48 protein-coding genes (2 of these 48 cut by a window edge) are annotated in these 57671 nt (G+C 66.9%); 31 read left to right on the plus strand and 17 right to left on the minus strand.

Annotated elements, in window-relative coordinates:
* A protein-coding gene (locus ASC94_RS34370; protein WP_373888128.1) for a DUF4214 domain-containing protein crosses the window boundary here: on the plus strand, window positions 1-3477 show its 3' portion. The gene continues 369 nt to the left of window position 1, outside the view; the window shows 3477 of its 3846 coding nt (coding positions 370-3846); its start codon lies beyond the left edge, outside the window; it ends in the stop codon at window positions 3475-3477.
* A 38-nt stretch (window positions 3478-3515) separates the two neighbouring features.
* On the opposite strand, the gene ASC94_RS19610 is transcribed toward ASC94_RS34370, so the two are convergent.
* The 3 genes from ASC94_RS19610 to ASC94_RS19620 are packed head-to-tail and all read right to left on the minus strand — an operon-like array spanning window position 3516 to window position 6481.
* Complete coding sequence (locus tag ASC94_RS19610; protein WP_056399078.1) at window positions 3516-4415, minus strand: LysR family transcriptional regulator; 900 nt, start codon at window positions 4413-4415, stop codon at window positions 3516-3518.
* 12 nt (window positions 4416-4427) lie between these two features.
* Complete coding sequence (locus ASC94_RS19615; protein ID WP_056399081.1) at window positions 4428-5348, minus strand: pseudouridine-5'-phosphate glycosidase; 921 nt, start codon at window positions 5346-5348, stop codon at window positions 4428-4430.
* 17 nt (window positions 5349-5365) lie between these two features.
* The gene (locus ASC94_RS19620) at window positions 5366-6481 is read right to left on the minus strand and encodes a carbohydrate kinase (protein ID WP_056399085.1); all 1116 of its coding nucleotides are present in this window, start codon (window positions 6479-6481) and stop codon (window positions 5366-5368) included.
* Window positions 6482-6710: 229 nt separating this feature from the next.
* Here ASC94_RS19620 and xapA point away from each other — a divergent pair, with 229 nt between their 5' ends.
* The 7 genes from xapA (at window position 6711) to ASC94_RS19655 (ending at window position 15422) form a co-directional block, all read left to right on the plus strand.
* Window positions 6711-7550, plus strand: coding sequence for a xanthosine phosphorylase (xapA, locus tag ASC94_RS19625; RefSeq protein ID WP_056399088.1), 840 nt, complete (start codon window positions 6711-6713; stop codon window positions 7548-7550).
* Between the two features lie 69 nt (window positions 7551-7619).
* Window positions 7620-8813 (plus strand): phosphopentomutase, encoded by a 1194-nt coding sequence (locus tag ASC94_RS19630; RefSeq protein WP_056399091.1) that lies wholly within the window; start codon window positions 7620-7622, stop codon window positions 8811-8813.
* Window positions 8810-9766 (plus strand): deoxyribose-phosphate aldolase, encoded by a 957-nt coding sequence (gene deoC / locus ASC94_RS19635; protein WP_056399093.1) that lies wholly within the window; start codon window positions 8810-8812, stop codon window positions 9764-9766. Before ASC94_RS19630 ends, deoC begins: the two co-directional genes overlap by 4 nt.
* 21 nt (window positions 9767-9787) lie before the next feature.
* Window positions 9788-12172, plus strand: coding sequence for an aldehyde dehydrogenase family protein (locus ASC94_RS19640; protein ID WP_373888123.1), 2385 nt, complete (start codon window positions 9788-9790; stop codon window positions 12170-12172).
* Window positions 12173-12337: 165 nt separating this feature from the next.
* Entirely contained in the window at window positions 12338-13660 is a 1323-nt protein-coding gene (gene deoA / locus ASC94_RS19645; protein WP_056399095.1) for a thymidine phosphorylase, read from the plus strand.
* A gap of 125 nt (window positions 13661-13785) precedes the next feature.
* Window positions 13786-14193 (plus strand): cytidine deaminase, encoded by a 408-nt coding sequence (locus tag ASC94_RS19650; protein ID WP_056399101.1) that lies wholly within the window; start codon window positions 13786-13788, stop codon window positions 14191-14193.
* Window positions 14194-14198: 5 nt separating this feature from the next.
* Window positions 14199-15422, plus strand: coding sequence for a nucleoside deaminase (locus ASC94_RS19655; protein ID WP_056399104.1), 1224 nt, complete (start codon window positions 14199-14201; stop codon window positions 15420-15422).
* Here the strand turns inward: ASC94_RS19655 and ASC94_RS19660 are convergent, their stop codons facing one another.
* From ASC94_RS19660 to ASC94_RS19685, 6 genes are all read right to left on the minus strand, one after another.
* The gene (locus tag ASC94_RS19660; protein ID WP_082616680.1) at window positions 15423-15869 is read right to left on the minus strand and encodes an SgcJ/EcaC family oxidoreductase; all 447 of its coding nucleotides are present in this window, start codon (window positions 15867-15869) and stop codon (window positions 15423-15425) included.
* Window positions 15850-16278, minus strand: a complete 429-nt coding sequence (locus ASC94_RS19665; RefSeq protein ID WP_056399107.1) for a VOC family protein — start codon at window positions 16276-16278, stop codon at window positions 15850-15852. Before ASC94_RS19665 ends, ASC94_RS19660 begins: the two co-directional genes overlap by 20 nt.
* 88 nt (window positions 16279-16366) lie before the next feature.
* Window positions 16367-17125 (minus strand): LytTR family DNA-binding domain-containing protein, encoded by a 759-nt coding sequence (locus ASC94_RS19670; RefSeq protein ID WP_056399109.1) that lies wholly within the window; start codon window positions 17123-17125, stop codon window positions 16367-16369.
* Window positions 17125-18051: a sensor histidine kinase gene (locus tag ASC94_RS19675; RefSeq protein WP_056399721.1), complete on the minus strand. Its 927-nt coding sequence runs from the start codon at window positions 18049-18051 to the stop codon at window positions 17125-17127. The genes ASC94_RS19670 and ASC94_RS19675 overlap by 1 nt, the downstream gene beginning before the upstream one ends.
* A gap of 14 nt (window positions 18052-18065) precedes the next feature.
* Window positions 18066-18329, minus strand: coding sequence for a hypothetical protein (locus ASC94_RS19680; RefSeq protein ID WP_056399114.1), 264 nt, complete (start codon window positions 18327-18329; stop codon window positions 18066-18068).
* A 153-nt stretch (window positions 18330-18482) separates the two neighbouring features.
* Window positions 18483-19046: a GNAT family N-acetyltransferase gene (locus ASC94_RS19685; RefSeq protein WP_056399118.1), complete on the minus strand. Its 564-nt coding sequence runs from the start codon at window positions 19044-19046 to the stop codon at window positions 18483-18485.
* A gap of 101 nt (window positions 19047-19147) precedes the next feature.
* Between ASC94_RS19685 and ASC94_RS19690 the strand changes: the two genes are divergently transcribed.
* Window positions 19148-20224 (plus strand): collagen-binding domain-containing protein, encoded by a 1077-nt coding sequence (locus tag ASC94_RS19690; RefSeq protein WP_200955788.1) that lies wholly within the window; start codon window positions 19148-19150, stop codon window positions 20222-20224.
* On the opposite strand, the gene ASC94_RS19695 is transcribed toward ASC94_RS19690, so the two are convergent.
* Together ASC94_RS19695 and ASC94_RS19700 are read right to left on the minus strand one after the other, a co-directional pair.
* Window positions 20178-20879, minus strand: a complete 702-nt coding sequence (locus ASC94_RS19695) for a TetR/AcrR family transcriptional regulator (protein ID WP_056399124.1) — start codon at window positions 20877-20879, stop codon at window positions 20178-20180. The two genes, ASC94_RS19690 and ASC94_RS19695, sit on opposite strands and share 47 nt — an antisense overlap.
* A gap of 16 nt (window positions 20880-20895) precedes the next feature.
* Window positions 20896-22374 (minus strand): PLP-dependent aminotransferase family protein, encoded by a 1479-nt coding sequence (locus tag ASC94_RS19700; protein WP_056399132.1) that lies wholly within the window; start codon window positions 22372-22374, stop codon window positions 20896-20898.
* 164 nt (window positions 22375-22538) lie between these two features.
* On the opposite strand from ASC94_RS19700, the gene ASC94_RS19705 reads away from it, so the two are divergent.
* The 12 genes from ASC94_RS19705 (at window position 22539) to ASC94_RS19760 (ending at window position 39084) form a co-directional block, all read left to right on the plus strand.
* A complete protein-coding gene (locus ASC94_RS19705; protein ID WP_056399135.1) occupies window positions 22539-23855 on the plus strand; it encodes an aspartate aminotransferase family protein in 1317 nt (438 codons plus the stop codon).
* A 147-nt stretch (window positions 23856-24002) separates the two neighbouring features.
* A complete protein-coding gene (ald, locus tag ASC94_RS19710; protein ID WP_056399137.1) occupies window positions 24003-25118 on the plus strand; it encodes an alanine dehydrogenase in 1116 nt (371 codons plus the stop codon).
* Between the two features lie 15 nt (window positions 25119-25133).
* Window positions 25134-26636, plus strand: coding sequence for a CoA-acylating methylmalonate-semialdehyde dehydrogenase (locus tag ASC94_RS19715; protein ID WP_056399139.1), 1503 nt, complete (start codon window positions 25134-25136; stop codon window positions 26634-26636).
* A 22-nt stretch (window positions 26637-26658) separates the two neighbouring features.
* Complete coding sequence (locus tag ASC94_RS19720) at window positions 26659-28026, plus strand: NAD(P)-dependent oxidoreductase (protein WP_056399142.1); 1368 nt, start codon at window positions 26659-26661, stop codon at window positions 28024-28026.
* A complete protein-coding gene (gene preA, locus ASC94_RS19725; protein ID WP_056399145.1) occupies window positions 28026-29306 on the plus strand; it encodes an NAD-dependent dihydropyrimidine dehydrogenase subunit PreA in 1281 nt (426 codons plus the stop codon). Before ASC94_RS19720 ends, preA begins: the two co-directional genes overlap by 1 nt.
* A 172-nt stretch (window positions 29307-29478) precedes the next feature.
* A complete protein-coding gene (locus ASC94_RS19730; protein ID WP_056399148.1) occupies window positions 29479-30963 on the plus strand; it encodes an NCS1 family nucleobase:cation symporter-1 in 1485 nt (494 codons plus the stop codon).
* A 29-nt stretch (window positions 30964-30992) separates the two neighbouring features.
* Complete coding sequence (gene hydA, locus ASC94_RS19735) at window positions 30993-32387, plus strand: dihydropyrimidinase (protein ID WP_056399151.1); 1395 nt, start codon at window positions 30993-30995, stop codon at window positions 32385-32387.
* Between the two features lie 99 nt (window positions 32388-32486).
* On the plus strand, window positions 32487-33725 hold the full coding sequence (locus ASC94_RS19740; RefSeq protein WP_056399157.1) for a Zn-dependent hydrolase: 1239 nt from the start codon (window positions 32487-32489) through the stop codon (window positions 33723-33725).
* On the plus strand, window positions 33722-35440 hold the full coding sequence (locus tag ASC94_RS19745) for a bifunctional diguanylate cyclase/phosphodiesterase (RefSeq protein WP_082616681.1): 1719 nt from the start codon (window positions 33722-33724) through the stop codon (window positions 35438-35440). Before ASC94_RS19740 ends, ASC94_RS19745 begins: the two co-directional genes overlap by 4 nt.
* Window positions 35441-35469: 29 nt before the next feature.
* Window positions 35470-36750 (plus strand): paraquat-inducible protein A, encoded by a 1281-nt coding sequence (locus tag ASC94_RS19750; RefSeq protein WP_082616682.1) that lies wholly within the window; start codon window positions 35470-35472, stop codon window positions 36748-36750.
* Window positions 36743-38356 carry an intermembrane transport protein PqiB gene (locus ASC94_RS19755; RefSeq protein WP_056399160.1) on the plus strand — a complete coding sequence of 538 codons (1614 nt, stop codon included), beginning with the start codon at window positions 36743-36745 and terminating at the stop codon, window positions 38354-38356. Before ASC94_RS19750 ends, ASC94_RS19755 begins: the two co-directional genes overlap by 8 nt.
* Window positions 38353-39084: a membrane integrity-associated transporter subunit PqiC gene (locus ASC94_RS19760; protein WP_056399163.1), complete on the plus strand. Its 732-nt coding sequence runs from the start codon at window positions 38353-38355 to the stop codon at window positions 39082-39084. The genes ASC94_RS19755 and ASC94_RS19760 overlap by 4 nt, the downstream gene beginning before the upstream one ends.
* 62 nt (window positions 39085-39146) lie before the next feature.
* On the opposite strand, the gene ASC94_RS19765 is transcribed toward ASC94_RS19760, so the two are convergent.
* Together ASC94_RS19765 and ASC94_RS19770 are read right to left on the minus strand one after the other, a co-directional pair.
* Window positions 39147-39560 (minus strand): TerB family tellurite resistance protein, encoded by a 414-nt coding sequence (locus ASC94_RS19765; RefSeq protein ID WP_056399165.1) that lies wholly within the window; start codon window positions 39558-39560, stop codon window positions 39147-39149.
* 25 nt (window positions 39561-39585) lie between these two features.
* Window positions 39586-40551 carry a TerC family protein gene (locus ASC94_RS19770; protein ID WP_056399169.1) on the minus strand — a complete coding sequence of 322 codons (966 nt, stop codon included), beginning with the start codon at window positions 40549-40551 and terminating at the stop codon, window positions 39586-39588.
* A gap of 108 nt (window positions 40552-40659) precedes the next feature.
* Here ASC94_RS19770 and ASC94_RS19775 point away from each other — a divergent pair, with 108 nt between their 5' ends.
* Window positions 40660-41559 (plus strand): LysR family transcriptional regulator, encoded by a 900-nt coding sequence (locus tag ASC94_RS19775; RefSeq protein ID WP_056399175.1) that lies wholly within the window; start codon window positions 40660-40662, stop codon window positions 41557-41559.
* Here the strand turns inward: ASC94_RS19775 and ASC94_RS19780 are convergent.
* The gene (locus tag ASC94_RS19780; protein WP_056399177.1) at window positions 41556-42482 is read right to left on the minus strand and encodes a LysR family transcriptional regulator; all 927 of its coding nucleotides are present in this window, start codon (window positions 42480-42482) and stop codon (window positions 41556-41558) included. The genes ASC94_RS19775 and ASC94_RS19780 overlap by 4 nt on opposite strands.
* A gap of 92 nt (window positions 42483-42574) precedes the next feature.
* Between ASC94_RS19780 and ASC94_RS19785 the strand changes: the two genes are divergently transcribed.
* On the plus strand, window positions 42575-43330 hold the full coding sequence (locus ASC94_RS19785; protein WP_056399180.1) for a sulfite exporter TauE/SafE family protein: 756 nt from the start codon (window positions 42575-42577) through the stop codon (window positions 43328-43330).
* 593 nt (window positions 43331-43923) lie between these two features.
* Here ASC94_RS19785 and ASC94_RS19790 read toward each other — a convergent pair.
* Window positions 43924-44832 carry a LysR family transcriptional regulator gene (locus ASC94_RS19790; protein WP_056399186.1) on the minus strand — a complete coding sequence of 303 codons (909 nt, stop codon included), beginning with the start codon at window positions 44830-44832 and terminating at the stop codon, window positions 43924-43926.
* A gap of 93 nt (window positions 44833-44925) precedes the next feature.
* On the opposite strand from ASC94_RS19790, the gene ASC94_RS19795 reads away from it, so the two are divergent.
* Window positions 44926-45633 (plus strand): histidine phosphatase family protein, encoded by a 708-nt coding sequence (locus ASC94_RS19795; RefSeq protein ID WP_056399192.1) that lies wholly within the window; start codon window positions 44926-44928, stop codon window positions 45631-45633.
* A 112-nt stretch (window positions 45634-45745) separates the two neighbouring features.
* Here the strand turns inward: ASC94_RS19795 and ASC94_RS19800 are convergent, their stop codons facing one another.
* Complete coding sequence (locus ASC94_RS19800; RefSeq protein WP_056399195.1) at window positions 45746-46492, minus strand: FadR/GntR family transcriptional regulator; 747 nt, start codon at window positions 46490-46492, stop codon at window positions 45746-45748.
* Between the two features lie 192 nt (window positions 46493-46684).
* Between ASC94_RS19800 and ASC94_RS19805 the strand changes: the two genes are divergently transcribed.
* From ASC94_RS19805 to ASC94_RS19835, 7 genes are all read left to right on the plus strand, one after another.
* Entirely contained in the window at window positions 46685-49420 is a 2736-nt protein-coding gene (locus tag ASC94_RS19805) for a TonB-dependent siderophore receptor (RefSeq protein WP_056399197.1), read from the plus strand.
* A gap of 82 nt (window positions 49421-49502) precedes the next feature.
* Window positions 49503-50657 (plus strand): mandelate racemase family protein, encoded by a 1155-nt coding sequence (locus ASC94_RS19810; protein ID WP_056399200.1) that lies wholly within the window; start codon window positions 49503-49505, stop codon window positions 50655-50657.
* 9 nt (window positions 50658-50666) lie between these two features.
* Window positions 50667-52283: an ABC transporter substrate-binding protein gene (locus ASC94_RS19815; RefSeq protein WP_056399202.1), complete on the plus strand. Its 1617-nt coding sequence runs from the start codon at window positions 50667-50669 to the stop codon at window positions 52281-52283.
* Between the two features lie 32 nt (window positions 52284-52315).
* On the plus strand, window positions 52316-53338 hold the full coding sequence (locus tag ASC94_RS19820; RefSeq protein WP_056399204.1) for an ABC transporter permease: 1023 nt from the start codon (window positions 52316-52318) through the stop codon (window positions 53336-53338).
* Between the two features lie 14 nt (window positions 53339-53352).
* Window positions 53353-54288 carry an ABC transporter permease gene (locus ASC94_RS19825; protein WP_082616703.1) on the plus strand — a complete coding sequence of 312 codons (936 nt, stop codon included), beginning with the start codon at window positions 53353-53355 and terminating at the stop codon, window positions 54286-54288.
* An 11-nt stretch (window positions 54289-54299) separates the two neighbouring features.
* Entirely contained in the window at window positions 54300-55154 is an 855-nt protein-coding gene (locus ASC94_RS19830) for an ABC transporter ATP-binding protein (RefSeq protein WP_200955789.1), read from the plus strand.
* A gap of 11 nt (window positions 55155-55165) precedes the next feature.
* Complete coding sequence (locus ASC94_RS19835) at window positions 55166-55927, plus strand: ABC transporter ATP-binding protein (protein WP_056399210.1); 762 nt, start codon at window positions 55166-55168, stop codon at window positions 55925-55927.
* Window positions 55928-56041: 114 nt separating this feature from the next.
* On the opposite strand, the gene ASC94_RS19840 is transcribed toward ASC94_RS19835, so the two are convergent.
* Window positions 56042-57671, minus strand: partial view of an allantoate amidohydrolase gene (locus ASC94_RS19840; RefSeq protein WP_056399216.1) — the 3' portion only. Its footprint extends 128 nt past the window's final position; only the last 1630 of its 1758 coding nucleotides appear in the window; its start codon lies off the right edge, out of view; it ends in the stop codon at window positions 56042-56044.

Raw genomic sequence — 57671 nt, forward strand, 5'->3', positions numbered from 1 at the left:
ACCGGCGGCGCGTCCATCCTCACGCTGTCGGCCACCGACAGCAACGCCGTCAGCTACGCCCTGGTGGCGGGCAATGGCAGCAACGACGCGGACAACGCCAGCTTCGCCATCTCCGGCAGCGCCCTCAACGTGGGCGGCTCGGCGCTGAGCGCGGGCAGCTATGCCTTCTACGTCGCCGCCACCGACGCGGCCGGCAATGTGAGCAACCAGGCCTTCACGCTGACGGTGGCCAACATCCCCACCGTCACCTCCATCGTCCGCGCGGCCGGCGCGTCCGCCACGGTGGCCGGCAGCGCCGCCTCGGTGGACTACACCGTCACCTTCAGCGAAAGCGTGACCGGCGTGGACGCCGCCGACTTCGCGCTGACAGCCTCCGGGTCGGCCGGCGGCAGCATCGCCGGCGTGAGCGGCAGCGGCGACACCTATACCGTTACCGTGAACACGCTGGCGGGAGACGGCACGCTGCGCCTGGACCTGAACGGCAGCGGCACCCAGATTGAAAACGCCGGCAATGTCGGCGTGGCCACCGGCTACACGGCCGGGGCGACCTACACGCTGGACCATACAGCGCCGGCGGTGTCCTCGATTGCGCTGGGCGGCGCGGCCAGCACCAAGGCCGCCAGCGTCACCTACACCGTCACGCTGGACGACAGCGTCACCGGCGTGGACCCGTCCGACTTTGCGCTCACCGCCACCGGCACCGCCAACGGCAGCATCGCCTCGGTCACCGGCAGCGGCAGCACCTACACGGTTACGGTCAGCAGCGTGTCCGGCGACGGCACACTGCGGCTTGACCTGAAGTCCAGCGGCACCGGCATTGCCGACGCCGCGGGCAACGCGGCCGCCGGCTACACCGGCGGTGCGGCCTACACCATCGACAACACCGCGCCCGTGGTCGCCTCCATCGCGCCGGCCGGCGCCACCGCCACCAACGGCGCCACGTCCAGCTACACAGTGACCTTCGCCGACAGCGTGACCGGCGTGGATGCGGGAGATTTCGCGCTGACGGCCACCGGCAGCGCCAACGGCAGCATTGCCTCCGTCACCGGCAGCGGCAACACCTACACCGTCAGCGTCAACAACCTGTCTGGAGAAGGCACGTTGCGGCTGGACCTGAATGCCAGCGGCACCGCCATCCAGGATACCGTCGGCAACGCGGCCGCCGCCGGCTACACGTCCGGGCAGGTGCTGACGCTGGACCAGACCGCGCCCACGCTGGCCATCACCAGCGACAAGGCCACGCTGGCAGTGGGGGAGTCGGCCACCATCACCTTCACCTTCAGCGAGACGCCCGGCTCCAGCTTCACCTGGAACGGCAGCGCGGGCGACGTTGCCGTCAGCGGCGGCACGCTGGGGCCGCTGTCCGGCAGCGGTGCCGTGCGCACCGCGCAGTTCATCGCCACCACCGCCGGCCCCGCCAGCGTGACCGTGGCGGCAGCCAGTTATACCGACATCGCGGGCAACAGCGGCGGCGGCGGCACCTCGCCCGCGCTGACGGTCAGCACGCCGACCGGGCCTGTCACGCCAACGCCGGTGCCGGGCACGGTGGACGGCGTACCCACCCAGACCGTCACCACCACCGACCCGGCCACCGGCCTGGTCAACCAGGCAGTAACCGTGCCGGTGATCGCGCCGGGGCGGGAGGAAGATCCCAGCTCGCCGCATTCCAGCCTGGCCGACATTCCGCTCGGCCTGGGCGCCGCCGGCGGCGCGCCCGCCACCCAGCTCACCGTCAGCCTGCCCACCGGCACCGGCCTGGTGGCCACGGGTGCCACCACGCTGCTGAACAACAGCCAGGCCTTGCTGGACCTGATACTGCGCATCGAGAGCCGCACCCAAAGCGGCTCGGACACCCAGGCCGACATGACCGGACAGGGCGGCGGCTTCCTGTCGCAGCTGGGCACGGACGTGAAGCTGCAGACCAAGACGCTGGTGCTGAGCAGCGCGCCCGGCGCGGCCGCCACCTCGATCGAGATCCTCGGCAGCTCGTCGGCGCCGCCGGCCGGGGGCAGCAACGCCACCGCCATCGGCATCGTCATCGACGCCAGCCAGCTGCCGGCCGGCAGCACGCTCAAGCTGAACGACGTGGACTTCGCCGCCGTGGTGGGCGCGGTCACGGTGCGCGGCGGCAGCGGCCAGAACTACGTGGTGGGCGACGCGGCCAGCCAGAACATCATGCTGGGCGCCGAGGACGACAGCCTGTCCGGCGGCGCCGGCAATGACTTCATCGGCAGCATGGGCGGCAACGACACGCTGGACGGCGGCGCCGACGACGACCTGGTGGCAGGCGGCACCGGCAACGACGTGCTGCGCGGCGGCAGTGGCAGCGACATGCTGCAGGGCGGGCGCAGCGACACCGGCGGCTGGCAATTCCTGGTATCCGCCGGCGGCCAGCTCACCGCGCGCCACGACCAGGCGGTATTTGCGGACGGCCGCCTGGAAACCGTGCAGAAGGCGGAGCTGAATGGCGCGGCTGCCGGCTTGTCCTTCCTTGGCGTCAGCAATGCCGCCCTGGTGGACGTGGCGCTGTTGTACGGGGCCCTGGAACGGGCGCCGGATCTGGCCGGGTTGGACTTTTGGACGCAGCGCGGGCTTTCCCTCCAGGACGTGGCGCAAGGCATATTGCAGTCTGCCGAGTGGCAGGCTGCCAATGGCGCGCAGAGCGACAGCGCTTTCGTGTCCGGCCTGTATCAGCACATGCTAGGGCGCGCAGCGGAGGCGGCGGGCCAGCAATTCTGGGAAGGCTTGCTGGCGCAAGGGGCGAGCAGGGCGCAGGTGCTGCTGGGTATGGCGCTGAGCCCCGAGCACCGCGAACTGGCGCTCACGGCGCAGGGGTATGCGGTAGGCAGCGGCAGCGTGGCGCGTGAACAGGGCTGGTTTGCCGGCAGCGGGGATGACCGCCTGGATGGCGGCGCGGGCAGCGACGTGCTGGCCGGCGGCGACGGCCAGGACACGGCAGTCTACAGTGGTGCGCGGGCCGGCTACCGCTTCCTGCTTGGCGCGGAAGGCCAGATCAAGGTTGGCGACAAGGCCAGCGGGGACATCGACACCCTGAGCAGCATCGAAGCGGCCGCCTTCAGCGATGGCACGCTGGACCTGGCCTTCCTGCAGGCGCCGAAGGCGCAGCTGGAGAAACTGGGCCTGCTCTATCAGGCGGTGCTGGACCGCGCCGGCGACACGGCCGGCGTGCGCTGGTGGCTGGAGCGCGGCGAGAGCGCCGATGGGGGCAGTGGCGGGTGGGCCGCCGGCTTTGCTGCATCGGCCGAGTTCAAGGCACGCTACGACGCCGTGAGCGATGCTGCCTTCGTGCAGGCGCTGTACGCCAACTCGGGCCTGGCAGACAGCGCGGCCGGCGGCATCGCCACGTGGCAGGCCTACCTGGCCGGCCACACCCGCGCCGAACTGATAGGTGCATGGATCGCGCAGGACGCCGTGCAGGCCGCCCAGTTCGGCACCGACGGCCTATGGCTGGTGTAGGGCGGGTTAGCCCCGCAGGGGCGTAACCCGCCGGACCGTCACGCAGCCGGCTTGAGGATGTTAAGGAAGGCGCGCACCACCGGCGCGTCGTCCAGCGTGGTGTAGGTGATGTACAGATTGGCCGAGGGCGGGTTGGTGCGGATCGGCACGAACACCACGCCCGGCCAGCCGATGCGGCTGGTGGTCTCAGGCAGCAGCGCCACGCCCAGCCCCGCGCCCACCATGGCCAGCAGGGTCTGCGGCTCGGACGCCTCCTGGAATATGGTCGGCTGGAAGCCGGCCTTCACGCAGCACTGGATCAGGTAGCGCGGGAAGGCGGACTTGTCGAGCGCCAGCGTCAGCATCGGTTCGCTGGCGATGTCGGTCAGTTCGATGGCGTCCTGCTTGGCCAGCGGATGATGCTCGTTCAGCGCCACGCACACGTTTTCGCGGAAGCACAGCTCCTGGCGCAGGTTGTCGTTCTTCAGGTCGTCCTCGTTGAGCCTGGGTTCGCGCCAGAAGCCCACGTCGATCTGCTTGGCGCGCAGCGCCTCGTACTGCACCGTGGGCCCGAATTCGTGGATGGTCCACGTCACGCGCGGGTACTTGCTCTGGAATTCTTCCAGCAGCGACGGGATCGGCCCCCACATCGCCGAGCCCACGATGCCCACCCGCAGGCGGCCCACCTCGCCCCGGTCGATCTGGCGGATGGTGTCGATGGTCATGCGCATCTTGGCCAGCAGCTCGGACGCCTCGGACATCAGCGCCTTGCCCGCCACCGTCAGCTCGAAGGTGCGCGTGGTGCGCGCGAACAGGCGCACCCCCAGTTCGCTTTCCAGCTTCATGATCTGCTGGCTCAGGGGCGGCTGCGAAATGTGCAGGCGTTCGGCGGCGCGGCTGAAACTCTTTTCTTCCGCCACGGCGAGAAAGTACTTCAGCTGTTTCAGGTCGATGGACATGATTTGCCTTCGTTATGCGACAGGGTGCTCCAGCAGGGCGCGCGCCAGTTCGGCGCCCACCCGCGCGTTGTTCTTCACCAGCGCGATGTTGGTGGCCAGGCTGCGCCCTTCGGTGAGCTGCTTGATGCGCGCCAGCAGGAAGGGCGTGACCTTCTTGCCGGTGACGCCGCCCGCCGCCGCTTCGCCGAGCGCCTGCGCGGTGATGGCGTCGATCTCGGCTTTCGGCATGGCGTCTGCCTGCGGCACGGGCGCGCTCACCACCACGCCGCCCTTCAGGCCCAGCTTCCACTTGGTGTTGATGAAGGAGGCCTGTTCGGCCGGCGTGTCGAGCTGGAAGTCGGCGTTGAAGCCGCTCTCGCGCGTAAAGAAGGCCGGGAAGCCCGGCTGGCCCACGCTCACCACGGGCACGCCGTGCGTTTCCAGGTATTCCAGCGTGAGGCCGATGTCGAGGATGGACTTCACGCCCGCGCACACCACGGCCACCGAGGTCTGCGCCAATTCCTGCAGGTCGGCCGAGATGTCGAAGGTGGTTTCCGCGCCGCGGTGCACGCCGCCGATGCCGCCGGTGACGAACACGTGGATGCCGGCCAGCTCGGCGCAGATCATGGTGGCGGCCACCGTGGTGGCGCCCAGCTTGCCGGTCGAGAGCACGTAGGGCAGGTCGCGGCGGCTCACCTTCATGGCGTCCGGCGCGTTGCCCAGCAATTCCAGCTGCTCCGGCGACAGGCCGATGCAGATCTTGCCGCCAATGATGGCGATGGTGGCCGGTACGGCGCCCGCGTCGCGGATGATCTGTTCGACTTCCTTGGCGGTCTGCACGTTCTGCGGGTAGGGCATGCCGTGCGAAATGATGGTCGATTCCAGCGCCACCACGGGTTTGCCCGCCGCGCGCGCATTGGCCACTTCGGCCGAGTAGGAGAGGAATTGGTGCATGGTTGGTCCTTGGGTTCCTAGTAGTGGAATTCGCTGATCTCGTCGAGGATGTCGGCGGCCAGCAGCGGGGAGACGGTGTCGGGGCTTTCCAGGGTCATGGCGGCCACCTTCAGGCCGCGCCGGCAGGCCAGCGTGAGGTCGCTGCTGCCCTGGTAGATGGACCAGCACACGCCGGCCGCGAAGGCGTCGCCGGCGCCGGTCACGTCCACCACGTCCACTTGCGGCGCGGGCAGCCAGCTCAGGCCTTCGGCGCCGGCGCGCGCATTGGTGTGGAACACGCCCTCGCCGCCGCAGGTAATGATGATGTCCTGCGCGCCTTGCTGCTGCACTTCGCGGCAGGCCGCTGCCAGCGCCGCTTCGTCGGGCAGCGCGCGGCCGACGCGGGTTTCCAGCTCGCCGCGGTTGAGCACCAGCAGGCGCAGGCCGTGCAGCTCGGCGGGCAGGCGCGCCATCTTGGGCTGGGACACGGCCACGATGATCAGCGCCACCGCGTCGCGCCGCGCCTCCTGCAGCAGCATGGCCACGCTGTCGAGCGGCAGGTTCAGGTCGGCCACCACCATGGCGGCGCCGCTGCGCTGCGGCGCGCGGCTGGCCAGGAAATCGGGCGTCATCTGGTCGTACAGCGCCATGTCGGCCAGGGCCAGCACCATTTCGCCGCGCTCGTCGAGCACCGCCGTGTAGGTGCCGCTGTAGGTGTCGCCCAGGCGCAGGGTGCCGCGCGTGTCGATGCCGGCGCTTTCGGCGCGCGACTGCAGCGAATTGCCGGCCGCGTCGTCGCCCACCGCCGTCAGCAGCGCCGAGGGCAGGCCGAGGCGGGCCAGGTTCTCGGCAATGTTGCGCGCCACCCCGCCGTGCACTTCCTCCGCGTAGGCGGGATTGGAGGTGCCCAGCTGCAGGGCCTGCAGCGTGCGCAGCTTGCGGTCCAGGTTGGCAGCGCCTATACAGAGTACAGGACGTTTGTCGGGCAGCACGTAGGCGCGCCCCAGCAGGCGGCGTTCGCGGATCAGGCTGGCAATGTGGCCCGCCACGGCCGAGCGCGACAGGCGCAGCTCGACCGCCAGGTCTTGCTGCGAGACGAAGGGATTGGCGCGGATCAGTTCGTAGAGCTGTTCTTTTTTGGATGTGTCCGACACGGGCGGTAGCCTTGTAAACATTTGTCTCTCATCGTAAACATTTGTCCGCATGCTGTCAAATTAAGCATCAACCCGTAATTTATACGACTTTCATATAAATGGACAAGAAAAATGGTATTTGCCATACATATAAGCGCTGAGGCATAGTGTCGCCTGTAAATTCGTACGTCATCATCCGTCCACGCAGCGCCCAATCTCATAGTCAAACATCTTAAAAACGAGGATAACCATGTCTAATAATTCTCCATTCCAGGCCGCCGCCATCGTCCGTTCGCGCATGCCGGCGAACTTCCAGCCGCGCCTGGCGATGATCCTGGGGTCCGGCCTGGGCGTGCTGGCGGAACAGATGACGGACGCGGTGACCATCGGTTTCGACGAACTGCCGGGCTTCCCCATCTCCACCGTGCACGGCCACGCCGGCGCCATGGTGCTGGGCACCCTGAACGGCGTGCAGGTGGTGATGCTGAAGGGCCGCGGCCACTTCTACGAAGGCTACGGCCTGGGCGTGATGACTTCCGCCGTGCGTACCCTGAAACTGCTGGGCGTGGACTTCTTGTTCGTGACCAACGCGGCCGGTTCGCTGCGTCCCGAAGTCGATGCCGGCGCGCTGGTGGCGCTGACCGACCACATCAACTTCCTGCCCGGCACCCCGATGATCGGCCCGAACGACGAACGCTTCGGCCCGCGCTTCTTCAGCATGGCCAACGCCTACGACGCCGACCTGCGCAACCTGCTCAAGAGCACCGCGGCAGAGCAGTCCATCACCCTGCACGACGGCGTCTACATCGCCTACGCCGGCCCGAACTTCGAAACCCCGGCTGAAATCCGCGCCTTCAAGACGCTGGGCGCGGACGTGGTGGGCATGTCGGTGGTGCCGGAAGTGGTGCCGGCGCGCCACTGCGGCCTGAAGGTGGTGGGCGTGTCCGTCATCACCAACCTGGCCGAAGGCCTGTCGCCGTTCCCGCTGTCGCACGAGCAGACCCTGAAATACGCCGCCATCGGCGCCGAAAGCCTGATCAAGCTGATCCTGGCCTTCGTGGAAAACGTGGCAAAAACGCCTAAGGCGTAAGAAGAAAGGGGCGGCTGGACCGCCCCTGTGCTTTATTCGGCATAAACTGACCTTTTGAGCGAGCCTATCATGTCACGCGCATTCATCCTCCTGCTGGACTCCTTCGGCCTGGGCGCAACGCCCGATGCCGACAAATACGGCGACAGCGCCACCAACACTTTCGGCCACATCGCCGCCTGGGCTGCCAGGGAAGGCAAGCCGATGTCGCTGCCCAACATGGAAAAACTGGGCCTGGCCGCCGCCGCCCACGCGGCCAGCGGCCAGTGGGCCGAAGGCTTCGCCCTGCGCGACGGTTTCACCGCCGCCTACGGCGCGGCGCGCGAGCAATCCACCGGCAAGGACACGCAGAGCGGCCACTGGGAAATCGCCGGCGTGCCGGTGCTGTTCGACTGGGGCTACTTCCCCAAGACCGTGCCGTCCTTCCCCAAGGAGCTGACCGACAAGCTGCAGGAACTGACCGGCGTGCCCGGCTTCCTCGGCAACTGCCACGCTTCCGGCACCACCATCATCAACCAGCTGGGCGATGAGCACGTCGCCAGCGGCAAGCCGATTCTCTACACCTCGGCCGACTCGGTGCTGCAGATCGCCTGCCACGAAGAGCACTTCGGCCTGGAGCGCCTCTACGACATGTGCGAGAAGGCCTATGAGCTGGTCAAGCCGTACAACATCGGCCGCATCATCGCGCGTCCCTTCGTGGGCGCCAACGGCAACTACAAGCGCACCGCCAACCGCCACGACTACGCCATTCCGCCGCACGCGCCCACCTTGCTGGACCACGTGAAGAACGACGGCGGCGAAGTGATCGCCCTGGGCAAGATCAGCGACATCTACGCCGCGCAAGGCGTGAGCCGCGTGGTCAAGGGCCCGGACAATATGGCGCTGTTCGACGCGCTGCTGAAAGTGCAGGACGAGGCGGGCGACAAGTCGCTCACTTTTGTCAACTTCGTCGACTTCGACCAGGCTTTCGGCCACCGCCGCGACGTGGCCGGCTACGCGAACGCGCTGCACGAGATGGACGCGCGCCTGCCCGAATTCTTCGCGAAGATGAAGGACGGCGACCTGTGCGTGATCACGGCCGACCATGGCTGCGATCCGACTTCGCCCGGCTCGGACCACACCCGCGAACACATCCCGATGATCTTCTTCGGTCCAGGCGTGCAAGGCCGCCCGCTCGGCATCTCGGAGACCTTCTCCGATATCGGCCAGACGCTGGCCCACCACCTGGGCGTGAAACCACTTTCCAACGGAACCAACCTCTTATGACCATCCCGCACGACTTCAAGCGCACCGAGGCCATGGCCCTCGACCTGAGCTGGCTGAACCATATCCACGTGAACAAGGCAGCGGCCGACCGCCGCGCCGCCTCGCTGGCGAACCGCCGCTCGGTGAAGAAAGAGTACCAGGCTGCCTGGTTGGTGAAGGCCATCGGCCTGATCGACCTGACCACGCTGTCGGGCGACGACACCCCGGGCCGCGTGGAGCGCCTGTGCATGAAGGCCATGCGTCCGCTGCGCTCGGACCTGGTGGAAGCGCTGGGCGTCTCGAATGTGACCACCGGCGCGGTGTGCGTGTACCACGAGATGATCAAGCCGGCGGTGCAGGTGCTGCAAGGCCGCCTGCCCATCGCTGCCGTCTCCACTGGCTTCCCGGCCGGCCTGACCAGCATGGAAACCAAGGTGCGCGAGATTGAATTGAGCGTGGCCGCGGGCGCCACCGAGATCGACATCGTGATCACCCGCCAGCACGTCCTGACCGGCAACTGGCAGGCGCTGTACGACGAAATGCTGGCTTACCGCAAAGCCTGCGGCGAAGCGCACGTGAAAGCCATCCTGGCCACCGGCGACCTGGTGACCCTGGAAAACGTGGCCAAGGCTTCGTGGGTGTGCATGATGGCCGGCGCCGACTTCATCAAGACCTCCACCGGCAAGGAGGGCGTGAACGCCACCATCCCGGTGTCGCTGGTGATGGTGCGCGCGATCCGCGAATTCTACGAGCAGACCGGTTTCAAGATCGGCTACAAGCCTGCGGGCGGCGTGGGCACCGCGAAGGGCGCCTTGCAGTACATGACGGTGATGAAAGAGGAACTGGGTAATGACTGGCTGGAGCCGCACCTGTTCCGCATCGGCGCATCGAGCCTGCTGACCGACATCGAGCGCCAGCTGGAGCACTACGTCACCGGCAATTACTCCGCCGCTCACCGTCACGCGCAACCGTAAGAACATCGAGAAGACACCGCTATGCCAACTATCAACGAGATCCTCAACACCATGGAATACGGCCCGGCACCAGAAAGCCAGAAAGAAGCGCAAGCGTGGCTGGACCAGAAGGGCCGCCAGTTCGGCCTGTTCATCGACAACGCCTGGAGCGACGCCGGTGAAGTGTTCGCCTCGACCAACCCGGCCGACGGCAAGGAGCTGGCCAGGCTGACGCAGGCGACCGGCGACGACGTCGACCGCGCCGTGGCAGCCGCGCGCCGCGCGCAGCCGGCCTGGCAGGGACTGGGCGGCCATGGCCGCGCCAGGATCCTGTACGCCATCGCGCGCCTGATGCAAAAGCATGCGCGCCTGTTCGCCGTGCTGGAAACGCTGGACAACGGCAAGACCATCCGCGAAACCCGCGACGCCGACCTGCCGCTGGTGGCGCGCCACTTCTACTACCACGCCGGCTGGGCCCAGCTGCAGGACGAAGAATTCGCCAACCACCGCCCGGTGGGCGTGGTGGGCCAGATCGTCCCCTGGAATTTCCCGCTGCTGATGCTGGCGTGGAAAATCGCCCCGGCGCTGGCTGCCGGCAACACCGTGGTGTTCAAGCCGGCGGAGTTCACCTCGCTGACCGCCATGCTGTTCGCCGACATCTGCGTGCAGGCCGGCGTGCCGGCCGGCGTGGTCAACATCGTCACCGGCGACGGCCGCGTGGGCGAAGCCATCGTGAACCACGCAGGCATCGACAAGCTGGCCTTCACCGGCTCCACCGAAGTGGGCCGCCTGATCCGCCAGGCCACCGCAGGCAGCGGCAAGAAGCTGTCGCTGGAACTGGGCGGCAAGTCGCCCTTCATCGTCTTCGAAGACGCCGACCTGGACGCCGCGGTCGAAGGCCTGGTCGATTCCATCTGGTTCAACCAGGGCCAGGTCTGCTGCGCCGGTTCGCGCCTGCTGGTGCAGGAGTCCGTGGAAGAGCGCTTCCTGAACAAGCTGCGTGCGCGCATGGACAACCTGCGCCTCGGCTCGCCGCTCGACAAGTCGATGGACATCGGCGCCCTGGTCGACCCGGTGCAGCGCCAGCGCATCCACGGCCTGGTGGAGTCGGCGCGCAGCGAAGGCTGCACCGTGTACCAGCCGGCCGGCTGCGCCATCCCGGCCGACGGCTCCTGGTTCCCGCCCACCCTGATCACCGGCGCCTCGACCTCGGCCGCCGTGGCGCAAGCCGAGATCTTCGGCCCGGTGCTGGTGGCGATGAGCTTCCGCACGCCGCCTGAAGCGGTACAGCTGGCCAACAACACCGTGTACGGCCTGGCCTCCTGCGTGTGGACCGAGAACATTTCGCTGGCGCTGGACGTGGCACCGCAGATCAAGGCCGGCGTGGTGTGGATCAACACCGCCAACCAGTTCGATGCCGCTTGCGGCTTCGGCGGCTACCGCGAATCCGGCTACGGCCGCGAAGGCGGCCGTGAAGGCATGTACGAATATCTGGTGCCCGTGTCGGAAGACGCGCGCCCTGCGGCGCCCGTGCTGGCGGCGCCCGCGAAAGCCAAGGCTGCGCCGGCCGCCGCCGACGCATTCGCCATCGACCGCACCGCCAAGCTGTACATCGGCGGCAAGCAGGCCCGCCCGGACGGCGCCTACAGCCGCGCAGTGCACGGCGCGGACGGCAAGTTTGTCGGCGAAGTGGGCGAAGGCAACCGCAAGGACATCCGCAACGCCGTGGAAGCCGCGCACAAGGCCACCGGCTGGACCAAGGCCACCGCGCACAACCGCGCGCAGGTGCTGTTCTACATCGCCGAGAACCTGGCCGCGCGCGGCGAGGAATTCGCCGCCCGCATCGGCGCCATGACCGGCGCCAAGAATCCCGAGAGGGAAGTGCAAGCGGCCATCGAGCGCCTGTTCTACTGGGCGGCATGGGCCGACAAGTACGACGGCCTGGCGCACCAGCCGCCGATGCACGGCATCACCGTGGCGCTGAACGAAGCCGTCGGTGTTATCGGCATCGTGGCGCCGAACGAGTCGCCGCTGCTGGGCTTCATCTCGCTGGTGGCGCCCGCCATCGCCGTGGGCAACCGCGTGGTGGTGGTGCCGTCGGAAGCGCATCCGCTGTCGGCCACGGACCTGTACCAGGTGTTCGACACCTCCGACCTGCCGGGCGGCGTGGTCAACATCGTCACCGGCTCTGCGGACGAGCTGGCGCGCACGCTGGCATCGCACTCGGACGTCGACGCGGTGTGGCGCCATGACGGTTCGGCCGAAGGCTGCGCCGAAGTGGAGCGCCTGTCGGCCGCGTCCCTGAAACGCACCTGGACCGGCGGCGCCAAAGGCCGCGACTGGTACAGCACAGCGCAGGCGGGCGGCCGCGCCGTGCTGGCGCACGCGTCGCAGGTGAAAAACATCTGGATACCGTACGGCGTATAAAGGTTGGCGGGTTACGCACTGCGTGCTAACCCGCCCTACGAACCTGCGAGTGCATGTATCGATTGCGTAGGGCGGGTTAGGTGCGCAGCACCGTAACCCGCCGGGAGGGGCCGCAGACCATACCCTGGCCTGCGGCCCAACTACCTTAAAAAGAAGAGAAAAACCATGTTCCTGACCCAAGAAATCATCCGCAAGAAACGCGACAAGGGCGTGCTGAGCGCCGAAGAAATCCAGTTCTTCGTGCGCGGCATTACCGATGGCAGCGTCAGCGAAGGGCAGATCGCCGCGCTGGCCATGGCCGTCTTCTTCAACGACATGAACATGGACGAGCGTGTGGCCTTCACCCTGGCCATGCGCGATTCCGGCCAGGTGCTGGAGTGGAAATCGCTGAACCTGCCCGGTCCCGTGATGGACAAGCACTCCACCGGCGGCGTGGGCGACGTGGTCTCGCTGATGCTGGGACCGATGATTGCCGCCTGCGGCGGTTTCGTGCCGATGATCTCGGGACGCGGCCTGGGCCACACCGGCGGCACGCTGGACAAGTTCGACTCCATCCCCGGCTATTCCACCGTGCCGGACAACGACAAGTTCCGCCAGGTGGTGCGCGACGTGGGCGTGGCCATCATCGGCCAGACCGCCTCGCTGGCGCCGTCCGACAAGCGCTTCTATTCCATCCGCGACGTCACCGCCACCGTGGAATCGGTGGCCATGATCACCGGCTCCATCCTGTCGAAGAAACTGTCGGCCGGCCTGGACGTGCTGGCCATGGATGTGAAAGTGGGCTCGGGCGCCTTCATGCCTAGTTACGAAAAATCGGTGGAACTGGCCGAGAGCATCGTCACCGTCGGCAACGGCGCGGGCACGCTGACGTCGGCGCTGCTCACCGACATGAACGAATCGCTCTCGCCGTGGGCCGGCAATGCGCTGGAAGTGCGCGGCGCCATCGACTACCTGACCGGCAAATGCCGTCCGGCGCGCCTGCACGAAGTGACGATGGCGCTATGCGCCGAGATGCTGGTGCTGGGCAAGCTGGCCGCCACCGAGACGGAAGCGCGCGCCAGGCTGCAGCATGCGCTGGACTCCGGCGAAGCCGCCGAGCGCTTCGCGCGCATGGTGGCCGCGCTGGGCGGCCCGTCCGACCTGATGACGAATATGGACAAGCACCTGGAAAAAGCGCCGGTGGTGGTGGACGTGCCGGCGCTGTCGTCCGGCTACGCCGCCAGGACCGTATGCCGCGACATCGGCCTGGCGGTGGTTGCGCTGGGCGGCGGCCGCCGCGTCCCGACCGACAAGATCGACTTCGCGGTCGGCCTGACTGACCTGGTGGAACTGGGCCAGCCGGTGCAAGCCGGCCAGCCGCTGGCAAAAGTGCACGCCCGCACCGAAGCGGCGGCGCAAGCCGCCGTGGCGCAGATCCAGGCCGCCTACAGCATCGCCGGCGCCGCGCCAGCCGCCAACCCGGTCATCTACCGCACCATCCGCCCGTGAAGAGTGGCGGGTTGCGGCGCGTTGCGCCCAACCCGCCCCACGGGACGGGCAACACCGTAGGGCGGGTTAGCGCCGCAGGCGTAACCCGCCGCGCGCCGCCCGAGACCAACGCACAAGGAACCGCAATGAACAACGAACAACTGATCGCCGAAGCCGCGCAGGCGCGCCTGAAGGCCTACACGCCTTACTCCAACTTCAAGGTCGGCGCCGCGCTGCTGACCCGCGACGGCAAGGTATTCCACGGCTGTAACGTGGAGAACGCGTCCTATGGCCTGTGCAACTGCGCCGAACGCACCGCCTTCTTCAGCGCCATCGCGCACGGCTACAAGCCGGGCGACTTCGACAAGCTGGCCGTCATCGGCGAGACCGACGGCCCGATCGCCCCCTGCGGCGCCTGCCGCCAGGTGACCCTGGAGCTGGGCGGCAACGACCTGCCCGTGGTGCTGAGCAACCTGAAGGGCGACGTCTTCGAAACCACCGCGTCAGCCCAGCTGCCGAACGCCTTTGGCGGCGCGGACCTGAAGAAGAAGTAAGCATCTTGAAGAAGGTTATCGACGTGCAGGCTGCGGTCGCCGTTGCGGCGGCCGAGGCCATCGTGGCGAAAACGCAGGGCACTTTCGGTGTCGGCGGCGCCATGCTGGACCAGACCGGCAAAGTGCTCAAGTCGCTGCACAACAACGTGATCCGCCAGGGCATGGTGTACGACCCCACCGCGCACGGCGAGCGCCAGCTGATCGACTGGTACTACGCCGAGCGCGCCAAGGGCGTGCCGCTGCCCGAGCCGAAGGACATCACCATCGTCACCTCGCTCGATCCATGCTGCATGTGCACGGGCGCCATCCTGGCCGGCGGCTTCAACGTGATGGTGGCGGCCACCGACGCCAACGCCGGCATCAACTACGACAGCAGCGCGCGATTCGATGCGCTGCCGGAGGGCCTGCGCACGCAAGCCCAGGCCAGCTTCAGCTATCCGGCCGTGCTGGGCGATTCGCAGTACGCGCGCCCGGCGCACGGCATGGCGCCCAGGTCCTTTTTCATCGGCAAGACCATCGCCGAGCCCACCCAGGCGTTGTGCTCGCTGGTGTTCGAGGCCACGGCCAAGGGCGCGATGGCGCTGTTCAATGTCGATCCGCCGCGCGCGCAGCTGAAGGACCCGGCCACGCTGTCGCCCAAGCACGCCATCGTATCGGCCCTGCGCAAGGTATTCCCGGAGGCGCTGTCGGTGCGCTGCGCGCCGCAGCGGCCGGACGCGCAGCTGGCGCCGGCCCTGAAGAAGGCCATGGCGCGCGACAAGGTGATGGGCGGAAAGGGCGACGCGGTCGCCTTGCTTGACTCCTTCGGCAACCTGCTGCTGTGCATGCCGGGCCGACGCAACAAGTCCGGCATCCGCACCGCCTTCATGGAATGCACGCGCGCCTACGCGCAGCTGCGCTACAAGCTGCTCGACGGCGCCCGGATCGGCCCCGCGCAGCGCGAGGAAATCCGCCAGTACCTGGGCCATCCCAAGGACGGCACCTTTGTCTTCGCCAACGGGCCGGACGACGGCGCCCTCAGCTTCATGGAGCTGGGCGCGTACGGCTCCACCATGGAAGGCGAGCTGCCGGAATCAAACCCGGCGCAGTTCCAGTACGTGCGGCCGTCCCTGCCGCAGCAGGCGCTGGAGCACATCTGCCGCTCCATGCCGCCGCTGTACCGGCATCTGATCCGCATCCGCCCGGTGCAGGTGGCGGACGCGGAACTGATCGCGGCGCTGGCGGCGTAGTCAGGGCACCGGCGCGAGCATGTTCGCGTCGCGCGCGAGCTGCCAGTGGCCGTCGCCGTTGCGGCGGAAGATGGACAGGGTATGGCCGGCGCGGCGCATGGCCTTGCCCCCTTCGGCCAGCGGCAGCACCCGCACTTCCAGCGTGGTACGGCACCAGGCCACGTCGCCGCACACTTCCACTTCGTCCACCGTGCTGTCCGATTCGATGCGGTGCGTGGCCAGCACGGCGCGCAGGCTGGCCGCGAAACCGTCGCGCCCGTGCATGGGCGGCTGGCCTGCCACCAGGAACACCACGTCCGGCGTCATCAGCGGCAGCACCTTGTCGACGTTGCCTTCGCGGGTCGCTTCCAGCCAGGCGGCGATCACGCGCCGGATGGCCGGTCCGTCGGACAGGGCGCCACCGTGCGCCGTGTCCGGCGCGGCGTGGTCAGTTGGCCCAGGGGTCATAGGTGCCCACGCTCCACAGCTGTCCTTCCGGGTCGCGGCAGGTGAAGCCGCGGCCGCCGTATTCCTCGTCCTTGAGCGGCATGACGATGGGCGCCCCGGCAGCCACGGCGCGCTGGTGCACCAGGTCCGCATCGTTGACCACCAGGTAGCAGCATTGCGTGACCTTCATGCCGGTGCTGGCGGGCTGCGTCATCAGCTCGCCGAACTCGGTGTTGAAGATGGAGCTGAGCATCACCATGCCGTTGCCGTAGGTGAGCTGGGCGTGCGCGATGGTGCCGTCCTCGTTGGGAACGACCAGTGCCCGCTCGAAACCTAAAGTGCGGCACAGCCAGTCGATGGCTGCCGGCGCGTCGCGGTAGCGCAGGCAGGGCGTGATGGTGGCGCGTGTGTTCTTCGGTATGCTGGACATGTGCTCCCCCTGTGGTGTGAGTCTAGTCCAAACAATATAGACCAGTGGGCGAGGGGGAGCAAATTGTTGCAGTGCGCGAGTGCGCTGGTCACATCTGCTGGAACAGGTGGGTGTTGCCCCGGCTGACCTCGAGTTCTTCTTCCGAATGGCGCACGCGCACCATCTGGCGGCCGCGCAGGTCGCGCTTGACCTCGGCAATCGCGTCCACCCGCACCAGCGTGGAGCGGTGGATGCGCCAGAATTCCTTCGGGTCCAGCTCGTCTTCCAGCTCCTTCAGCGTTTTACGGATCAGCACTTCGCCTTCCAGCGTCTGCACCCGCGTGTATTTCTCGTCGGCGCGGAAGAACAGCACTTCGCGCGTGCTGATCATGCGCAGGCTGGTGCCCACCTGGGCCTGTATCCATTTGAGGAATTCCTGCGGCTTGCGCTGCGCGGTGTGCGCCAGCAGCTGGCTCAGCTGGCGTTCAATGTTGTCCGGCGATTTGCCCAGCCGCGCCTGCAGGCGCTCGCAGGTGGTCTTCAGGCGCTCGCCGCCGGCCGGCTTGAGCAGGTAGTCCAGCGCGCCCTGTTCGAACGCTTCGATGGCGTACTGGTCGTAGGCGGTGACGAACACGATGTGGCAGCGGTTGAACAGCATGCGCGCCGCCTCGATGCCCGACATGCCGGGCATGCGGATGTCGAGGAACACGATGTCCGGCTGGTGCAGCCCGGTCAGCGCAATGGCTTCCACGCCGTTGGCCGCCTCGGCCACGATCTGCAGCTGCGGCCACGCCTCGTGCAGGCGCGTGCGCAGCAGCTGGCGCATGGGCTCTTCGTCGTCGGCGATGATGGCGGTCGGTGTCTTCATTACAGCTTGGTTCCGGCAAAGATATCGGGGGCAAAGGGCATGCGGATGATGGCGCGCGCGCCGCCGTCCAGCGGCGCTTCAATGATGAGCTGGGCGCGGCTGCCGTACAACAGGCGCAGGCGCTCGCGGATATTGGTCAGGCCCAGGCCGTCGCCTGCGTGCACGTCGAAGCCCACGCCGTCGTCCTGCACTTCGATCTGCAGCACATTGCCGGCGGCGGTGCTGCTGGCGCTGGCGCGGATGTCGATGCGGCCGCCTTCCACCTTGGGTTCGAGGCCGTGCTTGATGGCGTTTTCAATCAGGGTCTGCAGCATCATGGGCGGGAACGATGCGCTCAGCAGGTCGGGCGGCACGTCGATCGATACCGCCAGCCGTTCGCGCATGCGGGCCTGCATGATGGCCAGGTAGGCGCGCGAGAGCTCGATCTGGCGCCCCAGCGTGCCGTTGCCCTTGGCGCGCATCTGCGGCAGCGTGGCGCGCAGGTAATCGATCAGGTGGGCGTGGATCTTGGCGGCCTGGGGCGGATCGGTCTCGATCAGCTGGCCGATCAGGGCCAGGGTGTTGAACAGGAAATGCGGCTCGACCTGGGCCTGCAGCGCGGCCATCTGCGCTTCCACCAGGCGGCGCTCCAGCGTTTCCGTGCCGGCCTGCTGCTCGGCCACGCGGGCCTCGCTTTCGGCGCGGCGCTTGCCGCCCGCCAGCACTTTCAGGCCGACTGAAAAGACGATGAACATCGCCACCGACTCGCCCAGCCTGAACGGCGCGGCCAGGAGCAGCGCCACCACGGCGATCACCCCCAGCTTGCGCCACTCGACCTGGGCCAGCCAGTCGAAGAAGTTCCACCACAGGGTGCGGGCGGTGTCGCCCACCTCGCCGATGAACGCGACCAGGCTGCGGGTGCCTTTTTTAGTGCGGCTGAATGCCATTTCCATATCCTTGCTTAGTGTTCTTTGTTTTCGTGCACGTGCTTGCTGGCATGATGGCCTGCGATCAGGGCGATGGCGATCTTCAGCAGCAGGAAGATGGCAAACAGCGTCAGCGCCAGCGGCAGGATGGTGAGCAGCAGCGCCATCATGATGCAGCTGGCCAGCAGCGCAGGCCACGACATGCGCGACAGCGCGCGGGTGAAGGCGCGGCCGATCTGCGCGGCAGCCTGGCCCACTTCGCGGAACACGCCGCCGACAGTGCGGTTGATGGTTTTCATAAGGACCTCCGTGGTTGATATGGCCCCAATGTAACAATCCGCAGCGCTGGCCGCAGCCGCTTTCCGACGAATTGGCATTTCTGCGGGATAAGCTGTCCCCTGCGGGCGCCGAGCTGCGCCGCGAGGCGCGCCCTAGTTGCCGCACGGCACCCCTTATTTGCCGCGCGCCGCGTCCCAGTCCGAGCGCAGCAGGCCGAAGAAGTCGGTGTCGCACACTTCGCCGTTCACGATCCAGCGCTGGCGCAGATGGCCTTCATGCACGAAGTGCAGGCGTTTAAGCAGGGCGGCCGAGCCGGCGTTGCGCGGGTCCACGTCGGCTTCGATGCGGTGCAGGCCGAACGCTTCCAGGCTGTGGCCGATGGTGGCCGCCAGCGCCTCCTGCATATAGCCTTTGCCCCAGTGCGCGCGCGACAGGATGTAGCCCATCTCGCAGCGGCGGTTCTGCTGGTTGAAGTGGTGCAGGCGGCACACGCCGATCAGCTCGCCCGTTTGCGCCAGGGTCATGCCCATGGTGAGCATGCTGCCGTCCTGGTAGCCCGCCAGCGTCAAGGCCACGTGGTCTTCGGCCTGGGCCATCCGCTGCCATGGCGGACTGCTCCAGTAGCGCATGGCCTCGGGGTCGGAATAGATGGCGAACAGGGCGGGCGCATCGCCCTCGCGGATGTGGCGCAGTACCAGCCGCTCCGTCTTGAGTATAGTTTCCGGCAATTTTGGCATATTTCTATCTGTCAATTTAAATTTCTCGAGGCACATTACCGTGCTAAAATTACACCTAGTGTTACTTTAATGCAAATTTATAAAAGTTGCGAAAGAGGTCAATGATGATGTTTCGCCCCGTTCTTTCCGCTGTCGCCCTGGCTGCCTGCGGCCTGTTGCCTGCCGCCGCGCACGCCACGCCGCTGTCCGCTTCCGAGATCCTGAAGCAGTTTAATACCGTGGTGCTGGGCAGCGCCACGTCCAGCTCGCACACGGACGGCCGCACTTACGTGGGCGGCTCCCTCTCGGGCGGCGACTACGTGCAGCACATCAACGACACGCCCGGCTCCAGCTACGCCGGCCTGACCGTGGCCGGCTCGGCCAGCAACGTCAAGGTCAACGGCCTGGGCGCGGTGATCGGCGGCGGCCTGAGCAACTCCACCGTCAACAGCGGCAGCAGCGTGGTGTACGGCGGCGTCAGCAATAGCAACCTGAACGGCGCGGCCTACGTGGAAGGCGGCAGCAGCGGCAATTTCAACGGAGGCAAACTGGCCACGCCCAACGAGGTCATGATTGCCAACGTCGTGGCCTCGACCTCCACCAATTTCGGCAGCGTGCTGGGCGGCCTGTCCGGCAGCCTGCAGTCGCTGTCGAGCACCGGCAGCTCGGTGGCCTTCGACGGCAATCTGGCCATTTTCAACGCCGTGGCCAATGCCAGCGGGGTGGCCGTGTTCGACCTGACCGCGATCGACACCGTGCTGTTCTCCAAGGGCGAGTTCCGCTTCAACCTGAACGGCGCCAGCAGCGTCATCCTGAACACCGACGTCAAGAGCGCCACCCTGGGCGCCAACTTCCTGGGCAGCGCCGCGCAGCAGTACGGCAGCAAGCTGCTGTGGAACTTCTACAACGCCACCAACCTTACCGTCAACAGCCAGTGGGGCGGTTCGCTGCTGGCCACCGGCGCCTACCTGACCAACAACCAGAACATCGAAGGCGGCGTGTTCGTCAACGGCCTGGACCAGCGCGCCGAGATCCATCTGCAGAGCTTCAACGGCGGACTGGGCGGCAATGGCGGCGGCGGCTCTGCCGGCGCGCCTGCCGCCGGTGTGCCGGAGCCGGGCAGCATGGCCCTGCTGGCCGGCGGCCTGGGCGTCATGGGCTTGCTGGCGCGCCGCCGCCGGGCTGCCCCGGCCCGCTGATCGCAGCCAGCACCATGCGCACGATGGTGTCCTCGCCGTCGTCGTAGTCCTTGCGGGCCAGCTGCTTCTTGTCCAGCACCAGCGCCATCTGCGCCGAGAAGTCGGCGTAGGACTGCGTCATGGCCCAGATCATGAAGATCAGGTGGGTCGCGTTGAGCGGCGCGATGCGTCCGGCCGCGATCCACTTCTCGAACACGTCGATATCCTTGCGCAGCAGCGGCACCACGCGGCTCCTGATCTGCTCGCCGTACAGCTGCGCGCCGCTGATCACCTCCATCGCATACACCTTCGAGGCCCAGGGCTGCTCGCGCGAGAAGCGCAGCTTGGCCTGGATGTAGGTGCGCAGCACGTCGCGCGGGTCGTGCTCCTCGTCGGCCAGGCTTTCCATGCGTTTCAGCCAGTCGTCCAGCACGTCGTCGAGCACACGCTGGTAGAGCGCCTGCTTGGTCGGGTAATAGTACATCAGGTTCTGCTTGGACATCTGCGCCGCGTCGGCGATGGCCGCGATGGAGGTGCCTTCGTAGCCGCACTCGGCGAACATGCGCACCGCCACGGCGGCAATGTCCGATTCCAGCTTGCCGCGGTTGATGACGCGGCGCTTCACCTTGGGCGCGGCGGCAAGGCCGGGGACGACGGTCGGTTTGGTGTCTGGCATGGCGCGGGCCTTCTCTCTATTCTCTCTGGCTGGGTCGGACGGATTGCAGGAACTGGCGCAGCTGCGGGCTGTCGCTGTAGGCGGCGTTGAAACGGAACCAGATGCTGGTGCAGGGGCGCAGCATGAAAAATTCGCCGGGCGAGAGCAGGATGCCGGACTTCAGGGCCAGGTCGGCAATGCTGCGGCCGTTCACGGACGGCGAGGGCGGCACGTCCCATCCGGCGCTGACGAACATGCCGCCGCGCGGCTGCGCCAGCGGCTGCAGGCCGGCCGCCGCCAGGTTCTCGATGCTGCGCCGGCGGCCTTCCTCCAGCTGGCCGGCCAGCTTCTCCACCATGCGCCGGTAGGGCCGCGCGGTGATCGCGTGGAACACGGCGCGCTCGTTGATCTCGGAAGTGGTCAGCCCGGCCAGCATCTTTACGCGCAGCAGCTCCGGCAGCAGCGAGTTGGAGGCCGAGATGGAGCCCACCCGCAGCACCGGCGACAGCGTCTTGGAGAAGCTGCCCACGCGGATCACGCGCCGCAGCCCGTCCATGGCCGCCAGCGAGGCCTCGCCGCGCGGCGTGAGCTCGCGGTAGATGTCGTCCTCCACCAGCCAGAAATCGAACTGCTCGGCCAGTGCCAGCAGGCGGTGCGCCTGCGCGTGCGAGAGCGAGGTGCCGAGCGGGTTTTGCAGCACGGTGTTTACGAACATCAGCTTGGGACTGTGGGCCCGGGCCTGCTCGGCCAGCGCCGCCATGTCCAGGCCGTCCGCGCCGCGCGCGATGCCGACCGGGATGCAGCCGTGGTGGCGTATCAGCGACAGCAGGTTGCTGTAGCCGGGGTCTTCCACCAGCACCGTGTCGCCCGGCTTGGTGAGCGTGCGCAGCACCAGGTCGAAGGCGTGGGTGGCGCCGTGCGTGAGCAGGATCTGCTCCGGCTCCACCGGATAGAGTTCGTCGGTCAGCACGGCCGCCATGTGCTGGCGCAGGGTGGGGAAGCCGAGCGGGTGGCCGTAGCCGCGCAGGCGGTTGGCGGGAATGCGCATGGCCTGGCGCACCGCGTCCAGGATGGTGTCCTCGCCGTAGGATTCCGGCGGCAGCCAGCCCGCGCCCACCGGCAGCGCTTCGGACACGCCGGAATACAGCTCCGGCGTGAGCGCGTCGATGTGGACGGGGGCCGGATGGTGGGGCTGCGGCAGCAGCGTGGCGGGCACGTCCTGGCGGGCCACGAAATAGCCGGAACCGCGCCGCGAGGACAGCAGGCCCAGCGTGACCAGGCGGTCATAGGACTCGACAACTGTAAAGGTGGACACGCCATTACACTTTGCGAATTGCCTCACCGAGGGCATTTTTGTGCCGATTCGCAACTCCCGCCGCGCCACCATGGCCGTGATGGCAGAGACGATCTGGTCCACCAGGCTGCCTTTCCGCGCCCGCTCTATGGCCAGCACGGGCCAGCCGCCGCCATCGCCCTGGCCGCAGCCCTGCTCGCCCGTTGTTGCCGCTTCATCCATCAAACCTTCTCCGCGTTGAACTGTATCGTTTTTGTGACCTGTACGGTTGGCTGGTTTTGCTGATTGTGTATCTGTGCCATAGTGAAGCTGCTGACTATTATTGCACCATGATTTTGCCAACTGGTAAAGATTTTTACGGTTTGTAAAAAATTAAGGAGAAATGCATGAACGAGTCCCGACCAGCATCCATGTCGTCTTTCTGGATGCCTTTTACAAACAACCGCGATTACAAGGCCAATCCGCGCCTGCTGGTGTCGGCCGAAGGCGTGTACTACAAGGACGTGGACGGCAACGCCATCCTGGACGGCACGGCCGGCCTGTGGTGCGTGCCCTGCGGCCACGCGCAGCCGAAGATCGTGGCCGCCGTGCGCGAGATGATAGGCCAGCTCGATTTCGCGCCCACCTTCCAGATGGGCCACCCGGCCGCCTTCGACCTGGCCGAAAAGCTGATGGACTACACCGGCCACAAGTTCGGCCACGTGTTCTACACCAACTCCGGTTCGGAAGCGGTGGACACCGCGCTCAAGATCGCGCTGGCGTACCACAAGGCGCGCGGGGAGGCCGGCCGCACCCGCCTGATCGGCCGCGAGCGCGGCTACCACGGCGTGGGCTTCGGCGGCATCTCGGTGGGCGGCATCGCCGGCAACCGCAAGCCGTATGGCGTGATGCTGCCGGGCGTGGACCACCTGCCGCACACGCACAACCTGGAGAAGAACGCCTACACGCGCGGCGAGCCTGAACACGGCGCCAACCTGGCCGACGAGCTGGAACGCATCGTGGCGCTGCACGACGCGTCCACCATCGCGGCCGTGATCGTGGAGCCGGTGGCCGGCTCCACCGGCGTGCTGATCCCGCCCAAGGGCTACCTGAAGCGCCTGCGCGAGCTGTGCACCAAGCACGGCATCCTGCTGATCTTCGACGAAGTGATCACCGGCTTCGGCCGCCTCACCACGCCGTTCGCGGCCGACTACTTCGGCGTGGAACCGGACATGATGACCACTGCCAAGGGCCTGACCAACGGCGTGATTCCCATGGGCGCGGTGTTCTCCAAGAAGTTCATCCACGACGCCTTCATGGAGGCGCCGGCCGGCATCGAGCTGTTCCACGGCTATACCTATTCCGGCCATCCGGTGGCGTGCGCGGCGTCGCTGGCGACGCTGGAAGTGTTCAAGGAACAGAACATCCTGGAGCACGCGCAGGGTATCCAGGAATACTGGGCCGACGCGGTGCATTCGCTGAAAGGCCTGCCGCACGTGATCGACATCCGCAGCATCGGGCTGATCGCGGGGATCGAGCTGGCGCCGATCGAAGGCAAGCCGGGGGCGCGTGCGTTCAGCGCGTTCAAGAAGGCGTTTGCGGACGGCGTCTTGATACGCACCACCGGCGACATCATCGCGCTGTCGCCGCCGCTGGTGTTCGAGAAGAGGCACATTGATGAATTGTTTGAGAAGCTGGCGAAGGTGCTGAGGAACCTGGACTAGCCGCAGGCGGCTCCCGGCGGGTTACGCTGCGCTAACCCGCCCTACGGACCCAAAGGCCAATCCAATCATCGATTTCACCACCGGAACAACGTAGGGCGGGTTAGGCGCGCAGCGCCGTAACCCGCCAACCACCACAAGGAGACAACCATGCTGGTAGGCGTACCGAAAGAGATCAAAAATCAGGAATCCCGCGTTGGCCTTACCCCGGCCAGCGTAAAAGAGCTGGTCCTGCGCGGACACCAGGTGCTGGTGCAGAAAAACGCAGGCGCGGCCATCGGTCTGACCGACGCGATGTACGAGGGCTCGGGCGCTTCCATTATCGATACGGCCGCGGAAATCTTCGCGCGCGCGGAGATGATCGTGAAGGTGAAGGAACCGCAACCGCAGGAATGCGCCATGCTGCGCGAAGGCCAGATCCTGTACACCTATCTGCACCTGGCGCCCGACCCGGAGCAGACCCGCGCGCTGGTACGCTCGGGCGCGGTCTGCATCGCCTACGAAACCATCACCGGTGCCAACGGCGGCCTGCCGCTGCTGGCGCCGATGAGCGAAGTGGCCGGACGCATGTCCATCCAGGCCGGCGCCGCCCACCTGGAGAAGTCCAAGGGCGGCATGGGCTTGCTGCTGGGCGGCGTGCCGGGCGTGGCGCCGGGCCACGTGGCCATTATCGGCGCCGGCGTGGTGGGCACCAATGCGCTGCAGATCGCAGTGGGCATGGGTGCGCGCGTGACGGTCCTCGACAAAAGCGTGGACCGCCTGCGCCAGCTGGACCTGGTGTTCGGCAACCGCGTCTCCACCCTGTATTCCAATGCGCACACCATCGAGGAGGCGGTGCTGGACGCCGACCTGGTGATCGGCGGGGTGCTGGTGCCCGGTGCGGCGGCGCCCAAGCTGGTGACCAAGGACATGATTGCGCGCATGAAGAAGGGCGCGGTGGTGGTGGACGTTGCCATCGACCAGGGCGGCTGCTTTGAAACCTCGCACGCCACCACGCACGAGCAGCCCACCTTCATCGTGGACGGCGTGGTGCACTACTGCGTGGCGAACATGCCGGGCGCGGTGGCGCGCACTTCTACCTTTGCACTGAACAACGCCACCATCGGGCACGCCGTGGCGCTGGCCGACAAGGGCTGGAAGCGCGCCATGCAGGCCAACCCGCATTTAAAGAATGGATTGAACGTTTGCCAGGGCCATGTCACCTATGAAGCGGTGGCGCACGGCCTGGGCTACCCCTATATTTCGGCCGACTCGCTGTTGGCCTGACCGGAGCAAAGAAGCATGAGCAATCTCGACACCATCACCCATTTCATCAACGGCGCCAAGGCCGATACGGCGAGCGGCCGTTATGGCGACGTGTTCAATCCCGCGCTGGGTGAGCCTGTGGCGCGCGTGGCGCTGGGCACGGCGGAGGAAGTGGACGCGGCCGTGCAGGCCGCCGCCGCCGCCTTCCCGTCCTGGTCCGCCACGCCGCCGCTGACGCGCGCACGCGTGCTGTTCAAGTACCTGCAGCTGTGCCAGCAGCACACCGATGAATTCGCCGCCATGCTCACGCGCGAGCACGGCAAGACCTTCAGCGACGCGCAGGGCGAAGTGGCGCGCGGCATCGAGATGGTGGAGTTCGCGGTGGGCATTCCGCAGCTGCTGAAAGGCGAGTTCACCGACCAGATCTCGCGCGGCATCGACGCCTGGTCGATGCGCCAGCCGCTGGGCGTGGTGGCGGGCATCACGCCGTTCAACTTCCCGGTGATGGTGCCGATGTGGATGTTCCCGGTCGCCATCGCCTGCGGCAACACCTTTGTGCTCAAGCCTTCCGAGCGCGACCCTTCGCCTTCGCTGCTGCATGCGAAACTGCTGAAGGAAGCAGGGCTGCCGGACGGTGTGTTCAACGTGGTCCAGGGCGACAAGGTGACGGTGGATGCGCTGCTCGACCATCCGGTGGTGCAGGCGGTGAGTTTCGTCGGCTCCACGCCTATCGCCGAATACATCTATGCGCGTGGCAGCGCAAGCGGCAAGCGCGTTCAGGCGCTGGGCGGCGCCAAGAACCACATGGTGGTGATGCCGGACGCCGACATGGACATGGCGGTGGACGCGCTGATGGGCGCAGCCTACGGCTCGGCCGGCGAACGCTGCATGGCGATCTCGGTGGTGGTGGCGGTGGGCGACGCGGGCGACAAATTGGTGGGCGCACTGAAACAGCGCACCGCCGCACTGAAAGTACGCGACGGCATGGAGGAAGGCGCCGAAATGGGGCCCGTGGTCACCAGCGCGGCCAAGCAGCGCATCGAGCGCCTGATCGGCGAAGGCGTGGAGCAGGGCGCCACCCTGGTGGTGGACGGCCGCGATTTCAAGGTGCCCGGACGCGAGAACGGCTTCTTCGTCGGCGGCACCTTGTTCGACCATGTGACGTCCGACATGACCATCTACAAGGAAGAGATCTTCGGCCCCGTGCTGTGCGTGATGCGCTGTCCGGACGTGGTGCACGCCGTGGAGCTCATCAACAGCAATGAATACGGCAACGGCGTAGCCATCTTCACGCGCGACGGCGGCGTGGCGCGCGAATTCGTGCGCCAGATCCAGGTCGGCATGGTGGGCGTGAATGTGCCGCTGCCGGTGCCGATGGCCTTCAACAGTTTCGGCGGATGGAAGCGCAGCCTGTTCGGCGACCACCACGCCTACGGTCCGGAAGGCGTGCGTTTCTACACGCGCCACAAGGCCGTGATGCAGCGCTGGCCCAATACTGCCAGCGCTGGCGCGGAATTTGCATTTCCGCAGATGAAGTGACACTTTAGAGCCGGGATAAAACATGATCGCCACACTCACACACCTGCCGCAGCCGAAAGCCACGAACGCCGAGTTGGGCGAGCACTTCACCGACCTGGCGCCGCCGCTGACGGCGCGCCAGGCGGCGATAGAAAGCGCGCGCTGCCTGTACTGCTACGATGCGCCCTGCACGCGCATCTGCCCGTCGGAGATCGACGTGGCCAGCTTCATCCGCAACATCCACGACCACAACGTCAACGGCGCTGCGGTCGGCATCCTCAAGCAGAACATCCTCGGCGGCAGCTGCTCGCGCGTCTGCCCCACCGAGATCCTGTGCGAGGACGCCTGCGTGCGCAACCACGACGCGGAAGGCCAGCCGGTGAAGATCGGCCTGTTGCAGCGCTACGCGCTGGACAACATGACCATCACGCAGCACCCGTTCCAGCGCGCGCCCGCCACCGGCAAGAAGATCGCCGTGGTGGGCGCGGGCCCGGCGGGCCTGTCCTGTGCGCACCGCCTGGCCATGCTGGGCAACGAGGTGGTGATCTACGAGGCGCAGGAAAAATCCGGCGGCCTGAATGAATACGGCATCGCCAGGTACAAGCTGACCAACGACTTCGCGCAGAAGGAAGTGGAATTCCTGCTCGGCATAGGCGGCATCGAAGTGCGCCACGGCCAGAAGCTGGGCGCCAATGTGCAGCTCAAAGACCTGCACGCGCAGTACGACGCCGTGTTCCTCGGCCTGGGACTGGGCGCGTCGCGCCAGCTGGGCCTGACCGGCGAGGACGCGCCCGGCCTGCTGGCCGCGGTGGACTATATCGCGGAGCTGCGCCAGGCCTCCGACCTGAGCAAGCTGCCGGTGCCCAAGCGCGCCATCGTCATCGGCGCCGGCAACACCGCCATCGACATGGCGGTGCAGATCCAGCGCCTGGGCGCGGAGGAAGTGACGCTGGTGTACCGGCGCGGCTTCGGCGACATGAGCGCCACCCGCCACGAGCAGGACATCGCCAAGGCCAACCAAGTACGCATGCGCACCTGGGCCGCGCCGCAGCAGGTGCTGCTGGACGGCGACGGCAAGGTGTGCGGCATGCGCTTCGAAAACACCGTGCTGGAAAACGGCCGCCTGGTCGGCACCGGCATCACCTTCGAGCTGCCGGCCGACGCCGTGTTCAAGGCCATCGGCCAGAGCATGGACGGCGCCAGCCTGTCGGACGCCATGGCGTCCACCATTGCGCGCGAAGGCGACAAAATCCACGTGGACGAACATTACCGCACCGTGGTGCCAGGCGTGTATGCAGGCGGCGACTGCGTGGCGCCGGGGCAGGACCTGACGGTGCAGGCGGTGCAGCACGGGAAGCTGGCAGCGCAGGCGATTCATCACGATATCCTTTCGAAAGTGGAGGCTGCATAATGGCCGATCTGAGCGTCAACTTCTGCGGCATCAAATCGCCTAACCCGTTCTGGCTGGCCTCCGCGCCGCCGACCGACAAGGCGTACAACGTGGTGCGCGCATTCGAAGCCGGGTGGGGCGGCGTGGTGTGGAAAACGCTGGGCGAGGATCCCGCCGCCGTCAACGTGTCGTCGCGCTATTCGGCGCACTACGGCAAGAACCGTGAAGTCCTGGGCTTCAACAACATCGAGCTGATCACCGACCGCTCGCTGGAAATCAATCTGCGCGAAATCACCGAAGTGAAGAAGGCCTGGCCGGACCGCGCCATCGTGGTGTCGCTGATGCTGCCCTGCGAGGAAAAGCTGTGGGCCGACATCCTGCCGCTGGTCGAAGCGACCGGTGCGGACGGTATCGAGCTGAACTTTGGCTGCCCGCACGGCATGCCGGAGCGCGGCATGGGCGCAGCCGTGGGCCAGGTACCCGAGTACGTGGAAATGGTGACGCGCTGGTGCAAGACGCACAGCAAGCTGCCGGTCATCGTCAAGCTCACGCCCAACATCACCGACGTGCGGGCGCCGGCGCGCGCGGCCAAGGCCGGCGGGGCGGATGCGGTATCGCTGATTAACACCATCAACTCCATCACCCACCTGGACCTGGACCGCATGGTGGCCTTCCCGGCCGTGGGCAACGCCAGCACGCACGGCGGCTACTGCGGCTCGGCCGTCAAGCCGATCGCGCTGAACATGGTGGCCGAGATCGCGCGCGACCCGCAGACCAGGGGCTTGCCGATTTCGGGCATCGGCGGCATCGGCAACTGGCAGGACGCGGCCGAGTTCATCGCGCTGGGCGCCGGCTGCGTGCAGGTGTGCACGGCGGCCATGCTGCACGGCTTCCGCATCGTGGAGGAGATGAAGGACGGGCTGTCGCGCTGGATGGACGAGAAGGGCTACCGGACGATCGGCGAGTTCACCGGCAAGGCCGTGGCCAACACCACGGACTGGAAATACCTGGACATGAATTACCAGGTGATTGCGCAGATCAACCAGGACGAATGCATCAAGTGCGGGCGCTGTTACGTGGCTTGCGAGGACACCTCGCACCAGTCCATCGCGCAGCTGATCGATGCGGCGGGTGTGCGCACGTACGAGGTGATCAAGGAAGAGTGCGTGGGCTGCAACCTGTGCGAGATCACTTGTCCCGTGCAAGGCTGTATCACCATGGTGCCGCAGGAGACCGGCAAGCCGTATATGAACTGGACGCAGGATCCGCGCAATCCGCGGCGCGAGGTCAAAGCCGCGTAAGGGTAAGATATGGCGGGTTACGGCGTGCCGCCTGACCCGCCCTACGAACCGCGCACGGCCACCCGGGCGCAGTATCACGTAGGGCGGGTTAGAGCGAAGCTCGTAACCCGCCAAGAGCCGCCAAGCGCCTCCAATAAGCCGCCAAGAACCCGCAACTTCCGGGAGAGATGCAGTGAACAACGATTTGTCCGGCAGCACCCAACTCTGGAACGAAGACCTGGCGCCCACCAGCGCCGCCCAGCGAACCTGGCGCTGGTATCACTTTGCCGCCCTGTGGGTCGGCATGGTGATGTGCATCCCGGCCTACACCCTGTCGGCCAGCCTGATCGAAGGCGGCATGTCTGCCTACCAGGCCGTCTTCACCGTCTTCCTTGCCAACGCCATCGTGCTGCTGCCCATGCTGGCCATCGGCCACGCGGGCACCAAGTACGGCATCCCCTACGCGGTGCTGGCGCGGGCCTCCTTCGGCACCGCCGGCGCGCGGCTGCCGGCGCTGATGCGGGCCATCGTCGCCTGCGGCTGGTACGGCATCCAGACCTGGTTCGGCGGCCAGATGATCTACACACTGATCGGCGTGCTGCTGGGCGGCGAAATCGGCGGCGCCAGGATTGCCGGCCTGGGCATCAACGGCATGCAGCTGCTGTGCTTCCTGGCCTTCTGGGGCATCCAGTTCTGGTACATCGTGCACGGCATGGACGCCATCCGCAAGCTGGAGACCTACACCGCGCCGCTGAAGATCCTGATCTGCTTCGTGCTGCTCGGCTGGGTGTACCAGAAGGCCGGCGGCTTCGGCCCGCTGCTTGACCAGCCCTCGCAGTTCGTCGAAGGCGGCAAGAAGGCCGGCCAGTTCTGGTCCACCTTCTGGCCTTCGCTGACCGCCATGGTGGGCTTCTGGGCCACGCTGGCCCTGAACATTCCCGACTTCACCCGCTTCGCCAAGTCCCAGCGCGACCAGCTGGTGGGCCAGAGCGTCGGCCTGCCGGTGCCCATGGGGCTGCTGGCCGCGCTGGCGGTGATCGTCACCTCCGCCACGGTGGTCCTGTACGGCAAGGCGATCTGGGACCCTGTGGACCTGGCCAGCCGCATGACCGGCGTGGCCGTGCTGGTGGCGCTGGTGATCCTGCTGATCGACACCGTCAGCGTGAACCTGGCCGCCAACCTGGTCGGCCCGGCGTACGACTTTTCCGCGCTGGCACCGCGGCACATCAGCTACCGCGCGGGCGGCTACATCACCGCGTCCATCGCCATCGTCATGATGCCGTGGAAGCTGCTGGAATCCACCCAGGGCTATATCTTCACCTGGCTGATCGGCTACTCGGCGCTGCTGGGCCCCATCGCGGGCATCCTCATCATCGACTACTACCTGATCCGGAAAACAGAGCTGAACGTGGAGCAGCTGTACCGCGAGGACGGCCAGTATTCCTACGGCTCCGGCTGGAACAGCGCGGCCATCGTCGCCTTCGTCCTGGGCGTGGCGCCAAATATTCCGGGCTTCCTGAACGCGGCCTTTCCAGCGTCTTTCCCCGGCGTGGGCGATGCGTTCAAAACGATTTATACCTATGCCTGGTTCGTCGGCATCGCCATCTCGGCGCTGGTCTACGGCGTCATGATGAAGGGCCGCGCCGCAGCGACCTTGCGGCCGGCGGCACAACCTTAATCGCAGCACTACGTTTGGAGAACCGCAACATGACCACGATTATTCGCGGCGGCACCGTCGTCAACGCCGACCGGGCGTTCAAGGCCGATGTGCTGTGCTACGGCGACAAGATCGTCGCCGTTGGCGAGAACCTGGACGCGCCCTCGTCGGCCACTGTCATCGACGCCAGCGGCCAGTACGTGATGCCGGGCGGGATAGACCCGCACACGCACATGAACCTGCCCTTCATGGGCACGGTGACGGCGGACGACTTTTTCACCGGCACCGCCGCCGGCCTGGCCGGCGGCACCACCACCATTATCGATTTCGTCATTCCCAGCCCGCAGCAATCGCTGATGGAGGCTTACCACCAGTGGCGCGGCTGGGCGCAGAAGGCGGCCGGCGATTACACCTTCCACGTCGCCATCACCTGGTGGGATGAGTCGGTGCACCGCGACATGGGCACGCTGGTGCGCGACCATGGCGTGAACAGCTTCAAGCACTTCATGGCCTACAAGAACGCTATCATGGCCGACGATGAAACGCTGGTGAAGAGCTTCCGCCGCTGCCTGGAGCTGGGCGCCATTCCCACCGTGCACGCCGAGAACGGCGAACTGGTGTTCCAGCTGCAGCAGGACCTGATCCGCCAGGGGCTGACCGGGCCAAGCTCGCATCCGCTGTCGCGCCCACCGGCGGTGGAAGCGGAGGCGGCCAACCGCGCCATCGCCATCGCGGACGTGATGCATACGCCGCTCTACATCGTGCACGTGTCCTGCCAGGAGTCGCTGGACGCGATCACGCGGGCGCGCGCCAAGGGCCAGCGCGTGTACGGCGAGGCGCTGGCCGGCCACCTGATCATCGACGACAGCGTGTACCAGCACGAGGACTTCGCGTTCGCGGCGGCGCACGTGATGAGCCCACCCTTCCGCAGCAAGCAGCACCAGGCCGCGTTGTGGCACGGCCTGCAGGGCGGGAACCTGCACACCACCGCCACTGACCATTGCACCTTCTGCGCCGAGCAGAAGGCGGCCGGGAAGAACGATTTCAGCAAGATCCCCAACGGCTGCGGCGGCGTGGAAGACCGCATGGCGGTGATCTGGGACGCCGGCGTGAACACCGGCCGCCTCACGCCGTCCGAGTTCGTCAAGGTCACGTCGGCCAACGCTGCGCAGATCTTCAACATCTACCCGCGCAAGGGCCTGATCGCGGTGGGCTCGGACGCCGACATCGTGGTGTGGGACCCCGAAGCCACGCGCACCATTTCGGCCAGCACCCAGCACGCCAAAGGCGGCTTCAATGTGTTCGAGGGCCGCACGGTGAAGGGCATCCCGACCACCACGCTGGCGGCGGGGAACGTGGTCTGGCACAAAGGTGAGCTGCGCGCGAAGGAAGGCGCCGGCCGCCACATCGACCGCCCGGCTTTCAAGCCCGTCAGTGCCGCCTGACCGCGTAACCCGGCAATTGCCGCCGGCGGCACCAGCTCGGCGGGTTACGCGTTCCGCTAACCCGCCCTACGGTATGAAGCACATTTGAAGGAGATGGATATGAGTGAACTGCGCGTTAACGGCGACCGTCTGTGGGCATCGCTGATGGAACTGGCCAAGATCGGCGCCACGGAAAAGGGCGGCGTCAAGCGCCTCACCCTGACGGACCTGGACAAGCAAGGCCGCGACCTGGTGGTCGGCTGGGCCAGGGAAGCCGGCATGAGCATCACCATCGACCAGATCGGCAATGTCTTCATGCGCCGCAGCGGCACCAACAACGCGCTGCCACCCATCATGACCGGCAGCCATATCGACACCCAGCCCACCGGCGGCAAATTCGACGGCAATTACGGCGTGCTGGCCGGCATAGAAGTGGTGCGCACGCTGAACGATCACGGCATCCGCACCGAAGCGCCTATCGAGGTGGCGTTCTGGACCAACGAGGAAGGCTCGCGCTTCGTGCCCGTGATGATGGGTTCCGGCGTGTTCTGCGGCGCTTTCACGCTGGAACACGCCTACGCCGCCCGGGACACCGAGGGCAAGACCGTGGGCGAAGAGCTGGAGCGCATTGGCTACAAGGGCGAGCAGGTGCCCGGCGAGCATCCCATCGGCGCCTATTTTGAAACCCACATCGAGCAGGGCCCGGTGCTGGAGGACGAGGACAAGGTTATCGGCGTGGTGCCGGCCGTGATGGGACTGTCCTGGTACGACTGCACCGTCACCGGCATGGAGGCGCATGCCGGCCCCACGCCCATGCACCTGCGCAAGGACGCCATGCAGGTGTCGACCCGCATCATCCAGGAGGTGGTGTCGATAGCGAACCGCTATCCGCCTTACGGCCGGGGCACCGTTGGCATGTTGCAGGTTTTTCCCAATAGCCGCAACGTTATCCCCGGCGAGGTGAAATTCAGCATAGACTTGCGTAACGTGAACGACGAACTGCTCAACACCATGCACGAGGAAATGCTGGCCTTCATCGACAAGACGCGCTGCGAAACGGGCCTCGGCATCAAGATCGAGCGGGTGTCCTATTATCCGCCGTGCCCCTTCCACCCGGACTGCGTGGACGCGGTGCGCAGCGCCACGGCCAAGCTGGGCTACTCCACCATGGACGTGGTGTCCGGCGCCGGGCACGACGCCATCTACGCGGCGCGCGTGGCGCCGGCCGGCATGATCTTCGTGCCCTGCAAGGATGGCATCAGCCACAATGAAATCGAGGACGCGAAAGCCGAACACCTCGAAGCCGGCTGCAACGTGCTGCTGCACGCCATGCTGGAGCGGGCCAGAGCCATGCAATGACAAGCGATCCACGCCCGCCGCCGACGGAAACGGAAGCCCAGCGGCTGGGCGTGCGGCTCGCTTGCACCCTCGATAATATCTCCGACGCCTTCCTGATGCTGGACCGGCAGTGGCGTCTCACCTTCATCAACCGCGAAGCCGAGCGGCTGCTGCAGTGCAAGCGTGCCGAAGTGCTGGGCATGAATATCTGGCAGCGTTTTCCGGAAGCGGTGGGCGGCCCGTACTACCAGGCTTACCACCGCGCCGTCGCCACCCGCAGCTCGGTGCTGTTCGAAGAATACTACGCGCCGCTGGACCTGTGGACCGAAGTGCGCGCCTATCCCTCGGACGAAGGCCTGGCGATCTACTTCCTCGACATCAGCACGCGCAAGGCGCAGGAAGCCGCGTTTCACAAGCTGGCCTTTTTCGACCGCCTGACCGGCCTGCCCAACCGCCAGCTGCTGGTGGACCGCGTCGGCCAGGCGCTGGAGCGCTTCCGGCGCAGCCAGTATTGCGGCGCGGTGCTGTTCATCGACCTGGACAACTTCAAGTCCGTCAACGATGCGCGCGGCCACGACAAGGGCGACCTGCTGCTGCAGCAGGTGGCCGGACGCCTGAAGGAGTCGGTGCGGGCCAGCGACACCGTGGCGCGCTTCGGCGGCGACGAATTCGTGGTGCTGCTGGAAGGCGTGGGCGAGAGCGGCGAGGCCGCCGCGCAGCACGCGCGCGAGGTGGCCGGGAAGATCCTGCGCGCCTTCGACGCGCCGTTCGACATCGAGGGGGTGCAGCACTACAGCACGCCCAGCGTGGGTGTCACGATTATCGACCGCAGCAGCGGCAGCACGGAAGAGGTGCTCAAGCGGGCCGACCTGGCCATGTACCAGTCCAAGGCGGCGGGGCGCAATACCAGCACCTGGTTCGAGGCCGGCATGGAGCAGCGCGTGGCGGCCCGCGCAGCCCTGGAGGCTGACTTGCGGCAGGCCCTGAACGAGGGCCGGTTCGAGCTGCACTACCAGCCCCAGTGCGACCTGCGCCAGCGGATGACGGGGGCCGAGGCGCTGCTGCGCTGGCGCCACCCGCAGCGCGGCATGGTGCAGCCGGGCGAGTTCATTCCTTTGACCGAGGAAACCGGCATCATCATCCCGCTCGGCAGCTGGGTGCTGCGTACCGCCTGTGCCCAGCTGGCGCGCTGGGCGGCGCAGCCCCGTACCGAAGGGCTGCGCATGGCTGTCAATGTCAGTGCGCAGCAGTTCCACCGGCCGGACTTCGTGGAGCAGGTGCTGCAGGCGCTGGCCGATACCGGGGCGAACCCGGGCCGGCTGAAATTGGAGCTGACCGAGAGCCTGCTGCTCAAGGACGTGGAAGCGACCATCGCCCGCATGGAGCGTCTGAGGGAGGTGGGGGTGGGCTTCTCGCTGGACGATTTCGGCACCGGCTATTCGTCGCTGTCCTATCTGCACCGGCTGCCGCTGGAGCAGCTCAAGATAGACCGATCCTTCATCTGGGACGCCGGCACCGGCCGGCATGGCAAAGCCATCGTGCACACCATCGCCGGCCTGGGCAAGGCGCTGCGCATCGAAGTGATGGCCGAAGGCGTGGAGACGGACGCCCAGCTGGCCATGGTCGAGGAGGGCGGCTGCCATCTGTTCCAGGGCTATTTGTACAGCAAGCCGCTGGCGCCGGATGCGCTGGCGGCCTTCATCGCACAGGCGTCGCTGGCCGGTTTTCACGTATGATGCAGGCTGGCCCACGCGAATAAGACCCTGTGCAAGAACCCGCGCATCGACACGACCTGATCAGCTGCCACGATTGCGGCTTGCTGTATCGCCGCCGCCCGCTGGCGCCGCGCGAGAAGGCACGCTGTGCGCGCTGCGGCTCGGTGCTGTACCGGGGCGCGCCGCCCAACCTGGAGCGGATCGCCGCCGTCACGCTGGGCGCCATCATCGTGTTCCTGATTGCGCAGTTCTTCCCCATCGTGCAGCTGGACGTGAACGGCTACACCACCAGCGCCACGCTGATGGGCGCCATCCGCGTGCTGTGGCAAGAGAATATGCAGGTGGTGGCGGTGAACGTGCTGCTGTTTACCATCGCCTTTCCGGCCATTGAACTGGGCGCGCTGCTGTACGTGACGCTGGCGCTGCGCGCCGGCTACCAGCCGCCCGGCTTCCACCGTCTGCTGCGCGCCGTGCGCAAGGCGCGCCAGTGGGGCATGACCGAGGTGCTGATGATCGGCATCCTGATCACCATAATCAAGATGACCAGCCTGGCGCAGGTCGAGGCGCAGCCGGGGCTGTTCGCCTTCGGCGCGCTGACGCTGCTGCTGACGGTGGTGGTGTCCTTCGATCCGCGCGCCCTGTGGCTGGTCGGCGAGCGGCTGCAGCCGCCGGGCCGGCAGCCGATGCGCTACAAGGCCCTGGCCGCCGGCGTCCATCCGCTGGCCTGCCACGCCTGCGGCCTGGTGGCGGCCGACGGCGGCGCGCACGCGCGCGGAGGGCGCCAGCACTGCGCCCGCTGCGGCAGCACCCTGCACCACCGCCTGCCCGACAGCATAAACCGCACCTGGGCGCTGCTGCTGGGCGCGGCCATCCTCTACATCCCGGCCAACCTGCTGCCGGTGATGTACACCCACTCGCTGTTCGGCAAGGATGACGACACCATCATCAGCGGCGTGGTCTACTTCTGGAACAGCGGCTCGCCGGCGCTGGCGGCCATCATCTTCATCGCCAGCATCGTGGTGCCGGTGGCCAAGCTGGGCGCGCTGGCGCTGCTGGCCTACACCTCGCAGCGCGGCTCGCGCTGGCGGCCGCGCCAGCGCACGGTGCTGTACCGGATGGTGGAGTTTGTGGGCCGCTGGTCCATGCTCGATATTTTCGTCATCACGCTCACCGTGGCGCTGGTGCGTTTCAGTTCCCTGGCCGTGATCACCGCCGGACCGGGCGCGCTGGCCTTCTGCGCGGTGGTGGTACTGACCATGCTGGCGTCCCTGCAATTCGATCCCCGCCTGATCTGGGATCCTGTACAGAAATCTGGAGAGAACCATGCCTGACAAAGAAGGCGAACTTCCCGTGCTACCCGAGCCGCAGGTGGAGAGGGGCAGCCGCTGGCTGCCGTCTCTGGTGTGGCTGGTGCCGTTGCTGGCGGCGCTGATCGGCCTGGGCCTGGTGGCCAAGTCGGTGCTGGACCAGGGGCCGGTGGTGGAGGTGAGCTTCCGCAGCGGCGACGGCCTGGAGGCGGGCAAGACCAAGGTGAAGTACAAGGACGTGGACATCGGCATCGTGCGCAGCATCGCGCTGCAGGAGGACTTGTCCAAGGTGCTGGTGACGATAGAGATGACCAAGGAAGCCAAGCGCTTCACGGCGGCCGACACGCGCTTCTGGGTGGTGCGGCCGCGCGTGGGCGCATCCGGTGTGTCCGGCCTGGGCACATTGCTGTCCGGCGCCTACATCGGCGTGGATGCGGGCAAGGGCGTGCTGGGCACCACGAGGTTCACGGGTCTGGAGCGCGCGCCGCCGGTAACGGTGGACCAGAAGGGCAGCCAGTTCACGCTGCATGCGGACACGCTGGGCTCGATCGATATCGGCTCGCCGGTTTTCTACCGCCGCATCCAGGTGGGGCAGGTGATCGACTTCGCGCTGGAGCCCAAGGGCACGGGGGTGAGCATGCGCGTGTTCGTGAATGCACCGTATGACCAGCACGTGGGCAAGAACACGCGCTGGTGGCATGCCAGCGGCGTGGACCTGCGGCTCGATTCGTCGGGCTTCAAGCTGAACACACAGTCGCTGGCGGCGCTGCTGGTGGGGGGCATCGCGTTTGAATCCATGAGCGGGCACAAGCCGGACGCGGTGGCGCCTGGCGGTTCGGAGTTCCTGCTGGCGGACGACCAGGCCAGCGCCATGCGCGAGCCGGACGGGCAGCCGATTTCCAGCGTGTTCTATTTCGACCAGTCGCTGCGCGGCCTGCAGCCCGGCGCCACGGTGGACTTCCGCGGCATCGTGCTGGGCGAAGTGCGCTCGGTGGGCGTGGAGTTCGATCCGAAGAAGAAGAGCTTCCGCATGCCGGTCACGGTGGACCTGTACCCGGCGCGGCTGGGCAAGCGCTTCCAGCAGGCGCTGGCGGCAGACCCGGAAGGCAAGGCCGGTTCCGAAGTGCTGGAACGCATGGTGAGCCGTGGCTTGCGCGCGCAGCTGCGCACCGGGAACCTGCTGACCGGGCAGCTGTACATTGCGCTGGATTTCTTCCCCAGTTCGGCACAGGTGAAGCTGGACGTGGACGCCGTGCCGCTTGAGATTCCGACAGTGCCGAACAGCCTGGAGGAGCTGCAGACGCAGATCGCCAGCATCGCGCGCAAGCTGGACCAGGTGCCGTTCGCCGACATCGGCAACAACCTGAACGCCACGCTGAAGAATGCCAATGCGCTGTTCAAGCAGCTCGACGCGCAGGTGGTGCCGGAAATGAAGGATACGCTGGGCGCGGCGCGGCAGACTTTCGGCACGGCCGAGCTGTTGCTGCAGAAGGATTCACCGGTGCAGTCGGACCTGCGCGAAGCGCTGCAGCAGCTGACGCAGACCATGCAATCGCTGAACGCGCTGTCCGATTACCTGGAACGCCATCCCGAGTCGCTGATCCGGGGCAAGCAAGGAGACAAGAAATGACGCAGTCCTTCCGTGAACGCATCCTGCCGGCCGCCGCACTGGCAGCCGGGTCGGCTTGCGCCATGTTGCTGGCCGGTTGCGCCGGCTCGCTGCCGGTGGAGCGCTTCTACAGCCTGACGGCAGGCGCCGCGCCGCAATCGGCGGCCGGCCGCGCCGCACAGGGCGCGCCTGGTGCCGGCACCGCCGGTGCTGCTGCCGCCGCAGCAGCACCGGCAGCAGCAGCAGCGCCGCCGCTGTACGTTGAACTGCAGGCTGTCACGGTGCCGCAGCAGGTCAGCCGCAACCAGCTGGTGGTGACCAGTGGCGCGGGCAGGGTGGAGCTGCTGGAGCAGGAGCGCTGGGCGGCACCGCTGGCGTCCGAGATCGGGCAGGCGCTGTCGCTGGGCGTGACGTCCGAGCTGGGCGCCATCGACGTGTTCCGTACGCCGACGCCGGAGCAGGCCACGGTGTACCGGGTGAGCACCAGCGTACAGCGCTTCGAGTCCGCACCGGGGCAGTACGCGCTGGTGGACGCCGTGTGGAGCGTGCGCAGGGTCGGCAGCAGCGGCGGCGGCAAGGTGCTCACCTGCCGCAGCACCGCCGAGGAAAAAGTGGCGCCGGGCTACGACGCACTGGTGGCCGGCCACCGCCGCGCGGTCGCGCGGATTGCCGCCGATATCTCCCAGGCCATCCGCGCGCAAGCCGGCGGCACTGCGGCGGCCTGCCCGGCTGCCGCGCCAGCCGCCTGAGGGCAGCCGCCCGCAGCCGTCCATCCAGGTCCAGCGCCTGAGGCGAGCCGCGTCAGGCCAGGCTACGGCGCCAGGTCCGGCTCCGTGATGAAGCGCGATTCGGCCGCCCACATCGCGCAGGCCCGCGCCAGCAGCTTCGCCTCGCCGTCGGCCAGCACGCCGTCGGCGTCGGCGATGTTCCACATGCCGCGCAACAGCTCGCGGCGCAGATCCGAGTCCGTGATGTCGTTCAGCAGCGCATCGATGGTGGCCGGGTCCAGCTCCACGTTGTCGTGCTTTACGCTGCTGTTCAGCAGGTCGTAGCACAGGTCCTGTACCAGGTCGTGGAAGGCGTCCAGGCCGATATCGATATGCTCCAGCAGGCGCGAACGTTCCAGCGCCCGCAGTTCGGAGGCCGCCATCTGGCCGTCTACCACCATGGCCAGCGCCAGGATGCGGCCCGCCGCGCTGGCGCTGTTGGGAGGATAATGTCGCATTGTGTTGCTCCTTCTTCGGGTGAAATCAGTTATTCCGGGTCTTGCGCGTTGCGTACAGGCTGGCCACCACGCTGCCGGCGATCAGGGTTGCCACCACCGACAGCGAGATATGCACCGGCATGTGGTACCACGGCATGATCAGCATCTTCGCGCCGATGAACACCAGCACCAGCGCCAGGCCGTACTTGAGCAGGTGGAAACGGCCTGCAATATCGGCCAGCAGGAAGTACAGCGCCCGCAAACCCAGGATGGCGAACATGTTGGACGTGAACACGATGAACGGGTCCGACGTGATGGCGAAAATGGCCGGAATCGAATCCACCGCGAACACCAGGTCGGTCGCCTCGATCAGGATCAGCACCAGGAACAGCGGCGTCACGTAGCGCAGGCCGTCCTTGAAGACGAAGAACTTCTCGCCATGGTCGCCGTCCGCCACCCGCAGGTGGCGCCGCGCCAGGCGCAGCACGGGATTCTTCTGCAAGTCCGGCTCGTGGTCCGCCGCCACCATCATGCGGATGCCGGTAATGGCCAGGAAGGCGCCGAACACATACAGCATCCAGCTGAATTCACTCACCACCCAGGCGCCGGCCATGATCATCACCGCGCGCATCACGATGGCGCCCAGCACGCCGTAGATCAGCACACGGCGCTGGTACTCGGGCTTGACGTGGAAGGACGAAAAGATCAGCAGGAAAATGAAGATGTTATCGACCGACAGCGCCTTCTCGATCAGGTAGCCGGACAGGAATTCCAGCGCCTTGCGCTCGGCCAGTTCAGGCCCCACCGCACCCTGCAGATACCACCAAAGGCCGGCGTTGAACAGCAGCGCAAGCGAGAACCAGATCAATGACCAGGTGCCCGCTTCGCGCACGGTGACCTTGTGCGCCTTGTTCCCGCCGAAGACGTATAAGTCCAGTGCCAGCATGGCCAGCACGAACACGACGAAGCTGGCCCACATGGGCGCTGTCGCGAATTGCTCCAATCCGTTCATCGTGCACCTCCTTGATGGAAAGAGCATGGTAGGCGTTCTTCTTGCATCGAACAATTCGAATATACTTTGACATCTAATCGAAAAATTCGATGTATAGAGGAGTCCTGCATGACCGCCCTGAATTTCAAGCATTTGCGTTATTTCTGGATGGTGGCGCGCACCGGCAGCATCGCCAAGGCGGCCGAGCAGCTGCACCTGACGCCGCAGTCCATCTCGGGCCAGCTGACCGAGTTCGCCGGCACCCTGGGCGTGGAGCTGTTCCGCCGCGTGGGGCGCAGGCTGGAACTGACCGATACCGGCCAGCGCATGCTGCTGCACGCCGAGGAGATTTTCCGTGCTGGCGACGAGCTGCTGGAAGTGGTGCGCGACCAGGCGGCGGCGGCCACCGCCACCTTCCGCGTCGGCGTGTCCGACTCGGTGTCCAAGGCCATCGCCTGTGAACTGGTGGCGCCCGCGCTGACGCTGCCGACGCCAGCGCGGCTGATCTGCCGCGAGGGCCGCCTGGCCGCGCTGCTGGCCGACCTGGCGGTTCACCGGCTGGATCTGATCATCGCCGACCGCCCCATGCCCAGCCATTTGAACGTGCGGGGCTACAACCACTTGCTGGGCGAGAGCGCCCTGCAGGTGCTGGCAGCACCGGCACTGGCCGAAGGCTTGCAGGGGCCGTTCCCCGCCTGCCTGAACCACGCGCCGCTGCTGCTGCCGGGCGAGGATTTCGCGGTGCGTCCCAGGCTGATGCAGTGGCTGCAGGAGCACGTGGCGCATCCGCACGTGGTGGGGGAGTTCGACGACAGCGCCATGATCAAGGCCTTCGGCCAATCCGGCGCCGGGCTGTTCTTCGTGCCCGCCGCCATCGCGGGGCGCGTGTGCCAGCAGTACGGCGTGGTGGTGGTGGCCAGCCTGCCGGCGCTGCGCGAGCGCGTGTACGCCATCACCACCGAGCGCCGCATCAGCCATCCCATCACGCAGGCCATCAGCCAGGCCGCGCAGCGCACCTTGGCGGCTTAGTCGGCCAGACCATCGGCCTGGCCGTCCCCCTTCGGCCGCAGCGCGTCCACCAGTTCGCGGGCGTAGCCGGGCAGGTCGCCGTAGTGGCGCATGCAGATCAGGAGTTTGCGCACGGCCCACGGGTCGCTCAGCTGGACGTGGCGGATGTGCATCACGTCGCTGGCGCGCAGTACGGCCGATTCGGGCAGCACGGCCAGGCCGGCGCCGCTGGCGGCCATGCGGCACACCGCGTCCAGGCTGCGCAGGCGCACCCGGTAGATCAGCCGCTTGCCCAGCCGCGCGGCGTGCCCGGCGATGTATTTGTGCAGCGCGCTGTCGCCGGCCAGGCCGATGAAGTCGTAGCCCAGTGTGTCGATGAAGGCCACGCTGCGCTTGCGTTTCAGCTGCGCGGCCAGCGGGTGCTGCGGCGACATCGCCAGCACCAGGCGGTCGTCCCGGAAGGGACAGGTTTCCAGGCCGGTACTGTCCACCGAGTCGGCGACCACGCCGATATCGGCCAGGCCGCCTTTGATGGCTTGCACGATGTCGTAGCTGAGGCGTTCCTCCAGGTCGATATTCACCTGCGGGTGCGCGGCCATGAAGCCGGCCAGCGCGTCGGGCAGGAATTCGGCCAGGGCCGAGGTGTTGCACAGCACCCGCACGTGCCCCTTCAGGCCGGACGCGTATTCGCCCAGGTCGGCGCGCATCTTTTCCATTTGCTGGGTGATCATGCGCGCGTGGTGCAGCAGCGTGCGGCCCGCTTCGGTGGGGTCCACGCCGCGCCGCCCGCGCTCCAGCAGCGGCACGCCCAGCGCTTCCTCCATGCCGCGTATGCGCGCGCTGGCCGACGCCAGCGCCAGGTGGGACTGCTCGGCGCCGGCGGTGATACTGCCGCTTTCCGCCACGTGCAGGAAGAGGCGCAGGTCGGTGAGGTCGAATCGCATGATGTGTCCCGGTTCTGCCTTCGGATCAGCCGAAGGCAGGCTGAGTATATTCCACATTTTCGCTACCGGCGCGCCGTGCCAGACTGCGTGCTATGGAAAATATCATTTACATCACCGTGGTGTTCCTGCTTGCAGGGATGGTTAAGGGCGTGACCGGCATGGGGCTGCCGACCGTGGCGGTGGCGCTGCTCAGCCTTGTAATGCCGCCGGTGGAGGCTGCGGCCCTGCTGATCGTGCCTTCGCTTTTGACGAATGTCTGGCAGCTGCTTTCCGGTTTGCCGGTGTATCCGCTGTGGCAGCGCCTGTGGCCGATGATGGCGGGCATCTGTATCGGGACTGGCGCGGCTACGTTGGCGGAAAATGCGCTGGCGGGAGGCGCGCTGGCGGCCGACGCGAAGATGGCCAGCGGCGTGCTCGGCGTGGCGCTGGTGGCGTATGCGGCCATGGGGCTGCTGTCGGTGCGCTGGAGGCTGCGCGGCAGCGAGGGCGTGATGTCGCCGGCGGTGGGGGCGCTTACCGGCGCCATCACGGCGGCTACCGGCGTGTTCGTGATACCGGCGGTGCCTTATCTGCAGGCGCTGGAGCTGGAGAAGGATGAGCTGGTGCAGGCGATGGGACTGGCGTTCACGGTGTCCACGGTGGCGCTGGCCGTGTCGCTGGCGGCGCGCGGGGCCTGGCAGCCGGCGGCGGCGGGGATGTCATTCGTGGCGCAGCTGCCGGCGGTGGCGGGCATGCTGCTGGGACAGCGCCTGCGCAACCGCATGGCGCCGGAGGTGTTCCGCAAGTGCTTTTTGTTTGCGCTGCTGTTGCTGGGGATGCACCTGGCGCTGGAGGCGGCGTGGCATTGACCGTAGCGGCGCTCGGCGGGTTACGGTGCCTTGCACCTAACCCGCCCTACGTGCCGCATCACGTGAAGTCCGGCGGGTTACGTGCCGCATGACGTGAAGCCCGGCGGGCCACGTGCCGCATGACGTGACACCCGGCGGGTTACGTGCGCATGACGTGAAGTCCGGCGGGTTACGTGCCGCATGACGTGAAACCCGGCGGATTACGTGCGCATGACGTGAAGCCCGGCGGGTTGCGTGCGCATGACGTGAAGCCCGGCGGGTTACGTGCCGCATGACGTGAAGCCCGGCGGGTTACGTGCGCATGACGTGAAGCCCGGCGGGTCACGTGCGCATGACGTGAAACCCGGCGGGTTACGTGCGCATGACGTGAAGCCCGGCGGGTCACATACGCATGACGTGAAACCCGGCGGATTACGTGCGCGTGACGTGAAGCCCGGCGGGTTACGTGCGCATGACGTGAAAACGGGCGGATTACGTGCGCATGATGTGAAACCCGGCGGTTTATGTGCGCATGACGTTAAGCCCGGCGGGTTGCGTGCTCATGACGTGAATTCGTAGGGCGGGTTAGCGCGACGCGCGTAACCCGCCGCGCGTCACGGCAGCGTGTTCAGCACCTCGGCGATCTGCTCGCGCAGCCAGCGGTTGGCGGGGTCGCTGTCCACATTGGCGTGCCAGTACAGCTGGTTGTCGATGTGCGCCAGCTCCAGCGGCAGCGCCAGCAGCTGGTGCCCGAACTGCTGGTTCAGCACCTGGCCATAGCGCTCGGGCATGGTGAGCAGCAGGTCGGTCTGGCTCACTACCGTGCACGCCGTGTAGTAATGCTGGCAGCGCATGCGGATGCGCCGCTGCAGACCGCGCCGGCTCAGCTCCACGTCCTCCAGGCTTGGCCCGCTGCGGCGCGAGCTGACCTGGATATGCTCCTGCCGCAAATACATCTCCAGGTCCAGCGCCCGCTGCACCTGCGGATGGCTGGCGCGCGCCAGCACCACCGTCTGGTCGGACGGCAGCCGCATCTGGCGGATGTCCTTGGACAGCGGCAGCAGCAGATCGATCGCCGCGTCGATGCTGCCGGCAGCGAGCTCGCCTTCCAGGTCGCCGCGTGCCACACGCAGCGCATTCACACCCACCGACGGCGCCGCCGAGGCGATGCGTGCCATCAGCGGCGGCAGGATGGTGGGCTCCACCACGTCGCGCATGGCCAGCGTGAAGGTGCGCTCGCTGGTGGCCGGGTCGAAGCGCTCGGCGCCGCTCAGCGTTACCTCGAACCCGCGCAGCGCCTGGCGCACCGGCTCGATGATGCTGCGCGCCAGCGGCGTGGGCACCATCACGTGGCCCTGGCGCTCGAACAAGGCATCGTTCAGCAACTGGCGCAGGCGTGCCAGCGCGTGGCTCACGGCGGGCTGGGTGAGGTTCATTTTCAGGCTGGCGCGGGTCAGGCTGCCTTCCGTGTAGATGGCGTCGAACACGACAAACAGATTCAGGTCGACCTTGGATATATGCATGATGTTTATTGGGATGAATAAAAACTATTCATTTGATGAATTCTACATCGGGCGCTAAGCTTTGCTTATCTTTTGTTACACGGAGTACGCGCGATGGGACAAATTTACCTGGTTCGCCACGGCCAAGCTTCGTTCGGGTCCGCAAATTATGACCAGCTTTCGCCGCTGGGGTTCGAGCAGGCGCGCCTGCTGGGCCAGTGGTTTGCCAACAGCCGCCAGATTTTCCAGCGCGTGGTGTGCGGCGGCATGGTGCGCCACCGGCAGACGGCGGATGCCTGCCTGCACGAGTTGCCGCGCACGCTGCTGGCGGACACGGAATGGATCACCGATCCGGGTTTCGCGGAATTCAACCATGTGGAAGTGCTGGTGAAGCACTGCCCGGAATTTTCGTCGCCGGAGGCGTTCAAGGCCTACGCGGCCAGCCAGCCGGACCCGAAGCACGCATTCGAGCACATCTTCGTGGCGGCCATGCAGCGCTGGATGGGGGGCGAGCACGACGCCGACTACACGGAAACCTGGCAGGCTTTCAGGGACCGCTGCGTGGGCGCGCTGGAGCGCTTGACGGAGCAGGGGGCGGAGTCGGAAACGTCGGTGGTGTTCACATCCGGCGGCACCATTTCGGCGATCTGCCAGCACTTGCTGGACCTTCCCGACTACAAGACGCTGGAGCTGAACTGGTCCATCGCCAACAGCTCGCTGACCAGGCTGCAACACCGCCCGGGCAAGACCAGTTTGAGCTACCTGAACAATTTTGCCCACCTGGAGTGGCTGGGCGAGGCGAATAGCGTTACGTATCGTTAACTTCTGGAAGCAAAAAGGCGGCGGTTGCCGTCTTTTTTTTGCTTCTGCCTGTCGGACGTCTGACAGGTTGGCCCTTAAAAAAACCCGACACCAGCGTGCCGGGCCGGGCCCATCAGCCGCCCCTGGCGGCCTCGTATTGTTCATGCGCGCGCCGCAAGCGCTCGCGGCTGTTGCTAAGGTGGGTGCGCATGGCGGCGCGTGCCGATTCGGGGTCCTGGCGCGCGATGGCGCTATAGATGTCTTCATGCTCGCGACGCACCCGTTCAAGGTAGATCTCGGGCGCGTCGCGCGGAATGTGGGCGGAGGTCTGGCGCGCGCGCGGCAGCAGTTCCTGGTTGATGTGGCTGAGCACATCGTGCAGATAGGGGTTGTTGGCCGCCTGTGCGATGGACAGGTGGAACTGGGTGTCCGCAGTCGCCGTCTCGCCGCCGCCATTGCAGCGCGCCAAGAAGGCGTCCAGCGCCGCGCGGATGCGCGCCAGCTGTGGCTCGCTGCGCCGGCCTGCCGCCAGGCCCGCCGCTTCAGTCTCAAGGCTGATGCGCAGTTCCAGGATGGACAGCACGTCCTCCTTGGTCATTTCGCTCTTGGCGCTCAGGCCCATGTGCTGCGGCGCGCGGCCCAGCACGAACGTGCCCACACCCTGGCGCGTTTCCACCATCCCCGCGGCCTGCATGTGCGATATCGCTTCCCGCACCACCGAGCGGCTCACGCCCAGCGCGCGGATGATCTCCGCCTCCGACGGCACTTTCTCTCCGGGGGCAATGCGGCCGTCCTTGATCAGGTCTGCGACGTAGCTGACGACGCCGTGCGCCAGCGAGCGCGGTTTTGGCAGTGCGGGGGTAGGGCGGCTTGAATCCATGGATGGGCTGGGTCTCAAAACACAAGTTGCGTTTTCTAAAAGTGATGATTATACTTGCTTCCAAGTTGTCAGACGACCGATAACTTGGGGCCGGCACTACCAGCGTCACGGCGAGACAAAAAGGACAGCGCGGCAACGCAAGATCCTCCGCCGACGTGAAGAAGAAAATTCTTACACCATGGAGGAGACACCATGCAGCACCGCACCCGTACATCCCCGCACCGGCTGGCCCGCACATCCATCGCCCTTGCCGTCATGGCCCTTGCCGGACAGGCCGCCGCGCAGGAAGCCGACGCCTCTGCTTCCGCTACTGCTTCCGCAACCGCTTCCGCTGCCCCCATGCAGAAAGTGGAAGTAACCGGCTCCACCATCAAGCGCGTGGCCAGCGAAATGGCCTTGCCAGTCACCACCGTCAAGGCCGACGAATTTACCAACGCCGCCCTGACCACCGTGGCCGACGTGGTCACTTCCATGCCGGTGGCGTCCACCAACGTGCCCTCGGCCGCCGGCGCCGGCACCAACATGAATATGCGCGGCATCGGCATCAACCGCACCCTGGTGCTGCTCAACGGCCGCCGCATGGTGAATGAACCGCTCAGCAACGGTTTCGTCAACGTCGATATGATACCGATGAGCGCCCTGAACCGCGTGGAAGTGCTGCGCGACGGCGCGTCCTCGACCTACGGCACGGACGCCATCGGCGGCGTGGTCAACTTCATCACCAAGCGCACCTACAAGGGCTTGAATGTGACCGCGCAGGGCGTGGTGCCGGAAGCGTCAGGCGGCGGCCGCGAACACCGCCTGAGCATCCTGGGCGGCATCGGCGACCTGGAAGCGGACGGCTGGAACATCTACGCCACGGTGGACACGCACAAGCGCAGCGCGCTGGCCGCAGCGGACCGCCCTGAGCTGAGCAGCCCTGAACGCCTGGCCGAACTCGGTATCGCGCCGCGCGCGGCCACCGGCAGCTACGCGCAGCCGGCCAACGTGTTCTCGCCCAGCACGGGCATCACCGGCAATCCCTATTTCTCCGCCGGCTGCACGCCGCCATACTCCACGCCGGCGCTGCGCAACACCTGCATCCAGAATCCCAACTACTACGTGCTGGCGCTGCCGGCCAATTCGCAGACCACCTTCTTCACCAAGGGCAGCCTGAAGCTGTCCGAAGACCACCTGCTGACGGCTGAACTGCTGTACGCGAAAGAGCACATCACCACGCAGCGCGCGCCCAGCACCACGGTCGGCTTCAACGGCGCGGTGGCGCAGATCACGCCCAGCAGCCCATACTATCCGGGCGGTTCCGCCGGCGTGCCCGCGATCGCGGGTCTGAACGGCTCCACGCTGAACGTGTCCTGGAGCGTGGCCGAGCTGGGCCCGGCCATTGCGCGCGACCAGCAGCAAGCCACGCGCCTGGTGTTGGCCGACGAGGGCCGCATCGGCAAGTGGGACTACCGGCTGGGCTTCATCTACGGCGCCGGCGAGCGCGATTCCTGGTTCCGCCAGGGCTACGTGAATGGCCTGAAGCTGCAGGCGGGCGTGCGCAACGGCGTCCTCAATCCCTTCGGTACCCAGAGCGCGGCGGGCCTGGCCTACCTGAAGGAGATTTCAGCCGACGGCGGCCAGATCCGCCACACCACCAACCTGTACACCGGCGTGGACCTGACCGTCACGCGCGAACTGATGCAGCTGGCCGGCGGTGCGCTCACCCTGGCCACCGGCGCCGAGTTTCACCACGACGGCAACAAGGACCGCGCGCTGGACGGCGTGATCGATGTGCCCTATCAGAACCGCCTGCCCAGCTTCGCCTCCGGCCACCGCAATATCAGCGCGGTGTTCGTGGAGACCGACCTGCCGGTGACGAAGGAGCTGGACTTCAACATCGCCGCCCGTGCCGACAGCTATTCCGACTTCGGCAACACCGTCAACCCGAAAGCCAGCTTCCGCTACCAGCCCGCCAGGAACCTGATGCTGCGCGGCTCCGCCAGCACCGGCTTCCGCGCGCCCACGCTGTTCGACCGCTACGGCTACCGCCTGCCGGGTGCCACCGCGCTCACCACCAGCCGCTGGGACGATCCGGTGCTGTGCCCCGGCACGCCCGGCCTGGCGGGCACCGGCAAGGCGGTGGCGGGCGCCAATCCGCTCATCGTGTGCAACGCCCTGCTGCCGGTGCAGCAGGGCAGCAACCCGGACGTGCTGCCCGAGAAATCGCGCAGCCTCACCCTGGGCGTGGTGCTGGAGCCGATGCGCAACATGATGCTGTCGCTGGACTACTACAACATCCACTTCCGCAACAGCATCGGCCAGCTGCCGCAGAACGCCATCTTCACCAACCCGGCCAAGTATGCCGACCTGTTCGTGCGCAACGCGGACGGTTCGCTGGCCTACGTGAAGAACACTGTGATGAACCTGGGCGACCTGCGCACCAGCGGCGTGGACGTGGGCTTCAGCTACGGCTTCCCGAGGCAGCCGGTGGGCGACTTCAAGATAGCCCTGGACGGCACCTATGTGCACCAGTTCGAGAACCAGAACGAGAAGGATGGCGCCTGGATATCCAACCTGGGCCGCTTCGGTTCCGTCGGTTCGGGCAATGTCAGCGCCAGTCCCACCTACACCTTCCGCTGGAAGCACTCGCTGCGCCTGTCGTGGGCCAAGGGCGACTGGTTCTCGCAGCTGACGCAGAACTTCAACACCGGCTACCACGATCTGAACAACGTGGCGCCGCAGTACTTCCGCGACATCAAGCCGTACTCGGTGTGGAACCTGACCGCTTCCTACAAGGGCTTCAAGCACATCACCCTGACCGGCGGCGTGAGCAACCTGTTCGATACCGAGCCGCCTGTCACCAATTCGAATTCCACCGCGTACGCGAACAACATCGCCAGTCCGATAGGGCGGGCGTTCAACGCGCGCGTCAGCTACGAGTTTTAAGGCCGGCCCCGGCCCGTTTTGGCGGGCGCGCCGGGCAGTGCCGGGCGCGTCCCCTTTTTTTGAACCAAATCCGAGACAGCACATGAAAATCGAACGAGTACAAGGAACCGTCTTCCACTATCTGACCAGCCGCAGCGTCGATAGCGCGGGACACTCGCATCCCGGCCCGGAGAAGCGCGCCACCATGGCCATGGTCACCATCACCGCCGACGACGGCAGCAAGGGCTACGCGTTCGGCCCGCCCGAAGTGGTGCGCCCCCACATCCTGGAGGCGTTTGCGCGCAAGGTGCTGATCGGGCAGGACCCGTTCGACCGCGAACGCCTGTGGCAGGACCTGGTGCACTGGCAGCGCGGCAGCGCCGGCCAGCTCACCGACCGCGCCCTGGCCGTTATCGAGCAGGCGCTGTGGGACCTGGCCGGCCGCGCGCTGAACACGCCGGTGTACAAGCTGCTGGGCGCCTACCGCGACAAGGTGCCGGCCTACGGCAGCACCATGTGCGGCGACGAGCTGAAAGGCGGGCTGTCCACGCCGGACGAATACGCGGCCTTCGCCGTCAAGCTGGTGGAGCGCGGCTACAAGGCCATCAAGCTGCACACCTGGATGCCGCCGGTGTCCTTCGCGCCCAGCGTGTCCATGGACATCAAGGCCTGCGCGGCGGTGCGCGAGGCGGTGGGCCCGGACGTGGCGCTGATGCTGGACGGGTATCATTGGTACAGCCGCAGCGACGCGCTCACCATCGGCCGCGCGCTGGAACGGCTCAACTTCGCGTGGTTCGAGGAGATGATGAACGAGCAGAGCATCGCGTCCTACGCCTGGCTGGCCAACCAGCTCGACATCCCCATCGTGGGGCCGGAGTCCATCTCGGGCAAGCACCACAGCCGCGCCGACTGGGTGCAGGCAGGCGCCTGCGACATCCTGCGCGCCGGCGTGCCGGGCGTGGGCGGCATCACCCCCACCATGAAGGTGGCGGCGCTGGCTGACGCTTTCGGCATGAACTGCGAAGTGCACGGCAACGGCGCGGCCAACCTGGCAGTCACCGCCGCCATCAAGAATTGCGAGTGGTACGAACGCGGCCTGCTGCACCCCTTCCTCGACTACGACGTGCCGCCGGCTTACCTGCGCAGCCTGCCGGACGCGATGGACGCCGACGGCTTCGTGCACCTGTCGCAGCAGCCGGGCCTGGGCGAAGACATCGACTTCGACTACATCGCGGCCAGCACCGTGGAATCCTACTAGGGCCGGGCCATGAAACGTGCAATCAAACGGGCCTGCGGCGGCGCGCTTGCTGCCGCGCTGGCTGCGGCGCTCGCGCTGCCGGTGCCGGCGCTTGCCGCCACCCCGCGCGACCAGCTGGTGATCGGCATGAACATGAACAACCTGCTGTCGCTGGACCCGGCCGGCGCCACCGGCAACGACGTGCTGGGCGTGGTGGCCAATCTGTATGACTACCTGGTGGAACTCGATCCGCACGACCTGAGCCAGGTGCGCCCGGCGCTGGCTGAACGCTGGGAGATTGCGCCGGACGGCATGAGCCTGACCCTGACGCTGCGCGGCGACGCGCGCTTCCAGAGCGGCCGCGCGTTGACGGCTGCGGACGCCGCCTGGTCGCTGCAGCGCGTGCTCAAGCTGAACCTGGCCATGGCCTCGCCGTGGAAGAGCTACGGCTTCAGCGCCGGCAACGCCGAGCGCCTGATCCAGGCGCTGGACGCGCGCACCCTGCGCATCACGCTGCCCGAGCCGACCGACCCCAAGATGGTGCTGTACACGCTGGGCACCTCGGTCAGCGCGGCTATCCTGGACCGCGACACGGTGCTGGCGCACCAGAAAAACGGCGACCTGGGCGCGGCCTGGCTGCTGACCCACGCAGCCGGTTCCGGCCCCTATGCGCTGACCGAGTGGCGCGCCAAGGACGCCATGCTGCTGGACCGCTACGACGGCTACTGGCGCGGCCCGGCCAGGCTGCGCCGGGTGGTGATGCGGCATGTGCCCGAGTCCCTGTCGCTGCGCTTCATGATCGCGCGCGGCGACGTCGACCTGGCGGCCGGCATGGCCGGCCCCGACATCGAGGCGCTGAAGCACGACGCCAGCGCGGTGGTGCAGCCGGTGCTGCGCGGCACCTCCTACTATGTGGCGGTGAGCATGAAGGACGCGAAATTCGCCGACAAGCGGGTGCGGCTGGCGCTGCGCAAGCTGATCGACTACGACGGCATCAACAAGGCCATCATGCCGCACTACGGCGTGGCGCACCAGCGTCCGGTGATGATAGGCCTGGCGGCCACGCTGCCCGACCCCGGCTACAAGCTGGACGTGGCCGCGGCGAAGCAGCTGCTGGCGGAAGCGGGCTACCCGGACGGCTTCCGCACCACCATCAAGGTGCTGTCCGATCCGCCCATGATCAACATCGCCACCGCGCTGCAGGGCACGCTGGCGCAGGCTGGCATCCAGGCCAGCATCCAGTCCGGGACCGGCAACCAGGTGTACGGCGCCATGCGCGACCGAAAATTCGAGATCGTGGTGGGGCGGGGCGGCGGCGGCGTGGAGCCGCATCCGCACGCCAACCTGCGCGCGCTGGTCTACAACCCGGACAACCGCGACGCCGCCAAGCTGACCAACTTCCAGGGCTGGCGCACCTCCTTCCACAGCCCGGCGATCAACCGGCTGATCGAGCAGGCGGTGCGCGAGCGCGACCCGGACGCGCAGAACGCCATGTACCGCGAAGTGCAGCAGCTGTACGACAGTGAGGTGGGCGCGATCCAGCCAATCTCGCAGATGCTGGAGACCGTGGTGCTGAGCAAGCGGGTGCACGGCTACGTGGGGCATCCCTCGGCCACCACCCACCTGCGGGACGTCTACAAAGATTAGACGCCCGCCCATAAAAATAACGGAGACACATCATGAATGCTTTCTGGGCACGCGCCGGCACCATGCGAACGCGCTTGCTCAGCACCCTGGCCACGCTGCTTGGCTTGCTGGTGCTGACCTTCTTCATCGGCAGGGTAATGCCGATCGATCCCGTGCTGTCCATCGTCGGCCCGGACGCGGATGCGTCCACCTACCGCGAGGCGGCGGCCCGCCTGGGCCTGGACCAGCCGCTGTGGGTGCAGTTCGGGCGCTACCTGGCCGAACTGGCGCAGGGCAACCTGGGTACTTCGCTGCTGACCGGTAACGCCGTCAGCGCCGACATCGCGCGGGTGTTTCCCGCCACGGCGGAACTGGCCACGCTGGCCATCGTGCTGGGCGTGCTGGCCGGCGTGCCGCTGGGCGTGTGGGCCGCCAGCCGGCGCGGCCGGCTGGTGGACCACGTGGTGCGCGTCATCAGCCTGGCGGGCCATTCCACGCCGGTGTTCTGGTTCGCCATGATGGGACTGCTGGTGTTCTACGCCTGGCTGGGCTGGGCCGGCGGTTCGGGGCGCATTGCGCTGGCCTATGACGGCGCCATTCCGCGCGTGACCGGCTTGCTGCTGGTCGACACGCTGCTGGCCGGGAACCGGGACGCATTCGCCAACAGCGTCAAGCACATCCTGCTGCCGGCCTGCATCCTCGGCCTGCACTCGATGGCCTACATCAGCCGCATGACGCGCAGCTTCATGCTGGCGCAGCTGTCGCAGGAGTACATCCTCACCGCGCGCGTGAAGGGGTTGTCGGAAGCGGCGGTGATCTGGCGCCACGCTTTCCGCAACATCCTGGTGCAACTGCTCACCATCGTTGCGCTGGCCTACGGCGGTTTGCTGGAAGGCGCGGTCCTGATCGAGACCGTGTTTGCCTGGCCGGGTTTCGGCCAGTACCTGACCAACAGCCTGCTGCTGGGCGATATGAATTCGGTGATGGGGTGCGTGCTGCTGGTCGGCGTCATCTTCGTCACGCTCAACCTCGTCTCGGACGCCTTGTACCAAGTTTTCGACCCACGGATGCATTGATGCTGACACCTACCATGCCTGCTGTCCCCGACCCAAGCGTCGCCTCCGGCACCGCGCCGGCACTGCCGCCCCGCGCGGCCGGCCCCTCCGGCTCCGCCTCCGCCGCTTCCGCGCTGCGCGAATCGCTGCGGCGCGCGCTGCGCCACCTGCTGCTCAATCCCATGACCCTGGCGGGCCTGGTCGTGATCCTGCTGCTAATCGCGGTGGCCTGCTGCGCGCCCTGGATCGCCACCCACGACCCGATGCGCCAGGACCTGGCCGCCACTTTGCAGGCGCCCGGCGCCGCGCACTGGTTCGGCACCGACGAATACGGCCGCGACACCTTCAGCCGCCTGGTCTACGGCGCCCGCACCACCCTGTACATCGTCGGCCTGGTCACCATCGTGGTCGGGCCGGTCGGACTGGCGGTGGGCGCCACGTCCGGCTACTTCGGCGGCTGGGTGGACACGCTGTTCATGCGCATCACCGACATCTTCATCTCCTTCCCCAGCCTGGTGCTGGCGCTGGCCTTCGTGGCGGCGCTCGGGCCCGGCCTGGAGCACGCGGTGATCGCCATCGCGCTCACGGCATGGCCGCCCATCGCCCGCCTGGCGCGCGCCGAAACGCGCACCCTGCGCAAGGCCGACTTCGTGGCTGCGGTGCAGCTGCAGGGCGCCTCGCCGCTGCGCATCCTGGTGCGGCACATCGCGCCGCTGTGCCTGTCCTCGGTGCTGGTGCGGCTGACCATGAACATGGCCGGCATCATCCTGACCGCCGCCGGCCTGGGCTTCCTGGGACTGGGGGCGCAGCCGCCGTCGGCCGAGTGGGGTGCGATGATCTCGGCCGGGCGCCGCTACATGATGGAGTGCTGGTGGCTGGTGGCCATGCCCGGCGCCGCCATCATGGTGGTCAGCCTGGCCTTCAACCTGCTGGGCGACGGCCTGCGCGACGTGTTTGACCCGCGCAGCTGAGAGGAATGACAATGACAAGCAAAGAGACCAAGCTGGAAGTGGAAGACCTGAGCGTGCGCTTCGCCACGCGCGACGGGCTGGTGGACGCCGTGCGCGGTGTGTCGTTCAAGCTGGGGCGCGAGAAGCTGGCGATTGTCGGCGAATCCGGTTCCGGCAAATCGACCGTGGGGCGCACGCTGCTCAAGCTGCACCCGGCCAGCGCCCGCATCGACGCGCGCGTGCTGCGCTTCGGCGACACCGACCTGCTGCAGGCCGGCGAGAAGCAGATGCGCGCGATACGCGGCCAGCGCATGTCCATGATCATGCAGGACCCGAAATACTCGCTGAACCCGGTGATGAAGGTGGGCGACCAGATCGCCGAAGCCGTGCTGGCGCATGAAGGCGGACGGCGGCTGCCGCGCGCCGAAGTGCGCGAGCGCGTGATATCCATGCTGGAGCAGGTGCGCATCCGCGAGCCGCAGCGCGTGTACGACCGCTACCCGCACGAAGTGTCCGGCGGCATGGGCCAGCGCATCATGATCGCGATGATGTTGATTCCGAATCCCGAAGTGGTGATCGCCGACGAGCCGACCTCCGCGCTGGACGTGTCGGTACGCGCGCAGGTGCTGTCGGTGCTGGACGACCTGGTGGGGCAGCGCGACCTGGGCCTGATCTTCATCAGCCACGACCTGAATCTGGTGCGCAGCTTCTGCGACCGCGTGCTGGTGATGTATGCGGGGCGGGTGGTGGAGTCCATCGCGGCGGCGGACCTGGACAACGCGCAGCATCCCTACACCCGGGGCCTGCTGGCCGCGCTGCCCAGCATCGACGTGCGGCGCCCGGTGCTGCCGGTGCTGCAGCGCGATCCCAACTGGCTAACCCACTAGGAGTGCGATCCATGATCACGGTAAACGACCTGGCGCTGACATTCGGCAGCGGCGCCCAGCGCAACAAGGTATTGAACGAAGTGGGTTTCTCGGTGGCGGAAGGGGAGGTGTTCGGGCTGGTGGGCGAATCCGGCTCGGGCAAGAGCACGGTGCTGCGCTGCCTGGCCGGGCTGTATTCGCACTGGGAAGGCGACATGCGCGTCGCCGGCCGGCCGCTGGGCCGCGCGATAGACCGCGAGCGTTGCCGGCTGATGCAGATGGTGTTCCAGGACCCGTACGGCTCGCTGCATCCGCGCCACACGGTGGACACGGCCTTGTCCGAGCCGCTGAAGATCCACAAGATGGACAACATCGGCGAGCGGGTGCGGCAGATGCTGCTGAAAGTGGGACTGAACGATTCGTTCCGCTACCGTTATCCGCACCAGATGTCCGGCGGGCAGCGGCAGCGCGTGGCGATCGCGCGCGCGCTGATCCTGGAGCCGCGCATCCTGCTGCTGGACGAGCCCACGTCGGCGCTGGACGTATCGGTGCAGGCCGAAATCCTGAACCTGCTGGCCGACCTGCGCGCCCGGGAAGGCCTGACGTACATCCTGGTCACCCACGACCTGGGCGTGGTGGTGCACCTGTGCGACCGCGTGGCGGTGATGCAGCAGGGACGCATCGTCGACACGCTGGACAGCGCCCTGCTCAGCAGCGGCGGCGCTACCCATCCCTATACCCGCAGCCTGGTTGCGGCGACGCGTAGTTACAGCAGGGAGCAGGCGGCTGCTTGATGCAAGGGCCGGCGGGTTACGGCTGCGCCTAACCCGCTCTACGGAGGCAAGGAGGCGGACCTGAAATTGACAGGGCGTAGGGCGGGTTAGCCGGAACGGCGTAACCCGCCTATCCTAGCCTGCCTTCGGCTCAAAGCGGCGCAGGAAGTCCAGCAGTGCTTGCGCGGCGATTTCGGCGTCGTCGGCGGTCATGGTTTCGAGCGGGTTGTGGCTGATGCCGCCGTTGCCGCAGCGCGTGAACAGCATGGCCACGTCGGTGATGGCCGCCATGGCCATGGCGTCGTGCCCGGCGCCGGACAGCAGGTCGAAGCGCGGCAGGCCGGTGCGCTCGACCGCTGCGCCCAGCTGGTCCATCAGCCACGGCGCGCACGGCGCCGCCGAGGCTTCCACCACCTTCTCCAGCTTGAATTCGATGTGGCGCCGCGCGCAGATGGCGGCGATGCCATCCAGGACGTCCTGCACGGCCGACTGGCGCACGGCGTCATTTGCCGCGCGGATGTCGAGCGACAGCTTGCACGCGCCCGGAATCACGTTGACCGAACCGTTCGGCACCTGCAGCTGTCCCACGGTGCCGACCAGCGCATCGGCGGTGCCGCAGCGCTGCTCCACCAGCAGCACGATTTCCGCCGCCGCCGCCGCCGCATCCTTGCGCATGGACATCGGCGTGGTGCCGGCGTGGCTGGCCAGGCCGCGCAGTTCCACCAGGTAGCGCGAGCTGCCCGCAATCGCGGTGACCACGCCCAGCGGCAGGCCGCGCTGCAGCAGCACGGGGCCCTGTTCGATATGCACTTCCACGAAAGCCAGCAGCTTGGCAGGATCGCGCGCAATCGCCGGAATGGCGGACACGTTGTGGCCGGCGCCTGCCAGCGCGGTGCGCATGCTGACGCCGTCCGCGTCCAGCTGCTCCAGCAAATTCATGTCGAAGCGGCCGGTGATGGCGTTACTGCCCAGGAAAGTGGAGCGGAAACGCACGCCTTCCTCTTCGGCGAAGCCGACGATCTCGAAGTCGAACGGCAGCTTTTCGCCCGTGGCGTGCAAATGCTTGACGATGGCGACCGGCAGCAGGATGCCGAGGCGGCCGTCGTATTTGCCGCCGTTGCGCACGGTGTCGTAGTGCGAACCGGTCATCAGCGTCTTGGCGTCGGCTGCGCCGGAGAGATAGCGGCCCACCACGTTGCCCACTGCGTCGATGTGTACTTCCATGCCCGCCTCGCGCATCCAGTCCGCCAGCTGGGCGGCGGATTTCAGGTGCGCGTCCGTCATGTAGGCGCAGGTCAGGCCGTCGGCGTCGTCGCTCCATTGCGCCAGTTCTTCCGACCATTGCATGATGGCCGGGCCGAAGTCCATCTTCACGCCCAGCAGGTCGTTGATGCGCATTTCGGCGATGCGGTGGATCTGGCGCAGGCATTCCTGCTGCTCGTCCGCCACCTGGTTGCGGAAGCGGCGCGTGAAGGTGGCGATGATCTGCTGGCGCGTCAGGCCGTTCCCGGTCGGGCCTTTCACGGCCAGGATGAAGGGGAAGCCGAACTTGGCGTTGTAGTCGGCGTTCAGCGTGTGCAGCGTGGCGAATTCCTCCGCGCTGCACAGGTTCAGGCCGGACTTGGCTTGTTCGCTGGTCGATTCGGCAGTCAGCTCGCCGGCGATGGCTGCCTTGCCAGCCAGCTCCGGGTGGGCGCGGATCAGGCCCAGTTGCTCGTCCTGCGTGGCGCGCGTCACCTCGGCCTGCAAGGCCTGCTTCAGCGCC

Source organism: Massilia sp. Root418 (assembly GCF_001425265.1).
GTDB lineage: Bacteria > Pseudomonadota > Gammaproteobacteria > Burkholderiales > Burkholderiaceae_D > Rugamonas.

What these genes read in the sequence shown, in the direction of transcription:
- xapA (WP_056399088.1), top strand. Translation starts at nt 6,711, where the DNA reads ATGTCTAATAATTCTCCATTCCAGGCCGCCGCCATCGTCCGTTCGCGC.
- ASC94_RS19700 (WP_056399132.1), bottom strand. Translation starts at nt 22,374, where the DNA reads ATGGATGAAGCGGCAACAACGGGCGAGCAGGGCTGCGGCCAGGGCGAT.
- ASC94_RS19795 (WP_056399192.1), top strand. Translation starts at nt 44,926, where the DNA reads ATGGGACAAATTTACCTGGTTCGCCACGGCCAAGCTTCGTTCGGGTCC.
- ASC94_RS19805 (WP_056399197.1), top strand. Translation starts at nt 46,685, where the DNA reads ATGCAGCACCGCACCCGTACATCCCCGCACCGGCTGGCCCGCACATCC.
- ASC94_RS19670 (WP_056399109.1), bottom strand. Translation starts at nt 17,125, where the DNA reads ATGAAGACACCGACCGCCATCATCGCCGACGACGAAGAGCCCATGCGC.
- ASC94_RS19715 (WP_056399139.1), top strand. Translation starts at nt 25,134, where the DNA reads ATGAGCAATCTCGACACCATCACCCATTTCATCAACGGCGCCAAGGCC.
- ASC94_RS19675 (WP_056399721.1), bottom strand. Translation starts at nt 18,051, where the DNA reads ATGGCATTCAGCCGCACTAAAAAAGGCACCCGCAGCCTGGTCGCGTTC.
- ASC94_RS19785 (WP_056399180.1), top strand. Translation starts at nt 42,575, where the DNA reads ATGGAAAATATCATTTACATCACCGTGGTGTTCCTGCTTGCAGGGATG.
- ASC94_RS19825 (WP_082616703.1), top strand. Translation starts at nt 53,353, where the DNA reads ATGCCTGCTGTCCCCGACCCAAGCGTCGCCTCCGGCACCGCGCCGGCA.
- ASC94_RS19685 (WP_056399118.1), bottom strand. Translation starts at nt 19,046, where the DNA reads ATGCCAAAATTGCCGGAAACTATACTCAAGACGGAGCGGCTGGTACTG.
- ASC94_RS19830 (WP_200955789.1), top strand. Translation starts at nt 54,300, where the DNA reads ATGACAAGCAAAGAGACCAAGCTGGAAGTGGAAGACCTGAGCGTGCGC.
- ASC94_RS19615 (WP_056399081.1), bottom strand. Translation starts at nt 5,348, where the DNA reads ATGCACCAATTCCTCTCCTACTCGGCCGAAGTGGCCAATGCGCGCGCG.
- ASC94_RS19770 (WP_056399169.1), bottom strand. Translation starts at nt 40,551, where the DNA reads ATGAACGGATTGGAGCAATTCGCGACAGCGCCCATGTGGGCCAGCTTC.
- deoC (WP_056399093.1), top strand. Translation starts at nt 8,810, where the DNA reads ATGACCATCCCGCACGACTTCAAGCGCACCGAGGCCATGGCCCTCGAC.
- ASC94_RS19660 (WP_082616680.1), bottom strand. Translation starts at nt 15,869, where the DNA reads ATGACCCCTGGGCCAACTGACCACGCCGCGCCGGACACGGCGCACGGT.
- ASC94_RS19720 (WP_056399142.1), top strand. Translation starts at nt 26,659, where the DNA reads ATGATCGCCACACTCACACACCTGCCGCAGCCGAAAGCCACGAACGCC.
- deoA (WP_056399095.1), top strand. Translation starts at nt 12,338, where the DNA reads ATGTTCCTGACCCAAGAAATCATCCGCAAGAAACGCGACAAGGGCGTG.
- ASC94_RS19740 (WP_056399157.1), top strand. Translation starts at nt 32,487, where the DNA reads ATGAGTGAACTGCGCGTTAACGGCGACCGTCTGTGGGCATCGCTGATG.
- ASC94_RS19745 (WP_082616681.1), top strand. Translation starts at nt 33,722, where the DNA reads ATGACAAGCGATCCACGCCCGCCGCCGACGGAAACGGAAGCCCAGCGG.
- ASC94_RS19800 (WP_056399195.1), bottom strand. Translation starts at nt 46,492, where the DNA reads ATGGATTCAAGCCGCCCTACCCCCGCACTGCCAAAACCGCGCTCGCTG.
- ASC94_RS19705 (WP_056399135.1), top strand. Translation starts at nt 22,539, where the DNA reads ATGAACGAGTCCCGACCAGCATCCATGTCGTCTTTCTGGATGCCTTTT.
- ASC94_RS19780 (WP_056399177.1), bottom strand. Translation starts at nt 42,482, where the DNA reads ATGCGATTCGACCTCACCGACCTGCGCCTCTTCCTGCACGTGGCGGAA.
- hydA (WP_056399151.1), top strand. Translation starts at nt 30,993, where the DNA reads ATGACCACGATTATTCGCGGCGGCACCGTCGTCAACGCCGACCGGGCG.
- ASC94_RS19690 (WP_200955788.1), top strand. Translation starts at nt 19,148, where the DNA reads ATGATGATGTTTCGCCCCGTTCTTTCCGCTGTCGCCCTGGCTGCCTGC.
- ASC94_RS19610 (WP_056399078.1), bottom strand. Translation starts at nt 4,415, where the DNA reads ATGTCCATCGACCTGAAACAGCTGAAGTACTTTCTCGCCGTGGCGGAA.
- ASC94_RS19820 (WP_056399204.1), top strand. Translation starts at nt 52,316, where the DNA reads ATGAATGCTTTCTGGGCACGCGCCGGCACCATGCGAACGCGCTTGCTC.
- ASC94_RS19810 (WP_056399200.1), top strand. Translation starts at nt 49,503, where the DNA reads ATGAAAATCGAACGAGTACAAGGAACCGTCTTCCACTATCTGACCAGC.
- ASC94_RS19835 (WP_056399210.1), top strand. Translation starts at nt 55,166, where the DNA reads ATGATCACGGTAAACGACCTGGCGCTGACATTCGGCAGCGGCGCCCAG.
- ald (WP_056399137.1), top strand. Translation starts at nt 24,003, where the DNA reads ATGCTGGTAGGCGTACCGAAAGAGATCAAAAATCAGGAATCCCGCGTT.
- ASC94_RS19650 (WP_056399101.1), top strand. Translation starts at nt 13,786, where the DNA reads ATGAACAACGAACAACTGATCGCCGAAGCCGCGCAGGCGCGCCTGAAG.
- ASC94_RS19630 (WP_056399091.1), top strand. Translation starts at nt 7,620, where the DNA reads ATGTCACGCGCATTCATCCTCCTGCTGGACTCCTTCGGCCTGGGCGCA.
- ASC94_RS19640 (WP_373888123.1), top strand. Translation starts at nt 9,788, where the DNA reads ATGCCAACTATCAACGAGATCCTCAACACCATGGAATACGGCCCGGCA.
- ASC94_RS19765 (WP_056399165.1), bottom strand. Translation starts at nt 39,560, where the DNA reads ATGCGACATTATCCTCCCAACAGCGCCAGCGCGGCGGGCCGCATCCTG.
- preA (WP_056399145.1), top strand. Translation starts at nt 28,026, where the DNA reads ATGGCCGATCTGAGCGTCAACTTCTGCGGCATCAAATCGCCTAACCCG.
- ASC94_RS19680 (WP_056399114.1), bottom strand. Translation starts at nt 18,329, where the DNA reads ATGAAAACCATCAACCGCACTGTCGGCGGCGTGTTCCGCGAAGTGGGC.
- ASC94_RS19755 (WP_056399160.1), top strand. Translation starts at nt 36,743, where the DNA reads ATGCCTGACAAAGAAGGCGAACTTCCCGTGCTACCCGAGCCGCAGGTG.
- ASC94_RS19695 (WP_056399124.1), bottom strand. Translation starts at nt 20,879, where the DNA reads ATGCCAGACACCAAACCGACCGTCGTCCCCGGCCTTGCCGCCGCGCCC.
- ASC94_RS19760 (WP_056399163.1), top strand. Translation starts at nt 38,353, where the DNA reads ATGACGCAGTCCTTCCGTGAACGCATCCTGCCGGCCGCCGCACTGGCA.
- ASC94_RS19815 (WP_056399202.1), top strand. Translation starts at nt 50,667, where the DNA reads ATGAAACGTGCAATCAAACGGGCCTGCGGCGGCGCGCTTGCTGCCGCG.
- ASC94_RS19665 (WP_056399107.1), bottom strand. Translation starts at nt 16,278, where the DNA reads ATGTCCAGCATACCGAAGAACACACGCGCCACCATCACGCCCTGCCTG.
- ASC94_RS19790 (WP_056399186.1), bottom strand. Translation starts at nt 44,832, where the DNA reads ATGCATATATCCAAGGTCGACCTGAATCTGTTTGTCGTGTTCGACGCC.
- ASC94_RS19775 (WP_056399175.1), top strand. Translation starts at nt 40,660, where the DNA reads ATGACCGCCCTGAATTTCAAGCATTTGCGTTATTTCTGGATGGTGGCG.